A 57,207-nucleotide genomic window follows, 5' to 3' on the forward strand; every position below is an offset into this window, starting at 1 on the left:
GCCCCGAAGTAGACGGCCATCTCGGTCTCCATGGCCTCGCGCACGGCCGGGGCGCGCATGCCCTTGCCGATCATGCCCTTGAGGCCAAGGGCAATCAGGCGTGGGGCATAGGAATCCATGCGATACGAGGTGGTGGGGCCGGCCGAGCCGATGGGCCGGCCGGGCCGGGCCGGAGACGGACCGACGTAGTAGATGACCGCACCCTTGAGGTCGAAGGGCGGGGCTTCCCCGGCGTCCAGGGCGTCCACGATGCGTTTGTGGGCGGCGTCGCGGCCGGTATAGATAATGCCGGTCAGGTAGACCACGTCGCCGGCCCGCAGTTTGGACACGTCGGCGTCAGACAGGGGCGTCGTCAGAGAATGGTCGGCCATCAGAGCGTGACCTCCTTGTGCCGGGAGCTGTGGCATTGGATGTTGACGGCCAACGGCAGGCTGGCCAGATGGCAGGGCGCGACCTTGATTTTGACGCCCAGGCAGGTGGTGGCCCCGCCAAGGCCCATGGGACCGATGCAAAGGCGATTGATGGAGGTGAGCAGGTCGGCCTCCATGGCCGCCACGCCGGCCTCGGGATGGACGTCGTCCACCGCGCGCATAAGGGCCTTTTTGGAATTGACGGCAGCCAGCTCGAAGTTGCCGCCGATGCCGACGCCAACCAGGATCGGCGGGCAGGGATTGGAACCGGACTCAGCCACCCGGCGGATGACGAACTCGCGGATGCCGGCCCAGCCCTGGGCCGGGGCCAGCATCATGACGCGGGACATGTTTTCCGAGCCGCCGCCTTTGGCCATCATGGTGATTTTAAGGCTGTCGCCCGGCACGAGATCGAAGTGGACGATGGCCGGCGAATTGTCGCCGACATTGGCCCGGGTGAAGGGATCGCAGGTGGACTTGCGCAGATAGCCGTCCGTATAGCCCTGGACCATTCCTTCGTTGATGGCGGCGCGAAGCCCCCCGCCATCAATCCGGACGTCCTCGCCCACCTCCACGAAGAATACGCCCAGGCCGCAGTCCTGGCACAGCGGCAGCCCGGTTTCCTTGGCCAGGGCGGCGTTTTCCTCAAGCTGCTCAAAGATCGCCCGGGCGGCCGGGGACGTTTCGGCCGCCTTGGCCCGGGCAAAAGACGCCAGCACATCGGCCGGCAGATACCGGTTGGCCTCCATGCACAGGGCGGCCACGGCATCGACCACGGTCTTCTTGGCAATGGTACGCATCATTTCTGTCCTTGTGCCCGGCGTTACATAAAGAGCTTGACCAGGGTGTAGCTCACGATGGTGCCGCAGCCGACACCGATGGCTCCCGGGATGATAAAGCTGTGGTTTAGGATGTACTTGCCGATCCGGGTCGTGCCGGAGCGGTCGAAGTTGATGCAGGCCAGATCGCTCGGGTAGGTGGGCAGGATGAAGTAGCCGTAGCACATGGGCAAAAAGGCCAGCAGGATCTTGGGTTCAAGGCCCAGCGACAGGCCAAGCGGCACAACGGCGGCCAAGGCGGCAGCCTGGCTGTTGACCAGCTTGGACACCACCACCAGCACGATGGCGTAGGTCCAGGGGTAGGCCACCACCACGGCGGACAGGCTGGCCTTTAACGTCTCGTAATGGGCCTCGAAAAAGCTGTCGGTCATCCAGGCCACGCCAAAGACCGAGAAGATGGCCACCATGCCGGCCTTAAACACCGCGCTGTTGGCGATGGTCTGCTGCTTGACCTTGCAGAAGATGAGGATGAACGCGCCGGCCATGAGCATGACCATCTGGATGACGAGGTTCATGGACAGGGGCTTGAGCTTGCCCGGCACGCCAAAGGAGGGCCGCAGGTCAGCGAACGCGCCAAGCAGGACCACTGTGGCGATGGCGGCAAAAAAGAACCACACGGCCCGGTAGGATTCCTTGGTAAAGACCTTGTCGAGCAGGGTGGCCCCGCCGTCGTAGATGTAGGCCCGCTGCTCGGGATCGGCCAGCTTGGCCTGGAATTCCGGGTCCTTGTCCAGATCCTTGCCCCGGTGCATGCTCCACAGGCCAGCACACAGCACGCCGGCGAAGGTGGCCGGGATGGAGATGCTCAGCAGATCGACGATGCTGATGGCCTTGCCGATGCCGTGGGCCTGGGCCAGCATGGACACCATGGACACGGCGGCCACCGACACGGGCGAGGCGCAGATACCGATCTGGGCCGAGACCGAGGCCACGGCCATGGGGCGTTCGGGACGGATGCCCTTATTAATGGCGATGTCGTAGATGATGGGGAACATGGTGTAGGCCACGTGCCCGGTGCCGCACATGACGGTGAGCGACCAGGTGGTGATGGGAGCCAGCAAGGTGATGTGCTCGGGATGCTTGCGCAGGACCCGTTCGGCCACCCGCATGAGGACGTCGAGGCCGCCGGCGGTCTGCAGGGTGGCGGCGCAGCCGATGACGGCCAGGATGGTGAGCATGACGTCTATGGGCGGCTTGCCGGGCTGCACGCCAAAGACGAAGCACAGGACGAACAGACCGATGCCGCTGATAAGGCCCAGGCCCATGCCGCCAAAGCGGGTGCCCAGCAGCAGACAGGCCAGGATGACGCACAATTGCAGGGTCAACATGACGAATTCTCCTTTCCTCGGTTCGGATATCCCGGGTGCGGCCGGCCAGCGCCGCATCAGCCCTTCCACGACCAGCCCCGAAGCGCCCGGCCGGGCCGGCGGGTCAGCGCCGGCGGCAGCGGTCATGCGGCAAAGACCGCTGCCGCCGACGGACCGACCACTGGGGGTACTGGCAATAATGCCTAAGCATGGACGATGCCAGGGCTTCATTTCACAGCTAACTCGCCATAATCCATGAGAAATCCATCACAATCCCGGCCAAAAAGCCGGGCCGGCCCATAACCAAAGTTATGGGCCGGCCCGGCTTTTTTCGATGATAGATAGGTATTTCAGTCGGTTAGCCTGTCATAACACCCCCGCCCGACCCATTCCCAAAGTTATGCCCCCTTTTCCCCGTTGCAGGGGTCCGGGGCGCGTGAGAACAGAGAGAGAAAGAGTGCCTCCGGCGGCCGGGGGCCTGAGGCCCCCGGACCCCCCAAATGGGCAAAGGGGAGTGGCGTTACCGCGACGGCGAGCGGCATATGGGGACGACTGTTCCGCTGCAACGCCGCCCCCCTTTACCCCTTGCCTCCAGGTGGGTTTCCAAAGGGCACTGCCCTTTGGCCGCCGGAGGCATCTTTCTCGCCTCCCCTCTCATTTCCTCTCCTCACCTTCTCCCTCAATCGCCGCCTTCGGCGTCGCGGCGGGATTTGAGGCGTTTGGACAGGGCGGGTTGGGAGATGCCGAGCAGTCGGGCGGCCAGGGTCTGGTTGCCGCCGGCGCGGGCCATGGCTTCGGTGACCAGCAGATCAGCGGCTTCGATGAAGGTGGGCAGGCGTTCGCAGCCGGCAAAGAGATTGGCCGGGACGTCGTCCCGGCAGGCCTCGCCGTGGCCGGTGGCGGCCTGGATGCCGTCCAGGGCCAGGGTGGGGCCGGTGGTGAGGCTTACGGCGTCGAAGATCATGGCCCGCAGTTCCCGGATATTGCCGGGAAAGGCATAGCCGGCCAGACAGGCGGCCAGTTCCCGGGGCAGGGCCGGCACGGGTTTGTCCATGGCCCGGGCGGCCTCGGCGGCGAAGTGCCGGGCCAGGGGTTCGAGGTCTTCCCGACGGTCGCGCAGGGGGGGAATGCGGGTCTGGTGGGTGCGCAGGCGATAATAGAGGTCGCGGCGAAAGCGGCCGGCCGCCTCCTCTGCAGCCAGATCGCGGTGGGTGGCCACCACCACCCGGGCGCGCAGGCGCTTGGGCAGATCGCTCCCCAAGGCAAAATATTCGCCTTCCTGGAGCAGGCGCAGCAGCTTGACCTGGCAGGCGACGGACAGATCGCCGATCTCGTCGAGAAACAGCGTCCCGCCGGCGGCTTCCTCGATCATGCCCTTTCGCGGGGCCTCGGCCCCGGTGTAGGCCCCGCGCACATGGCCAAAAAGCGTGTCGGCAAAGACGGTGTCGTCCAGCCCGGCCACGTTGACGGCCACAAAGGGACCTTCCCGGCCGCTGACGGCATGGACGGCGCGCACGATGTTTTCCTTGCCCACCCCGGATTCGCCGGTGACCAGCAAGGGCTGGCTGCTTTTGGCCACGGCCTCGATATAGGCAAAAACGGAAAACATGGCCCGGGAACGGGTGACGATGCCGGCGAAGGCCTCGGGATGGGCCAGCGTCCCGGCGCTCAGGCTGCTGGCGACGGCCCGGTTTTCCTCGCGCAACTCGATCATGCGGATGGCCCGCACGACGCCGCTGACGATGCGGTCTTCGTCATCGGTCTTGACGTAGTAGTCAAAGGCTCCCAGGCGCATACAGCGCACGGCGGTGTCGAGTTGGCTGACGCCGCTTATGATGATGACGGCCACGTCCGGGTGGCGCTCGGCAATGCCGGCCAGGAGTTCCTCGCCGGACAGGCCCGGCATGGTCAGGTCGAGCAGCGCCAGACCGATGCCGCCTTTTTCCAGCAGCGGCAGCACCTCGCGGCTGTCCTGGCACAGAAACAGATTGGTGACCCCGGCTGAGGATTCCAGCGTCAGCGACAGGGAACGCAGCCAGGCCGGCTCATCGTCGACCAGCAGGATGCCGAAGGCGGGGAAAGGGGTGTCGTTCATGGGTTGCCCTCCTCCCGGGCCACGGGGAAGACGACGACGGCCGTGGTTCCCTGGCCCGGAGCCGAGGTGAAGCTCAGGCTGCCGCCGTATTCCTTGAGGATGCCGGCCGAGACGGACAGGCCCAGGCCAGTGCCGCCGGTTTCGCGCTTGGTGGTGAAAAAGGGATCGGTCACATGGGGCAGATGTTCGGGGGCGATGCCGCCGCCCTCGTCGCGCACGGTCAGGACGACCTGCCCGGCGGCCTCGTCGTGGCCAACGGTCACGGCGATGGCCTTTGACCGGTCGGGCAGGGCCTGACAGGCGTTTAGGACCAGATTGACGATGACCTGCTCGATGCGCTGGGAATGGCCCCAGACCAGCGGCAGATCAGGGTCGTAGTCGACGCTGAAATGGTCGGTGGCCTTGCGGATGGCGGCATCGAGCAGGCGCACGGCCTTGCGCGAGGCATCGGCCACGTCGATGAGCGAGCGGCCCGAACCTTCCTCCCGACGAGCAAAATCCTTAAGATCATTGACGATGCGCTTAATACGCAGCGCGCCCTCCTGCATCTCTTCGAGCAAACGCGGCAGTTCGCTGCGCATGCGGGAATAGGGAATGCCGCCGAGCAGAAAATCGCCCTCTTCCGCGAAACGGCGCTCAAGAATGCGGCCGCAATCCGCCTGGGCCTTGCGCAGGATGGGGATATTTAAAAGAATCAAGCCATTGGGGTTATTGATCTCATGGGCCACGCCCGAGACGAGGATGCCCAGGGCGGCCATTTTATCGGCCTGGACGAGCTGGCGCTGGTTGCGTGAGAGCTCGTCCAGGGCACGCGACAGCGAAGCCGTGCGCTGGGCCACCTGCCGGCGCAGGGAGCGGCTCCACAGGACCGTGCCGCCAAGCAGGGCCAAGAGGGGCAAAGCCACGGCAGCGGCATAACGGGCCACGGTCGGCCAGGGCAACGGGCGGTCTTCCAGAACGCCCAGCCATTTGTTGTAGAGCGCCTCGTACTGGCCGGTGCGCCGCAGGATGGCCAGACCTTCGCTGAACCGGGCCAGCAAGGCCTCGTTGCCCTTTTTGACGGCAAAGCCGTAGCGCAGGGTGGCCACCGACCGGGCCACCGCCTCGATGTTGCCGAGCTTGTTGTCTTTTATGATGTAGTTGCCGGGCAGCATGGCCACCACGGCGAAATCGCCCAGGCCCGAGGCCAGCAGGCGCAGGGCGTCGGCGGGGGTATCGACCAGGATCAGGTCCTTTTCATAGCCCTTGCCCGCCAGCAGGTCATGCATATAGCCGCGCCGATGGACAATGACCTTGCGCCCGGCCAAATTGTCGAGGTCCCTGACCACGGGATCGCCCTTTCTGGCGAAGATGGCGTGGTTGACCACGGCGCTTGGCGGGGCGAAATCCACCTCACCGGCGGCGCGCACCTCGGAAAAACTCATGCCCTCCAGAATATCCACCTCGCCGTCGAGCAAGGCCTGGCGCATCTCGGCCCAGGAGCCCAGGCGAAACTCGATGCGCATGCCCATGGCTTCGCCAATGGCCCGACTGAGATCCACGCTGAATCCCGTCGGCAGGCCTTCGTTGTTCAGGAATTCATAGGGCGGATAGTCGCGGTCGCCGCCGACCACCACCGGGCGGGTGACGCCGGGGACGACCTCGGCCCCGGCCGCCGGCCCCGGGCTGACGAACATGAGGACGACGCAGCAAAGCGTCAGGGCGATGGCGGCAAGGTGGCGCATGGCGGGTGTCGGGTGCTCCGATGCGGTCGCAAGGCTCACCCGAGACTAGGTCAAAAGGCAACATCTGCCAAGCGTTCCCAGCCGGCCGCTGGCCCGTCAGGCCGGCGGCCGCTGGCGAAGGACCTTCGTTATGACCGCATTCAGTTCGTCCATGGAAAAAGGCTTGGGCACGTAGCCGTCCATACCGGCGGCCAGGAAGGTTTCCTGGTCGCCGGTCATGGCATAGGACGTCAGCGCGATGACCGGGATAGCCGCCTTGGCCGCCAGATGCGGCGCCGTGCGGATGGCCCGGACCGCCTCCAGGCCGTCCATGACCGGCATCTGGATATCCATGAGCACGAGATCGAAGTCTTCGGCGGCCAGCCTCTCCAAGGCTTGCGCGCCGTCGAAAGCGACGGTCACGGCATGGCCGGCCTTTTCCAGCATCCGGCTGGTGGCCAGCCGGGTAACATGGTCGTCCTCGGCCAACAGCACCCGCAGCCCGGCGACAGCCGGAGAGCGACGGCCGGGCCTGGCAATCTGGCAGGCCAGGGCCTGGGCGCTGGCAAAGGTGACGCAAAAATAGATGGACGTGCCCACCCCGGGTTCGCTGTCCACGGCAATATTGCCGCCCATAAGCGTGACCAGCCGGCTGCAAATGGAAAGCCCCAGGCCCGCTCCCTGGACATTGCGGCGATAGCCCTGGCTGACCTGGGTGAACGGTTTGAAAAGACTGCCTATGGCCTCGTCGGGGATGCCGCAGCCGGTATCCGCGACACAAAAAAGCACCCGCACCTCCTGGGCCTTGTGCGAGGGCAGAGGATAGGCCTCCACCGTGACGGAGCCGGCCGTGGTGAACTTAAAGGCATTGCCGATGAGATTGGTCAGCACTTGCTGCACCCGGGCGGCGTCCCCGACCACCACGGCCGGCAGGGTATCGGCGATATGGCTGACAAGGGCCACCCCTGCCTGTCGGGCGACGGGCGTGAACAGTTCGAGCACCTGGCGCAGGGCGACGGACAGGTCGAAGGGGTCGGCCTGGATCTGCATCTTCCCGGCCTCGACCTTGGAAATGTCCAGGATATCGGCCAGAAGGCGGGTCAGCCGTCTGCTCGACTGGATGGCCAGCTCGGCGTACTCGGCCTGCTCGTTGTCCAAAGGCGTTTCCTTGAGCAGTTGGAGCATGCCCAGAACGCCGTTTAGGGGCGTCCGTATCTCGTGGCTCATGTTGGCCAGGAAGGCGGACTTGGCCCGATTGGCGGCCTCGGCCTCGTTGCGCGAGACGGTCAGCGAGCGCTCCATTTCGATGCGCTCCGTAACGTCTTCCCGAATGAGGATGCCGCCGGCAAAAGAGCCGTCGTCCTGGTAGAGCGGCACGCCGCGCAGGTTGACGTAGCCGGCGTGGCCGCCAGTGAACTCCGGAAAATACACGGCCTGCAAATCGACCGCCTCGCCGGAGAGGAGCGGCTTCAGCTTGTCGGCGATGCCGGCCCGGACGATGCCCGGCAGTTCCACCAGCCGGCGGCCCAGGAAGAATTCCGGCGTTTTGCGGCCCCCGGCGAAGACGTCCAGATGCCGCTTGTTCACGAAAATAATGCGCCCCGCAGCGTCAAAGGCCATAATGGAAATGGGGGCCTGCTCGGCCAGCAGCTTGTAGCGCGTCTCGCTTTCCCGAAACCGGGCCTCGGCCTCCTTGCGCTCGGTAATTTCCGTGGACATGGTCCCGACCCCAAGCAATCGGTCGTCGTCGGCATAGACGGGAAATTTTCGGGTGAGAAACGTTCGATTGCGCCCGTTCTCGCCGAGCATGCCCTCCTCGCTGGTCAGCGACTGGCCCCGGGGCAACGCCAGGGCCTGCCTGTCGTTGGCTATATACTGGGCGATCTGCTCCGGGGAGGACAGCCCGGCAAAGAGCTCCGCATCCGTGCGCCCCATAATGTCGTCCAACCGGTGGCCGGTCAGGAGCAGATACGCCCGGTTGACCATGCCGTAGCGCAGGGCGCAGTCCTTGAAGACCACGACGGAATCGGCATTTTGCAACAGCTCGTAAAAGGCCAGCCGGGCGTCGTCGCGCTGCCGCCGTTCGGTGACGTCCGAGGCAAAGCCCAGGACGCGGTCCGGCAACATCTGCACGGCGGCAATGGACCACCAGCGCGCCGTCCCGTCCCTGTGCCGGCCGAGCACCTCGGCGGTCCTGGCCTGGGCGCCAATCGCGGCGAAACGACGCACAATCGCTTCCCGCCCGTCCGGGTCCAGGACGTCGGCAATGTTTTGGGCCAGCAGTTCGTCGCGCGACCAGCCGGTCATGCGACAGGCCGCGGGGTTGACGTCGTGCAGCCGGCCAGCGGCGTCGGCGATGAAAATGGCCGACGGCGCGCTGTCAACATAGGTCCGGTAACGCGCCTCGCTGGCCACAAGCGCCACAACCGCCCGTTTCCTGGCGCCCAGGGCCAGGGCCAGCCCCATGATGCACCCGGCCATGACCGCGAACACGGCCAGGGCCGTCCACACCAGCCCCCGGTAGCGGGCATAGAGGCTCTCCTGGCGGTTGACGACGACGACGCCCGGGGGCAGGTCGCCGACATCCAGGCCGAAACGGCGCAGCTGGATTTCGTCGACCATGGGCACGTTCGGGCTGTTGCGGATGCGGGGCAGACCAGCCACTGCCTCGCCGGCCAGGATGCGCCGGGCCAGCCCGCCGGCCGCCCGCCCCTGCTCCAGGCCGCTGACCACCAGGCCGCCAAGCGCCCCGGCGCCGACTTCGAAATCCCAGCAGGTCAGGACCGGAAACGAAGACGCCGTCGAACACGCAGCCATGCTGTCCCCCAGGGGCAGGCGCTCCCCGTCCGGCCCCTGGAGAATACCCAGGACCAGCACGAGGGTGTCCCGGGGCAAGCCTCCCAGTATCCCCGCCAAGTCGTCGCGCTTGACGTCAAGCAACTCCGTCACGGCCAGCGACCGGGGAAACCCGGGCCTCGCCTGGCGCAGCCCTTCAAGATTGGCCAGCCCGCCGCCAGTTGAATCAGCCACAACGGCCAAATGGGATGTCTTTGGGAAAAGCCTGAGACCAAGGTTGACCGTGCCCGTGATGTCCAGGGTCTCGCTCACGCCGGCAATGTCGGTCTCTTTGGCCAGCAGAGCCGGCGTGACGTTGTTGAGACCGCAAAAGACCAGCGGCAATTTCGGATCAAGGGCGGCCCGGAAACGGCGCAGGGAGTCAAAGGCCGCATCGTCCGCCGCCACCAGCAGGGCAAGGCGGCTCTGGCTGTATTTTGTGAGCAGGAAGCGTTCGAAATCGGCAACATGATGGACGCCTTCCGCACGTCTGGCATCGAGCCATTCCACATGCAGCACGACGCTGGACTGTTCCAATGAGGAACGCAATCCTTCTAAAATCGGAGCGGACCAGACATCCTGAACGTCATAGGACATCAGGATAAGGACGTCTTTCGTATCGGCAGCCCCGGATGCTGCTGTCGACAGCGTCCAAAACAAAAGAAAAGCCGCCAGGAACAATGGCAAGATGCGCAGTCGGCCTCGTCCGCGCAGGAATTGCCGCAGGCAAAGACCGTCAGGCAACAATACCCTTTTCTGGTATTGCAGGAGACTGGGCGATCTCCCGGTGGAGCAGCGGAGAGGATACCATTTCATGTTTTCTGATACGACCGGCGGCGTAGAGCGTCAATACAGACCTCTTCCACCGCCGCCGGAGAGGAACCAGACAGACAGGACAGACCCTTTCGGGAGGGGAAGAGGCTCCCGGCCAACGGTCCCATCCACACCGGACCAGCCTCAGGCTCCGGCCAGTCCCATCTCCCGAATGATGCGAAATTCCTGCTCTGTCACCGGCATGACCGACAGGCGCGAACCTTTGCGCAGCAGTTCCATGCTGGCCAGTTCCGGCACGGTCCGAAGGACGGCCAGGGGCACGACCTGGGGGAATTTGGCCACAAACCGCACGTCCACCATGGACCAGATCGGGTTCTCCGGGGTGGCCCGGGGGTCGTAGTGTTGGGCTTGCGGGTCCAGAGCCGTCAGGTCGGGGTAGGCCTCGCGGGCCACCTCGGCCAGTCCGGCCACGCCCGGGTTGGTGATGCTGTGGTAAAAAAGCAGCCCGTCGCCCAAGCGCATCCCGTCGCGCAGGAAATTGCGGGCCTGGAAGTTGCGCACTCCGTCCCAGCCCGTCACCCCGCCCGGGGCGGCGGCCAGGTCGTCGATGGAAAAACAGCCCGGTTCGGACTTTATCAGCCAGCAGCCCATGGCCGACCTCCCCTTGCGGCCGATTCCGGCCGGATGTTCAGCCCAGGCGGCCGACTTCGGCGACGCACTGGTCGTCCCATTCCAGACAACTGAGATCGGTGATGGCCTCGAACTGGCCCAGGCAGCGCTGGCATTTTTCGGCAACCGCCACCGAGCCGTCCCGGATGTCGGTTTCGGCGGCCGTTACCGTGACGGTCTGGCCGCAGGACGGGCAGGTGGCTTCAAACGTGGCTGTACGGGTGGTCATGGCAAGTGCTCCCTTGGCGCGTGGGCCGAAACGGCGTTTCTTCTCGTTCCCGACAGGCCGGGAACGGCCTCGACCCTACACCGGGCCGGCGCAGGGCGTAAAGACCGCAGCCGGTCCGGCCAGGTCCCGGCCGGTTCGGCCCCGGCCCGGGACGCCGCTGCGCCGACAGCCCTTCCAGCCTCCCCGGCGGTCATCCGCCAGGGCCGGGGAGACGTCGCGCCGCTCTCCTCGTGAACGGCCGGCTGGTCGGCTTGTCATCCCCGCCAAGGCCGGGTACACAGACAGGGTGTAGATTTGTGTCGTGCAACCTGGAGGCCCTATGGTCGTCTCACGCCCAGGTTTGAAAAGCGGGCAACGCGCGGCCGCCTGGATGGTGTTGGCCTGTCTGGCCGCCGTCGCCGTCTGGCTCGGCCTCGCCCAGGCCCGATTTTCCCCGGCCGTGCTGGTGGCCCTGACCCCGCCGAAAAGCATTGCCGCCCCGGGCGGCGACGCCGCCGCCGCCCGAGTTTTTGCCACGGCCGGGCTGCTTACAACCCTCGCCGGCGCAACCCCGGCCGGGGCCATTGAAAGCTACGACCCCGTCACCCTGTCCGACCGCATCGACGGCAAGGCCGAACTCTATCTGGCCGCCAATTTCAAGGAAATGTCCTGCCGGACCGTGACCCTGCCAAACGGCGCGCGCGTCGATGCCTCCGTCTATGCCCAGGCCGGGCCGGCCGACGCCTTTGCCGTCCTAAGCGCCCAGCGCCGCCAGGGTTCGCGCCCCCTGCCCGCCCTGGCCCCGGACGCCTACGCCACGCCAAACGCCGTCTATTTCACCCGTGGCGGCCACTATGTGGAACTGACCGCCGACCGGGCCGACCCGGACACCATGGCTGGCCTGGAAACCCTGGGCGCGACCCTTTTTGCCGCCCTGCCGGCCGAGGCCCCCTCCCTGGCCGGGCAGGCCGACGCCCCGGCCCGGCCGGACCCCAAAACGCTCTTCCCGCCCGAGGGCCTGACCGCCGACAGCGTGCGTCTGGCCGTTTCCGACGCCATGGGCATGGCCGGATTTTCCAATGTCTACACGGCTGAATACGTCCTGCCCACCGGCGCGGCCACGGCCCTTTTGGCCGAGCGCGACAGCCCGGCGCAGGCGGCGGCCGAGGCCCGGGCCTTTGCCGCCTTCCTTGGCCAAAACGGCTATGCGGCAGCGCCCCTGCCGCCGGACGCGCCGAGGCTTCCGGCCGACGCCGTCCTGCTTGCAGCCGACGGCTCTTATGAAATCCTCTGGACCCGGGGCAGCCTGCTGGCCGGGGTCCACGACGCCCTCAGCCGGCCGGCCGCCCTGGCCCTGGCCCAGACCCTGGCCGACGCCCTGGAGAAGGCCGGGCCCGAGGTGAGGCCATGACCCCCAAAACGCCCCTGTCGCCGCCGGACGCCCCACGCGCCGCCGGCCCCCAAAACCCCGACCGTCGCCGGTTCCTGGTCCGGCTGGGCGCGGCCTCGGCCCTGGCTGTGGCTGCCGGCGGCCTGGGGCTGGCCCTGCGCGATCCGGCCGGGCCCAAAGCCGGGCAAGGCGGCCGGGTCCTGGCCGGGCTGGGTGATTTTACCGTGGCCCCGCCCGCCCCGGGCCAACCCCGGCTGGCCACTGTCCACGGCACGGACCGCCGGGCCATGTTCAACCAGGGCGTCAATGCCTTGGGCGGCATGGAGGCCTTTATTTCCCCGGGCGACGTGGTGCTGCTCAAGGTCAACGCCGTCATTGCCGCGCCGGCCCTGCTCGGGGCCACCACCAATCCCGACCTGCTGGCCGCCGTGGCCGAGGCCTGCCGCCGCGCCGGCGCGGCCAGGGTGCTCGTCGCCGACAACCCCATCAACAACCCGGACAGCTGCTTCGAGGTCTCGGGGCTGGCCGGCGCGGCCCGGCAGTCCGGGGCGGCCCTCATCCTGCCCCGGCAAAGCCTGTTTGCGCCGGTGAGCCTGCCGGGGGCCGCCTTTCTCACCGACTGGCCGGTCCTGGCCGGGGCCTTTGCCGGCGTCGCCAAGTGCATCGTGCTCTCCCAGGTCAAGGACCATCAACGGGCGGTGGCCTCCATGACCCTTAAAAACCTCTACGGCCTGCTTGGCGGGCGGCGAAACATCTTCCACCAGGACATAAACGGCATTATCGCCGAACTGGGACGGCTGGTGCGCCCCACCTTGTGCGTGCTCGACGGGGTGACCTCCATGATGACCAACGGCCCGACCGGCGGCTCCCTGTCGGACTTGAAAGCCACCAACACCATGATCCTGTCCACCGACCCCGTGGCCGCCGACGCCCAGGGGATTGGCCTGCTTGGGCGCACCCCGGCCGACCTGCCCTATCTGGCCCTGGCCCAGGCCGCCGGCGTCGGCAGCATCGACCCGGCAGGGCTGCGTCCCGTCACCCTGAGCGTCGAACCGGCGGCGGGCTAGGCCATGGGCATTGTCGCCGCGCGCCGCATCAGCCAGGGCTTTTTCCTGCTTGTGTTCGGCTGGCTGTGCCTGGTGGCCACGCTTGGCGACGGGCTGTTCGAACTGCGGGGCTGGCCGGTCAACTGGCTGCTCTCGCTCGACCCGCTGCCGGCCCTGGCCACGGCCCTGGCCACCGGGAGCCTTTATGCCCCGCTGCTCTGGGCCGTGCCGGCAGTGGTCCTGACCCTTTTTCTCGGCCGGTTTTTCTGTGGTTTCCTCTGCCCGCTCGGCACGCTTAATCAAATAAGCGGCTTTCTGGTCCGCAAGGGCCTGGGCCGCCCGGCCCGGGCCGAGGACAACCGCCCCGGCCCGGCCCAGGGGCTGAAATACGCCCTGCTCGCCTTGCTCCTGGCTGCGGCGGTCCTGGGCAACGTCCAGACCGGCCTGCTCGATCCCCTGCCGCTTCTGACCCGCTCGGTCGATCTCGGCCTGCTGCCGCTCCTTGATCCGCGTCAGGGCCTGGGCCTGGGCCAGGCCGAGGCCCGGCACTACGACGGGGCCTGGGTGTTCGGCTTGGTTTTCATCGCCATCCTGGCGGCCAATGCCCTGCGGCCCCGTTTTTTTTGCCGTTATCTGTGTCCCCTGGGAGCCTTTTTCGGCCTGCTCGTCCGATTTGCTCCCTGGCGCATCGGCAAGGCCACGAGCGACGACTGCGGCGCTTGCCGGAGGTGCGAGGAATACTGCGAGGGCGGCTGCCGGCCGTCGGGCAAGCTCATTGCCAGCGAATGCGTGCTGTGCCTCAACTGCCTTGCCCGCTGTCCCACCGGCCGCATCGGCTTTGCCGGCCGGGCCTCGGCAGCCGGGGAGCAGCCCTTGCCGGACTTTTCCCGGCGCGGGGCGGTGCTGGTCCTGGCCTCGGGCACGGCCGGGCTCGTGGCCGCGCCGCTGTGGAGCGTTGGCGGCGTGGCCGGGGCCGGGCGCAACCCGGGGCTGATCCGGCCGCCCGGGTCCTTAGACGAGGCCCGGTTCCTGGCCCGGTGCATCCGCTGCGGCCAGTGCATGCGGGTGTGCCCGGCCAACGTCATCCAGCCGGCCTTCACCGTGGCCGGGGCGGCCGGGATATGGACGCCGACGCTCGATTTCCGCCTGGGCCGGGCCGGCTGCCTGCAAAACTGCATCGCCTGCGGCCAGCTGTGCCCCACGGCCGCCATCCGGCCGCTGACCCTGGAAGAAAAGCTCGGCCAGGGCGATTTTGCCGCTGTCGGTCCCATTCGCCTGGGCACGGCCTTTGTGGACCGCACCCGCTGCCTGCCCTGGGCCATGGGCCGGCCGTGTCTGGTGTGCCAGGAGGTCTGCCCGGTCAGCCCCAAGGCCATTTCCGTGCGCGAGGTTTTTGAGCCGCTGCGCGCCCCGCGCCTGACCGTGGCCGGGGTCCGGGGAACGGAAGTGACCGTGGCCGCCCTGGCCCCGGTCGGGCGCAATCTGGCCTCGGGCGACTTCTCCCTGCGCCCGGTCGGAGCGCCAACCCAGCCGCCCCGGCGCATCCTCGGCGCGTCCGGGGTGCAGCTCACCCTGGCGGCCCCCCTGGCCGAGGCCGACACCGTCCCGGGCCGGGAGCTGGAACTCGTCGTGCGCCTGGAACAGCCCCATGTGGACCCGGCCCGGTGCATTGGCTGCGGCATGTGCGAACATGAATGTCCGGTATCGGGCCTGCGGGCCATCCGGGTCAGCAGTGAAAACGAATCGCGTTCGGGGCCGGGCCGCATGGTGGCCGACGCCGCCCCGCAAGGAGGAGCACCATGTCTCAGAAAACAGCTTCCGGCCTGACGCGGCGGGCAGCCCTCAAAACCCTGACCCTGGGCGGTCTGGCCGCAGCCGGGGCCGGCCTGGGCGCAACCGCCGCCCCGGCCCAGACCCCTGACGCCCCCAGACCATCCCCCGCCGTACCTTGGGAAAGACCGGGCTTTCGGTGTCCATCTTAAATCTTGGCGGCATGTTCGACACCATCAACAGCCAGCTCCTGCTCAAGCAGGCCCTGGCCTGGGGCGTCAATTTCTGGGACACGGCCGAGGCCTACGGCAACGGCCAGTCCGAAGAGGGCTTTGGCCGCTTTTTCGCCCGCAATCCCGAGGCCAGAAGCCAGGTGGTGCTGACCACCAAACTGACCACCAAGGCCGGACGCTTTGACGAGCGCCTGGACGAAGCGCTTTCGCGCCTGAAAACCAACTATGTCGATCTGTTCTACGTCCACGCCATCTCCACTATCGACGAGATGGGCGGCCATTGGCGGGAGTGGGCGGCCAAACAGAAACAGGCCGGCAAGATCAAATTCTTCGGATTCAGCAGCCACAACAATATGGAAGCCTGCCTGGAAGGCGCGGCCAAGCTCGACTTCATCGACGCCGTCATGGTGGCCTACAATTTCCGGCTCATGGCCGAGCCGGCCATGAAAAAGGCGCTTGAGGCCTGCACCAAAGCCGGCATCGGCGTGGTGGCCATGAAGACCCAGGGCGGCGGGCCGGTCAAATCCGACAGCCAGGCCGAACTGGACATGGCCGGACGGTTTCTGGCGAAGGGCTTTACCGACAAGCAGGCCAAGCTCAAGGCCATCTGGGAAAACCCGGCCATCGCCTCGGTGTGCTCGCAAATGCCAAACCTCACCATCCTCTCGGCCAACGTGGCCGCCGCCCGCGACACCACTGCCCTGGCCCGGCAGGATATCGAGTCCCTGTCCCGTTTTGCCGCCGATACCCACGGCGACTACTGCGCCGGCTGCGCCACACTGTGCAGCGCGGCCTTGGGCGGCAATCTCCCGGTGGCCGACGTCATGCGGGCCATGATGTACGCCCGCGACTACGGCGAACCGGCCCTGGCCCGGGAACTCTACGCCAGCCTGCCCGAAAGCCTGCGCCGGGCCGACGGCAGCCTGGATTTTGCCGCTGCCGAGGCCGCCTGCCCCCGGGGACTGGCCATCGCCGCCATCATGGCCGAGGCTGCCACACTTTTGGCCTGACCGTCGAAAACCATCCCACCCGGGAAGGAGACTACGCCATGAAAGCCATCCTCGCCGTCGGCGGCCATGATCCCGCTGCCGAAAAAGCCTTCATCGAGGCAGAGCGACCGCAACCGACGCCCGGGCCTCATGACGTCCTGGTTCGGGTGGCGGCCGCCGGGGTCAATCCCGTGGACACCAAGATCTTTGCCCGGCTCACCCCGGGCGAGGAGCGCATCCTGGGGTATGACGCCTGCGGCACGGTGGCCGGGCTGGGGGACCAGGTCCGGCGCTTTGACCTGGGCCAGACCGTCTACTGCGCCGGCACCCTGACCGGACCGGGCAGCAACGCCGAATACCTGCTGGTGGACGAACGGCGCGCCGCCCTGGCCCCGGCCACGCTGGAGCCGGTCCAGGCTGCCGCCTTGCCGCTGACGGCGCTGACGGCCTGGGAGGGGCTGTTTGACCGCCTGGGCTTTACCCCGGCCCCCGGGGCCAATACCGGAAAGCGCCTGCTGGTCATCGGCGGGGCCGGCGGGGTCGGGTCCATGGTCATCCAGCTTGGAGTCTGGGCCGGGCTGACGGTTGCGGCCACGGCCGGCCGGCCCGAGTCTGCGGCCTGGTGCCGGACGCTTGGAGCCTCGGTGGTCATCGGCCGGGGGGATGTGGCCGAGGAACTGGCCCAGGCCGGAATGACGGCTGTGGAGGCCGTCTACTGCACCACCCACATGGAGGAGCATTGGACGGCCATGGCCCGGGTGCTGGCTCCGCAAGGAGCGATCTGCCTGATCGACGACCCGGCCGGGCCGCTTGACCTGACGATATTCAAACAGAAATCCGCCCGCATCTGCTGGGAGTTCATGTTCACCCGGTCGCTTTTCGGCACCGAGGACCTGGACCGCCAAGGATTCATTCTCGACCGCGTGGCCCGGCTGGTCGAGGCCGGAACCCTGCGCACCACGGTCAGCGAGGTCCTAACCGGACTCTCGGCCGAAAATGTACGCGCCGCCCACCTGCGCCAGAAAAGCGGCACCATGGTCGGCAAGCAGGTGATCGCCGTCTAGATTTTTCCTCAGGGAAACACACCGGCGGCCGGGGACCAGGACCCTTTGGCCGCCGCAGCAATGGTGGTTCCCGTTACGCGCAAACGCCTGCTTGTACCGGTCCACAACTGACCGGCTTGCCAGTCAGTCCCATGAACCCCTTGAAAAAACTTCTCCAAGTGCCGGGGTCCGGGGGGATCATCCCCCCGGCCGCCGGAGGCATCCCCCGCTTCTCTCAGATCACTCCTCCCCTTTGCCGGCGGCCCGGGCGATGGCCCGGGTCAGATCGCTGCCGGTGACCGGCTTGGCCAGGTGATCGTCCATGCCGGCGGCCAGAAAACGCTCCCGGTCGCCCGGCATGGCATAGGCCGTCAGCGCGACAATGGGCGTCCGGCTCCGGCCGGTGGCCGCCTCGTGCTCCCGGATGGCCCGGGTGGCCTCCAGACCGTCGACTGCCGGCATCTCCACATCCATGAAAATCAGGTCAAAACCGGTCTCCCGGGCCATGGCCACGGCCTCCCTGCCGTTTCGGGCCACGCTTGGGCGGTGTCCGGCCTTTTGCAGCATGCGGGTGACCGCCAAAATGGTGACCTCGTCGTCCTCGGCCACCAGGATCGAAAACCCGGCGGGCGCGGCCGCCACGACCGTCTCCGGGATCGCCTCGGCATTCGGGGCGGCACGGCCGAAAGGCAGGGACAGGTAGACCGTGGTCCCGGCTTCCGGGGTGTTGTCGATGGCCAGCGCACCGCCAAGAAGCCGCACGAGCTTGGCGACAATGGCCAGCCCCAGCCCGGCCCCCTGGAACCGTCGGGTGTAGCTGGACTCAACCTGAACAAAGGGCTCGAAAATCGTGGCCAGTTGGACGTCGGTAATGCCGATGCCGGTATCGGCGATGGTGAAAAGCAGCCGCACCTGATCCAAACGGCCCACCGGCAGCGGCCCGGCCGTGACCCGCACGCTCCCGGACGCAGTGAATTTGACGGCATTGCCCACCAGATTAAACAGGATTTGCAACACCCGGGCCTCGTCGCCCAGGACCACCGGCGGCATGTCCGGGGCGAGCGTGCAGGACAGGTCCAGGTTCTTTTCCCGACAGGTAAGCCGGAAGAGGTCCAGGATGGCCGGAGCCAGATCAGCCGTACGCATGGGCGCGGCCACAAGCGACATCCGGCCGGTCTCGATGCGGGAGATGTCCAGGATGTCGGCCAAAAGCCGGGTCAGCCGGCCGCAGGACTTGATGGCGGCCTGGATGTACTCGGACTGTTCGCCAGACGTCTGGGTGGTCTTGAGCAATTCGAGCATCCCCAGAATGCCGTTTAAGGGGGTGCGGATTTCATGGCTCATGTTGGCCAGGAATTCGGATTTGGCCCGGCTGGCGGCCTCAGCCAGCTGTTTGGCCTCGATAAGCTGCATTTCAACCTGTTTGCGGGCCGTGACGTCGCGCAGGATGCCCACCCCATGCCACCGCCCCTGCATGTCCAGGGCGGCCAGCGACAGCGACACCACGATTTCGCTGCCGTCCTTGCGCCGGGCCAGCAGATCCCGGGAATTGGCCGGAATGTCGCCCCGGCCGGTGGCTGCAAATTCCGCGAAACCCTCGCGTCCGGCCTCGCCGTACCGCTTGGAGGCAAGGAGCCCATGCACGTCGCGGCCCAGGGCCTCGGCGGCCGGATAGCCAAGCAGGGACTCGGCGGCCGGATTCCAGAAGGTCACCACCCCGTCGGCGTCGGTCATGATGATGGCGTCACGGGCCGCCTCGATGATGCGGCGAAGACGCATCTCGCTTTGACGCAGGGCTTCGTCGCTCTGCCGCCGGTCGGTGATGTCCCGGGCAATGCCGATCAGGGAGGCCCGGCCCTCGGCCTGAAACGCCACCACCCGCAGTTCCACCGGGAAGGTTGTGCCGTCCTTGCGTCGATGCTGGGTCTCAAACGATGCCCGGCCCGTCCGGGCGATGGCCGCTTGAAACGCTGCCAAGCCTTGCTCCGTCTGCTCGACGTCCAGATCGATGACGCCGCGTTCCAGCAGCTCCTGACGGCTCAGGCCGGTCTGGCGCTCGGCCTCGGGGTTGACGTCGAGAAACCGGCCGGTCTCGTCGGCGAGGTAAATGGCGTCGCCGGCGTTTTCCACCAGCAGGCGTAACTTTTGCTCGGCCAGCCGCAGCGGTCCCATGGCGATATCCAGGCAATAGAGCAGGGTTTCGCCCCGCAGGGTCTGCACCACGGCATGGCTGGAAAAAACCTGGACCGGGGAGCCGTCCTTGCGCAGAAGCGTCAGTTCGCCGGCAGGCAGGGGCCGGCCGGAGTCGGCCATGGCCGCCATGGCGGCCCGCACCTCGTTACGCATGGCCGACGGGATGATGCAGTCGAGCAGATCGCGGCCGAGCACCTCCTCCCGGGAAAACCCGTAGATGGCCTCCGAGGCGGCGTTCCAGTAACGGATGCGCCGGTCCGGGCCGTAGCCCTGGACCGCGACCGTGGGGATGTTGTCGAGCAGGGAATGGAAGCGCTCCTCGCTTTCGGCCAAGGCGATTTCAGTCGCCCGCACCCTGGCTTCGGCGGCCTGCTCGGCGCGCCGGGCCTCGGCCAGGCGTCGGCGCAACCCGACGCAGCCGATCAGGATTATGCCGCAAAGCACAAGCAGCGCAAAGAATACGGCCAGGAACCAGATGCCGGCATTCGGGATGTCCCCGGGGAGCTGGCCGGGCGCTCCCGGCTGTGCCCCGAGAACTGGCGCGACCAGGGCCGCCGGGGTGACCGGGAGGCCGGCGGCCGCCAGCCATCCTCGACGGCTGGCGGCAACCCGCGCGGCCGGGTTCGGCAAAGATGTCCTTCGCGACATTGCTGTGCCCCTGTGCGGCGCAAACAACCTGGCCGGCATGGTCTGCCTGCGCCCAAGGCCTGGAAACAGCGGCGGGCGGAAGGCTTCTTCCTCGATACCCTAAAAAAGAGATCATGCACAAGGGCTGACCGACCCGAGCCACGACACAGGACGCCCGCTGCGGGCCGGTCGGATCCTCGGGGCCGCCGGAAGACGCCGCCGGGCCGGCCCGGGAAAACGCTGTCACGGACAACTGGTCCCAGGGCGACGCTTTGGGCCGCTGCGACAGGCGGCACGTGGTCCGCGCGTCTTGACGCCGCCCCCTGCCCTGGTCCACTCTGCGAGAGGCCTGACGGCCACCCCTTTGCACACGGAGTTGACCCCCATGGACAAGCGTCTTCCCTGGCCCGATTATTTCATGCGCATCGCCTATCTGGTGGCCGAGCGCAGCACCTGCCTGCGCCGCAAGGTCGGGGCTGTGGCCGTGCGCGACCGCCGCATCCTGGCCACGGGCTACAACGGCTCCCCGGCCGGCACGGCCCATTGCCTGGATATCGGCTGCCTGCGCGAGAAACTTGGCATCCCGTCCGGGGAACGCCACGAACTGTGCCGGGGGCTGCACGCCGAGCAAAACGTCATCATCCAATGCGCCCTGCACGGCGTGCCCATTGCCGGGGCGGACATCTACTGCACCACCCAGCCGTGCCTGATCTGCACCAAGATGCTGATCAACTGCCAGGTGAACCACATCTATTTCAGCCAAGGCTATCCTGATCCGCTCTCGGCCGAGATGATCGCCGAGGCCGGCATCGGCTTTGACGTATTGGAGGGCAACCATGGCGTCTGATGCCGATTTCATGGCCCGGGCTTTGGATCTGGCCGAACGCGGCCGGGGCTTTGTCACGCCCAACCCCCGGGTCGGGGCGGTGCTGGTGCAGGACGGCGTCATCGTGGCCGAGGGCTGGCACAAGGTCTTTGGCGGGCCGCACGCCGAGGTGGAATGTCTGCGCGACGCCGAACAGCGCCGGGTCCCTGTGGCCGGCGGCACCATGTACGTGACCCTTGAGCCGTGCAATCATTTCGGCAAGACGCCGCCCTGTTCGCGCACGCTGTTGGAATCCGGGTTGGCCCGGGTGGTGGTGGGCTGTCTGGACCCCAACCCCGTGGCCGGGGGCGGGGCTGAATTGTTGCGCCAGGGCGGCGTGGCCGTCGATGTCGGCGTCCTGGAGCAACAATGCCGCGACGCCATTGCCGATTTCGTGGTCTACAAGACCATGGGCCGGCCGTATGTGACGCTCAAGCTGGCCATGACCCTGGATGGCCGCATCGCCACCCGCACCGGCGACGCCGGCTGGGTGAGCGGCCAGACCTCGCGGCGGTGCGTGCACCGGATGCGGGCCGCCATGCAGGCGGTCATGGTGGGCGGCGGGACGCTTCGGGCCGATGATCCGCGCCTGACCCACCGCCTGGACGCCAGCGACCCACTGTCGGGCAATCCCCAGCCCCTGGCCGTGGTCGTGGCCCGCCGGCTGCCGGCGGCCGATGCGACCCTGACGCTGGTGCGCGAACGCTCGCCGCAGTTGGTCATCCTCACGAGCCTGGCCCAGGCCGACTCGGCCGCCGGCCGGGCGCTTGGCAAACGCGGCGTGCGGCTTTACGGCCTGCCCGACCGGCCCGACGGCAGCCTTGACCTTGCGCCCGGGCTGGCCCGCCTGCGCAGCGAGGCCCGGGTCTATACGCTTTTATGCGAGGGCGGGGGCGGGTTGGCCGGCTCTCTGACGGCCCAGGGGCTGGCCGATGAGCTGACGCTTTTTTACGCCCCCAAGGTGTTGGCCGACGACCGGGCCGTGGCCGGTTTTTCGGGTCTGGCCGTGCCGCGCATGGCCGACGCCGCCGGCTTTCGTTTCTGCGACGTGCGGCTGGTGGGCGAAGATATTTGCGTGACGGCCCGGCCAGTTGGGACCACCACCGCTGCTGCCGCAATCGGAAGGTAGCGCACAAACGGCGTTAGCCCGGCCCCCGGCCGACCGGTTAGCCAGCCAACGCCAAGGACCCCTCTATAAACTTCTCCCGTTGGGGGGTCCGGGGGCCTCAGGCCCCCGGCCGCCGGAGACACTCTTCCTCTTGTCCCATCCCTCCTAGACGTTTGTCCGTCCCAGGTATTCGCACACGGTTTCCTGGTCGATGGTCAGGGTGGGGCCTTTGTCCGTGGTTTCGAACTTGGGCGAGGCGTTGGGATCAAATTCGTAGGGGGCGATCAGGCCGTTGAATATTTCGCGCAGGGCGCGTGCGCCGATACGGCTGTTTTTGGCGGCGGCGGCGGCAATGGCGGTCAAGGCCGCGTCGGTCACCTGGAGGCGGATGCCCATGTGCCGGAAGTATTCCAGACACAGGCGCAGGGGCGAGTTGGCCGAACCGATGAGGATCTGGCGCAGTTCGTCTTTGCCCAGTTCCTCGAGCATGGCCATGGCTCCGAAACGGGAGATGAACTGCGGCATCATGCCAAAGGCGAACATGTCGGCCAGACGCAGGTATTCCCGCAGCCGGAAACGGGCCACGGTTCGCACCGACACGGTGCCGTCGGGCCGGCGCTCCACTTCCGAGACTTCCTTGAGCCGGCGGTCGTCGCGGCGGTTGACGATGCAGTTGTAGACCTGGTCGTAGAGTTCCTCGAAGGCCCCGCCGCAGATGAACAGCAGCTTGCCGGTATCGAGCGGAATGTCCGTCTCCACCGGGCGGCCGTCTTCCATGACCGTGGCCCGATAGAGGAACTGCTCGCCTTCGAGCATAGTCAACAGCGCATACTGGGTGGTGATGCCCTCGACATTAGGCTTGCCCGAGATGCGCCCGGAAATCTTGTCCACCTCGTCCACGCACACCGTGGCGTTTTCCAGATAGTCCCGCAGGGCCTCGGCCGTAAGCTGTGCGCCAAACGTCACCTTGGCCTGGGCTTCGAGCTTGCGGAAAAGCCGGGTGGTGCGGTCCTCGCCCTCGATCTCGGGAGAAAGGGTATTGGCGTTTATGATCAGCATGACCCGGAAACGGTCAAGCTCGGGGTGGGCCTCGTAAAAGGCCGCCACCGCCTGCATGAGCGTGGTCTTGCCGGTGCCGGAGTTGCCGATCAGAAGGACATTCGGGGCCGGCAGGCCGTGGATGTGCTTGTACAGGGACACGCTGATGCGGCGCAGCAGTTCTGTCTGGCCAAGCACCCGGGCGGCCAGGAACGTGTAGATATCGGTGGGGAGAATTTTGTGTTCCATACGGCGGACGTCCTTCGGGATTTGCTTCCTCCCTACCCGCAACGCCGGCCCCGGACAAGGGGAACGGCCCTTGGCGGGCGGGTTGGTTTTTGCGGCGGCATCTGCTACCCCTGGCTGCACGCCGATTAACCACGGCGCAACAACACCATGACGCCAACGCTCAATATCGCCGATCTCTCCCTGGCCATTATCTGGCTTTTCTTTGCCGTGCGCGGCTATATGCGCGGGCTGGTCAAGGAAGCCGGGTCGCTGGCCGCCATCATCACGGCCTTTTATCTGGCCGGTACCTACCACAAGGCGCTGGCCCCCAATCTCTCGGAATATATCTCCGGCAATTACGCCGGCACCGCCGCCTATCTGCTCATTTTCACCGTGGTGCTCCTGGGCGTGTGGTTCGTGGCTCTGGCCATCTCGGGCATCGTCAAGGTGACCATGACCCAATGGGCCGACCGGTTTTTCGGCGGCGGCTTCGGCCTGGTCAAGGGCGTGATCCTGACCGCCGTGCTGCTTTTTCTGCTGCGTCTGGCCATGCCGGACCCGGATTTTCTCAAAGGGTCCATGCTCGTGCCGGTGCTCGACAAGGTGAGCGGCAAACTGGTCAATTACATCCCCCCGGACATTAACGAGAAACTGCGCCGGTTCGGAAAAAAGGAACTGCCCGATCCCATCAAGGCGGCCCTGGAAAGAAAGGCCGCAGCCGCCGCAGCCGCCACCGCCGCCGCCGTCATGGACAAGAAACCGGCCGATCCCGACAAGAAGCCGGCCGAGGCGCCAAAGGCCGAGGACAAACATCCGGCCCCCGAAGCAGCCAAGCCCGCCGGGAAAAAACCGGCCGAACCGGCCAAAGAGCCGGCCAAGGAGCCGGACAAGAAACCGCCCGCCAAAGAGAAAAAGGCCGAACCAGCCGCCAAACCGGACGCCAAGGCCGCAGAGCCGGCCAAAAAGGCCGAGGCCAAAGCGGCCGAACACCCGGCCAACAAAGCGGCCGAGCCGGCCAAACCCGGGACGGAAGCCAAGGCCGCCCCACAGGAAAAGGCCGCTCCAGAGAAAAAGGCCGCTGCCGACAAACACCCGACCGCGCCGGCTGCCAAGCCGGCCCGCCCCGCCGATACGGACAAACCATCATGAGCGATGCTGACGCCGCCCCGACCAATGCCGACGCCCTGGCCAGCCTGCAAGACGTCCTTGACGCCCTGCTCGGTCCCGAGGGCTGCCCCTGGGACAAGACCCAGACCCCGGAAACCCTGTGCGACTATATTATCGAGGAATCTTTCGAGCTGGTGGACTGCATCCGCTCGGGCGACATCCCGGGCACGGCCGAGGAGCTTGGCGACGTGCTGTTCCTGCTCCTTTTCGTGGCCACGCTCTCCCAGGCCCGGGGCGACTTCACCCTGGCCGAGGCCTTTGACACGGCTGCGGCCAAAATGATCCGCCGCCATCCCCATGTCTTTTCCGACTGCACCATCAAGGACCGCGAGGAGCTGCTGCGCAACTGGGAGCGCATCAAGCGCAGCGAAAAACCGGCCGAGACCGGCCTGTACGCCAGCCTGCCCAAGGGCCTGCCGCCGCTTTTAAAGGCCTACCGCGTCCATTCCAAGGCGGCCCGGGCCGGGTTCACCTGGGAAACCGACGCGGCCATGGCCGAGCATCTGGCGGCCGAGCGGGCCGAATTCGAGGCAGCCGTGGCCGCCGGCGACGACGCGGCCATGGCCGAGGAATTCGGCGATTATCTCTTCTCCCTGACCGAATACGGCCGCCGGCTTGGCCTCAAGGCCAACGCCTGCCTGGACGGCGCGGTCAACAAGTTCCTCGTCCGCTACAAGGCCATGGAAAAGCTGGCCGAGGCCCGGGGCACGAAGCTCGACGACCTGGATATGGCCGCCAAGAATGCCTTGTGGGACGAAATCAAGGCCGCTTCGTAGCTTGCATCCGCCAGCCTGACCGCCTACAAGAGGAGGATGCTGGTCCATCCCGCCCGCGTCTGCCCCCTGTCTCAAAACGCCCCGCGCCGGGGTCCGGTCGTCTATTGGATGACCCGGGAACAGCGCGCCGCAGACAACTGGGGGCTGCTCCACGCCGCCGGGCTGGCGAAGCAGGATCGCGTGCCCCTGGCCGTGCTCTTCGCCCTGGCCCCGACTTATCCCGGAGCCACGACCCGCCACTCCGATTTCATGCTGCGCGGCCTGGCCGAAACCGAGGCGGCGCTTCGGGCGCATAACATCCCGATTTTTCTGGTCCCGGGCGATCCGGCGGCCACGGTGCCGGCCTTTTTGCACCAAATCGGGGCCGGGACGTGCGTTACCGATTTCGACCCCATGCGCTCCAAGCGGCGCTGGCAGGGAGCGGTTGCCGCCGCCTTTGCCGGGGCGCTCGTCGAGGTGGACGGGCACAACGTCGTGCCCTGCCGCACCGCCTCGCCGCGCCGGGACTATGCCGCAGCCACGCTGCGCCCGAAAATCCACCGCGTCCTGGCCGAATTTCTCGAACCCTTTCCCGAGCTGCCCCGCTTTGCCGCCGCCAACCTGGACGCCTGCGACCCGGTGGACTGGGCTGCCGCGGCCGACGCTGCGACTGCCGACCCGGCCGTGCCCCCGGTGTCCCCGGTCGCGGACCTCATCCCGGGTACGGCTGCGGCGAAGGCGGCCCTGGCCGATTTCGCAACCAACCGCCTGCCGGGCTATGCCACGCGCCGCAACGATCCCAACGCCGGGGCCGTTTCGGGCCTGTCGCCCTATTTCCACTTCGGCCAGCTGGCCCCCCAGCGCGCCGCCCTGGACATCCTGGCCGCCAAGGACCGCGCCCCGGCCGATGCCGACGCCTATCTGGAAGAACTGATCATCCGCCGGGAACTGGCCGACAACTTCTGCCACTATACCCCGGACTACGACCAGTTTTCCGCCCTGCCCGACTGGGCGCAAAAGACCCTGGCCGCCCATGCCGGCGATGCCCGGCCCTCTGTCTACGCGCCGGCCGCCTTCGAGGCCGGGGCCACCCACAGCGCCCTGTGGAACGCGGCCCAGGGCCAGCTTGTCCGCACCGGGCGCATCCACGGCTACATGCGCATGTATTGGGCCAAAAAAATCCTGGAATGGTCGGCCTCGCCCCAGGCGGCCATCGACATCGCCCTGACCCAAAACGACCGCTATGCCCTGGACGGACGCGACCCAAACGGCGTGGTCGGCGTCCTGTGGTCCGTCGGCGGGCTGCACGACCGGCCCTGGGCCGCCCGGCCGGTCTACGGACAGGTGCGCTACATGAACGAACGAGGCTGTCGGCGAAAATTTGACGTCAACGCCTATATCGCCGGGAACCGTTAGGAGCCGCCATGACCTCCGGCCTTGTGCGTAAAATGCTGCTTCTGGCCCTGGTGGCCGCCTTGGCGGCCGGATTTTTCGGCCTGGGGCTCAACAACTACCTGACGCTGGCCTTTCTCAAGGAATCCCGGGAGGCCCTGGCCGCAGCCCAGGCCGCCTCGCCAATCCAATTCGCGGCCGGCTATTTCCTGCTCTACGTGCTGGTGGCCGCCCTGAGCCTGCCCGGGGCAACCGTGCTGACCCTTGGCGGCGGGGCCATCTTCGGGTTCTGGACCACGCTTGTCCTGGTGTCCTTTGCCAGCACCATCGGCGCAACCCTGGCCTGCGCCTTGTCCCGCACCCTTTTTCGGGAGGCCATGGCCAAACGCATGGGACCACGGCTGGCCGCCATTGATGCGGGCATTCGCCGGGAAGGGCCCTTTTACCTCTTCACCCTGCGACTGATCCCGCTTTTCCCCTTCTTCGTGGTCAACGCCGCCATGGGCCTGACCGCCGTTCCCCTGTCCACGTTCTATCTCGTCTCCCAGATCGGCATGCTTCCGGGGACAGCCGTGTACGTTAACGCCGGCACCCAGCTTGGACGCATCAATTCCCTGGCCGGCATCCTCTCGCCCGGCCTGCTCGTTTCCTTTGCCCTGCTTGGCCTCTTTCCGCTGGCGGCCAGGCACGCCGTCGCCTTCTACCGCGCCCGACGGGCCAATGCGCCCCAGTCCGGGCCAAACTCGAAAGGAGACACCCCATGAAAATCGGTATGGTCGGTCTTGGCCGTATGGGCCTCAATATGGCCAGACGTCTGGTCCGGGGCGGCATCGAGGTGACGGCGTACAACCGCACCGTTCAAAAAGCCACGGACTTTGCCGCCGAGGAAGGGGCCAAGGCCGGCGCGGCCGCATCCATGGCCGAGCTGGTGGCCGCCCTGCCCACGCCGCGCGTGGTCTGGCTCATGCTGCCGGCAGGCGTGGCCACGGACGAGCACATCGACGAACTCATGCCGCTTCTGTCGGCCGGCGACATCATCGTGGACGGCGGCAACACCTTTTTCCACGACGACCTGCGTCGCCACGAGGCCGCCGGCAAGCTGGGCCTTCGCTACTGCGACGCCGGAGTCAGCGGCGGCATCTGGGGCCTGGCCGAGGGCTACTGCATCATGTACGGAGCCGAACCCGACGTGGCCGCGGTCCTCAAGCCGGCCATGGACGTCCTGACCGGTCCCGGCGGCAATCTCCACACCGGGCCGGTCGGTTCGGGCCACTACGTCAAGATGGTCCACAACGGCATCGAATACGGCATGATGCAGGCCTATGCCGAGGGCTTCGAGATCATGGCCGCCTCCCAGTTTGGCGCGGGCCTCGATTTCCCGGCCATCTGCGACCTGTGGAACCATGGCTCGGTGGTGCGGTCCTGGTTGTTGGAACTGGCCCAGCGGGCCTTTACCGAAGATCCCCGGCTGGAGTCGCTTGAAGCCTATGTGGACGATTCCGGCGAAGGCCGCTGGACCGTGGCCCAGGCCCTTGAAAACGCCGTGCCTGCCCCGGTGATCACCGCCTCCCTGTTCGAGCGTTTCCGTTCCCGCCAGCCCAACGCCTTCCAGGACCGGGTGCTGGCGGCCCTGCGCAACCAGTTCGGCGGCCACGCCGTCAAAAGGAAGGACGGCCATGACTGATGTCACGGACCCGGCCCAGGCCGAAGTGGTCCTGGGGCGCACCACGGCCACGGCCGAGGCCGCCTGCCGCTTCGAGCAAGTGGGCGACCCGTTTATCATCGTCATTTTCGGGGCCACCGGCGACCTGACCGCCCGGATGCTCGTTCCGGCCCTGGTCGCCCTGTGCGCCGGCGGGCATCTGCCCGAAAACTTCGCCGTGGTCGGGGCCAGCCGCACCGACTTAAACGACGATTCCTTCCGGGAACGGATGCGTCAGGCCGCAGTCGAATTCGGCTCCCTGCCCCCGGGACTGTGGGAGACCCTGGCCCCGCGCCTGAGCTATCTCCAGGTCCACTACGACGCCCCGGCCTCGTTTGCCGCCCTGTCGACCTACCTCGACCAGTTGGCCGCCGCCAAAACCCTCGGCGGCAACCGCATGTTCTACCTGGCCGTGCCGCCCACGGCCTATGAATCCATCGCCATCAACCTGGCCAACGCCGGGCTGGCCGAGGAAACGAACGGCTACGCCCGCCTGGTCATCGAAAAGCCCTTTGGCCACGATCTGCACACCGCCCAGGTGCTGGAAGAGGCCCTGCACACCCGCTTCTCCGAACACCAGATCTTTCGCATCGACCATTATCTGGCCAAGGAGACGGTGCAAAACATCCTCATGCTGCGCTTTGCCAACGCCATTTTCGAGCCGCTGTGGAACCGGCGCTACGTCGATTACGTGAGCATCCTGGCCGCGGAATCCATCGGCGTCGAACACCGGGCCTCCTATTACGACCATTTTGGCGTCTTGCGCGACATGTTCCAAAACCACATGATGCAGCTCCTGTCCCTTTGCGCCATTGAGCCGCCGTCGCTTTTCGAGGCCGATCTGGTGCGCGATGAAAAAACCAAGGTCTTCCGGGCGCTGCGCCCGTTTAGCCACAACGACCTGACCAACAACTGCGTGCTTGGCCAGTACGCCTCGGGCCTGTGCGGCGACGCCCGGGCCCCGGCCTACCTCGACGAGGCCGGCGTGCCCGGCGACTCCGCCACCCCGACCTTTGCCGCCATGCGGGTCCATCTGGACAACTGGCGCTGGCAGGGCGTGCCCTTCTACCTGATCTCGGGCAAACGGCTGGCCGAAAAACGCACGGAAATCGCCGTGCAGTTCAAGCCCGTGCCCTATTCCATGTTCCGGGAGCTTTTTGGCGACCACATCCAGGCCAACCGGCTGATCCTTCGCATCCAGCCCGACGAGCAGGTCAGCCTGACGTTCCAGGCCAAGGCCCCGGGGCCGATGTGCCTGCGCTCGGTAACCATGAACTTCAATTATTACCAGGGATACCAAGGCCCGGCGCTCACCGCCTACGCCAAGGTGCTGCTCGATTGCATGCTCGGCGACCAGACGCTCTTCTGGCGGCAGGACGGGGTGGAACTGTGCTGGCGCTTCCTCACCCCGCTCCTTGACGCCCCGGCGGCTGACCGCCTCTTTCTCTACAAGTCCGGCACCTGGGGACCGCAGGAGGCCGGAAAGTATCTCACAGCCCATGGTCTGACGTCATGACCGCCGTGGTGCGCCGCTTCCCCGACGCTGCCGCCCTGACCGAGGCGGCCCTTACCCTGGTCACCGTCCTGGCCCGGGCGGCCTGGGCCGCCCGGGGCCGGTTCACCCTGGCCCTTTGCGGCGGGAGCACGCCCCTGCCGCTCTATGCCGCCATGGCCGAGCAGGGTCTTGGCGTGCCCTTTGAGCAGGTCCTGTTTTTTTTTGGCGACGAACGGCTGGTCCCGGCGACGGACCCGCAAAACACCTTCAGCGCGGTCACGGCAGCGCTTTTTGCCAAAACGGCCGTGCCGGCCGGCAACATCCACCCCATGCCCGTGGACATTGTGCCGCCCGATCTGGCGGCCGCGGCCTACGAGGCCGAGATGCGGGCCACCTTCGGTGAACCGCTTGGGGCCGTGCCCCGCTTTGACCTGATTCTGCTCGGCCTGGGACCGGACGGGCACACGGCCTCGCTTTTTCCGGACAGCCCGGCCCTGGGTGAAACCACCCGGCTGGTGGCGGCCGTACCGCCGCCGACCACGGCCAAGCCGGCGGTGCCGCGCCTGACCTTCACCCTGCCGCTTCTTAACGCCGCCCGCCACGTGCTCTTTCTGGCCTCGGCCAAGGGCAAGGAGGCGGCCCTGGAAAAGGCCCTGGCCGAGTCGCCAAGCGCAACTGTCCCGGCCTCCCTGGTGCGTCCGGCCGGGGACCTGACCTGGCTGGTGGCCACGGGCTGATCCGGCCGGCCGGCGGCCGGACCAGACAGCAACAAGAGCCTCCCGCCCCCATAAGGGCAGGAGGCTCTTGTTTTCAAACCGACACGACGCCTCTCAGTGGCTTCCCGTCCCCAGAGGGGCAGGAGGCTCTTTCCGTAGGCATGCTTTGAGCCGCAGCAAGCAGCAGGCCGCCAACGTCGTTAAAGCCCCCGCCCGGCGGGGGGACTCCAGCCCGGACCGGCCGGCCTGTCCCGCGCCGCAAACGAGGTGAGGCTCCAGCGGCCGTCCCAGGGAAGCCCCGGCCGGCCGCCGCCAGGATCAGCTGAAATAGGTGGCGGCGGAGCCGTTCATGTAGCTGTAGTAGAAATCGCTGGTGGAGGCGGTGCTGTTTATCTGCTTAAGATAGGCGGCATAGCCGTTGGCCCGCACCAGGGAGGCCGACTGGCTGGCGGTCATGGAGGCCAGCTTGGCGCTGTTGTCGGCCAGGGCGTTAAAGGCCTCGGTCAGGGCCGGCACATCGACAAAGAGCTTTTCGATGGCTTCCTTGTCCGGGTGGTCGCCGGCCACCGTCACGGTTCCGTCGCTTGTGCGGGTGAGCGTAATGGGCTGGCTCACATCGACGCCCAGCTCTTCGAGCTTGGCCCCCAGGGTCTTGGTGAACTGGGTCTGCAAGGCCTCGTTTTGGGCCTTGGTCTGCAAGGCGGGACTGATATAGGCGCTGTCCAGGCTCAGATTCGAGGACGTGCCCGTCGCGGTGCTGGCAACCGTCGTGCGGGAATTCGACCCCTTCGAGGACGTGTCCGTCCCCGAACGCACGGTCATTTGCTGACTGGTCTTGTCATAAATGGTGGTAATGTCCATGGCGCGCTCCCGGGGCTGTTTCGCCCCGGGCCTTTTTATGCAACGAGCGTGCCGGGAAAAACCTTCCCCCCTCCTTTATTGGACAAGGTAGTCCATGGGATCGATGCCAAAGGCGGCCGAGTCCAGGGCCTCGGCAATGGCCCAAGGCCCGGCTGGCTCGGAAGAGGCGGCCAGGACGCGGGGCGGCACCGGGCGCATGGCCGTATCAAAGGCCAGCAGCAGTTCGGGAAAAAGCGGCCGGCCCGGATTGGCGCCCCGGACAAAGGCGTATTCCCCGCTGTCCAGACGCACGAAACTGCCCACCGGATAGGGGCCCATGAACTTGATAAAGCGCTCCACCAGACCCGGCGGGTAGTCGCGCTCCCGCATCCCGTAGAGCACCCCCAGGGCGCGGGTGGGCAACATGGCGTTTTTATAGGCCCGCTTGCTGGTCAAAGCGTCAAACACGTCGGCCACGCCGATGATGCGCGCCCAGGCATGGACGTCCTCGCCGGCCAGACCGGACGGATAGCCGGCGCCGCCCCATTTCTCGTGATGTTCGGCCACGCCGCGAAGGACTGCCTCCGGCAGTCCCCGGCCTTCGAGCAAATCCCGGCCAAGGCCCGGATGCGACTTGACCTGATGAAATTCGTCAGGGGTCAGCCGGCCGGGTTTGTTGAGGATCACGTCAGCCACCCCGGTCTTGCCCAGGTCGTGAAACAGCCCGGCCAAGCCCAATTCCTTGAGCCCCTGCGCCCCGATTCCCAACGACGTGCCAAAGGCCACGGCCAGCACCGAGACGTTGACGCCATGGGTGAAGGTATAGGCATCATGGCAGCGCAGTTTGCACAGGGCCAGGAGCGCATCGGGATTGCGCACGGCGCTCGAAATCACCTCGTCGACCAGGGCCGCCGGCCTGGCAATATCCATCGCGCGACGGGCCTCGGCATCGCCCAACAGCTCCCTGGCAATGCCCAGGCAGTCCCGGTAGACGACCTGGGCTGTTGCCAACTCCTGGGCCAAGGGCACGGACGGCGCCTCGCGCACCGCCGGCCCCCGGGCCAACAGTTCGGCCAGGGAGGGTTCTTGCGCCTCGGCCCCGTTCCGGCTGCGGGCGTAATCGCCCCGCTCGGTGTCAATGAAGACCTCGGTATACCCACCGGCCTTTATCTCGCGCACCACGCCGAGGCTTCGGATTTCGCCTTCCTGACTGTAGAGATAGGGATGTTCCAGCCAGGACAAACCGGTGTCGACCACAAACATGCCGGGCACAAGCGTATTGATGTCGATTTTTCGCAGCATGCCTGCTGCCTCCAAGATGCTCCGACACGGAAAAGCCGAAAGGTCTCCCTTCCGGCTTTCGTACTGCAACCGTTACGGATAGCCGTTATTTGCGCTCGGTCACCGCGCTTTGTTCGCCGACAATGCGGAACGATCCGCCAGCAGGTTGCAGCACCAGGGTAAAGGTCGCTTGTCCCCGGGCGGACTTGTCCGCCCGTTTGACGGTGTAGTCCACCGGCACGGTCACTTTGATGTTGCCGTCGGGCAGCGCCGCCGCCGTTGGCGGTGCGGCGTTGTAGGTGCGCTGCGGCCACCGCTCGAAATAGGCGGTCTTGTCCTGGCGCACCACGTCCGCCCCAATCCGACCCTTCTTATAATAGTCCACGGAGTCGCCGTAAAGATCGACCAGGGCCGTTATCTCGCCGGAGCCGCTTTTGGCGAAATAATCCGCCACAAAGGCGGCGACCGCTGGCGAGACGCTCTCCCCGGACGCACCGGATTTGGCTGCTCCCTTGCCAGGGATCGTCAGCACCCGGCCAGCATCAATGCGGTCGGCGTCCTTCATGCCGTTGGCCGCCATAAGCTCTTTGGCCGTAATCCCGAATTTCTTGGCAATACGCGACAGCGTGTCACCCCGGCCCACCGTATAGGTCTCGGCAGCCGGCGCAGCGGCTTGTCCGGCCGGGGCAGGCGCAGGGGCCTCGGCCACCACGGTTTCCACCACTTCGCCAGCCGGCGGGGTGGCCGCTGTCGGGGCTGCTGGGGGCAATGTCACCGCCGGAGCCGCCGGTACAGCGGATTGGGCGTCTGGAGCGGCCGGCGCAGCGGGTTGCCCGGCCGGGGCCGCAGGCGGGGCCGATTCTGCCGGCTTGGCCGGCGGCGTTACTTTGTCCGGTTCGACCGGGGGAGTCTTGGCGGCCGCAGCCGGGGCGGCCGCAGCCGCAGCGGCGTCGAGCTTCTTGCCGGCATCCCGGGCCTGGCGCAGCCGGGTGTATTCCTTCTCGTCCAGGCTGCCGTTGTTGTCGGCATCCGCAGCCAGGAACTCATCCACGGTCAGATCCGGAAAGACCACGATCAGTTCCTCGAAAATAATCTTGCCGTCTTTGTTATAGTCCACCTTGGGGAATCCCTTGGCGTCCTCTTTCTGACAGCCCATCAGCAACAAACCGACCGCAAGGGCCGCTATCATGGCGTACGTCAACTTCATGCCGCCTCCGTATGTTTCGCGCCCGGCAGGGCCTTGATGACGACCAGCGTTATATCGTCGTGACGGGGTTCGCCCTGGGTGAAGGCCGACAGATCGGCCAGCACCGCCCGGGCAATGCTTCCGGCATCCCCGGCCGCGGCCCGGCGCAGGGCATGGCGCAAGCGGGTCTTGCCGTACATCTCGCCCCCCTGGCCGCGCGCTTCCCAGATGCCGTCCGTGCCCAGGGCCAGGACAGCCCCGGCTGGCAATCCTTGTACCACGTTTTCTTCGTAGCACCAGTCGCTATCGATCCCAAGCGGGATACCCCGGCCGCCCAGTTCTAGAAAATCGTCCCGGCCTGGATCATAGAGCAAGGCCGGATCATGGCCGGCCCGCACGTAACGCAGTTCTCCGGCCGCCGGGCACAGCTCCAAGAGAAAGAGGGTGATAAATCGGCCGCTGGTGCCCATATCGGCGGTCAGCAGCCGATTGACGTCGCTGACGATCTCGCCGGGAGAGCCGGGCGAAAGCAGACGCGAACGCAAAAACGCCCGGACGCTGGCCATGAGCAGCGCCGCCTGGATGCCATGCCCGGTGACATCGCCGACCGCCACCAGAAAGAGCCCCTCCCGGCCACAGTCCGGACGCATGAGATAATCGTAATAATCCCCGCCCGTGGCGTCGCAGGGCAGACTCACCCCGGCCACGTCGAATCCGGACAATGCCGGCGCATCCTTGGGCCAAAAGCCCTGCTGGACGCTGGCCGCCACCTCCATGTCAAAATCCATCCGCTGCTTGGCCAGGGCCTCGCCGTGCAGCCGGGCATTGACAATGGCCACGGCGGCCTGGGCTCCCAACAGCGAGCATATCTCCAGGTCGTCCGGGGTGAACTCCCCCCCGCCGATCTTGTTCATGCACTGGACCACGCCGACGATGCGCTCACGGTAGATCAGCGGCACGCACACCATGGAACGGGTGCGATAGCCTGTCTCCTGGTCCACGTTCCGATTGAAGCGGGGGTCCTGGTAGGCGTCCGGCAACAGCGCGGCCTGGCCCGTGGCCGCCACCCAGCCGGCCACGCCGTCCCCCGGGGCCAGGCGGTAGCCTGATTGCAGCCGGCCACAGGCCGGCCCCTGGGCCACGGTGAAAACCAACTCGCCCTGCCCGGGACCTGGCGCTTCATCAACCAGCAGGAGACTGGCCGCCTCGGCCCCCAGGGCCTGACGCGAAGTGGTCATGATGCGCGCCAGCACTTCCGACAGGTCCAGGGATTCGGCCACCAGCCGCGACAAGGCGAAACAGCGCCTGAGATTGTCCAGTTTCCTGGCCAACGGGGTCACGTCGCCGGCGGCGTCGGGCATGGGGGTGCCTTGCGTCATGCCCTCTCCCTACAGCAAAACCCGGCCCTGGCAAAGCCAACGGCGAAGCCTTTTGTCTCAAAGGGGGGCAACATGCGGCAATACCTTGTAAAAGCGATGGGGTTCCCGCAATGCGGGCAATCCCGTGTTGCGGGGAAAGCGGTTCTGCCAAGGCGTCGGGCGACACCTTGGCAGAAACGAATCCTCCGAACGCGGCCCTAGATGGACGGGGTGTCGAGCAGGGCGATGGCTGTGGTCTTTTCGTCCCGAAAGCGCGACTGGACCGCTTCGCGGATATGCTTGTTGTGGCGATAAAATTTCTGGCCGCGCAGCTTGTAGACTTCCTCGATGACGGCTTTGTCAAAATCCTGACCAGCCGGCATGGCGTCGGCCTTTTCAATAGCCTGGGTGAAAATACGCTCGGCCCCGCCCGGTCCGTGCTGCACGGCCGTGCTCCACAGGACCTCGCGCAGGGCATAGGAACGGCGGGTGACGTCCACTCCGGTGGTCAGGACGATGGACTTGGCGGCCGGGGAATAATTGTTGCCGCGAATAAACTCATGCTGCAGGGCTTCAAACCGCTTGGGATCAGCCGCTGCGACGTCCTTCCAGACCGCCGGCATCCGGCCGGTCCGGCCTCCGGTGTCCGCCGGTCCGGCCCCGCGCAGCCGATTGGCGATATCCGGGGCTTTGTCGTCGAGGAAACGGATGAAATAGTCCATGGTGCCGGTTTTGGAGGCGATCTGATACTGGCCGTAGGAGGTGCCGCCCCGGCTGTCGTAGCCGATGTAGTCGACCTCGGAATTGGATTCGTACTGGGCCGAAAGCTGACCGGCCTTGTGTTCCAGGGTGGACGGCAGCACTTTGCGCGAAGTCGCGGCCACTTCCTTGGCTTTTTCCACCCGCGACGTCTCCGCCAGGATATTTTCCGCCCCGGCAGCCGCCAAGAGGAGTTCCTCCTCCCGCTTGGTAAACCCGCCCCGGCCCGAGGCCTGGCCGACCCGGCCAAGGTGACCAAGATCGTCGGGATGCCGGGCTGTCGGGCTGACCGCCATGCGCACGGCCGATTTGTCAACGGACCGACGCACACTGGAGCCGCCGTCCGCCGCAGCCGGCTGCGCTGTCGGCGCACTACCCTGGCTGGCCGATTGCTCCATGGCCATCCGTGACAGGGTGGCCAGGGCATTGCCCTGGAACTTGTCCATGGCCCCGTCGCCGCCTGTCAAGCCCTTGGCGGTGGTCTGGTAGCCGAGCATGGACAGGGCGGCATCGTTGTTGCTGCCTTGGCCGGAGGCCAACATCTCAAGACCGCTGATCATTTTATCTTTGGGGATGGCCAGCTTGCTCGACTTGCCGACTTCCGCGTTGATCCCGTAGCCGCTTTGCAGCATGATCTCGAAAAATCTGGGATCGAGTTTGGCCTTGCCCGACCCCGGCGTCGTCGCCGCAGCTTTTGTCAGGAAATCCTGCGGCGTAGAGGTAGTAGTCTGAATGGCCATAGCGTTATCCCGGTGTTTCGTTCTTGGCACGGACGCGAACCATGGGTTGCAAGCCTCGTGCCGCCTTTCCCGGAGCTCGCATGGAAAACAGCCATCGCTTTTTTCGAAACCCGGACTGCCGCTACTTCCCCTGCCATCCCGGAGCCGACGCGGCCACCTTCAATTGCCTGTTCTGCTTTTGCCCCCTGTATTTGCTCGCCGATTGCGGCGGCGACTGCGAAATGCGCGGCGGCGTCAAAGACTGCACCCCCTGCCTGCGGCCCCACCGCCCCGAAGGGTATGACGCGATACTCGACAGATTGCGGCAAGAGGCCGGCAACCGCCGGCAGGAGGCTGGCGCAGCACAGGCTCCCAAATGACCAAGCCCCCAGCCGGACAGACCCGTCACTAGCGCAGCAACAGCGAATTGTCCGCCGGAACAGAACCGGCCATAGGACCGGTGGCTCCGTCATAGACGTACACCCATTCGCCGAACCGGACATCGACCGAGGCCAGCTCTGAATAGGCAATCCAGAAGTAGCCGCTCTCGCCCCAACTCGTGCCCCAGCTGTTTTTCACCAGAAACGCGGACGTGCGGTCGTCCCAACCCACGACCAGCACGAAATGGCCGCCCATGTTCTGCCCGCTGACCTTTGTATAGACGCCGCCGGTGTAATTGTAGAAGTCCGAATAGACCACCATCCGGGCCACCACCGGACCCTTGGTAGACACGGCCGTCTTGAGAAGCGCCGCAGTCGCCGGGAAAGTCGTGTTGGCATACGACCAGTTTGTCGTCTTGTAGGGGGCGATTTGCCAATTGGCACAGGCAGTGCCGCAGGTCCCATCGGTGTTGGTGTAGGGATAGCAGGTCTCCCTGGCCGTCCCGGTGGTCTTCAGATAGGTCGAGGCCGTGCTGGCATACCCGCCATTGGCGCAATTCCCTGCTCCGGAACAGGAAAGCGGTATCTGCTCCGACAGATTGATGTCGGTTCCCGGCCGGTTGTAGGTGCGCAGCAACCGCGACTCGAGGGCCGCCACCGGGGCGAACACAAAACAGCTGCCGCAGGTCTGCTGGTTGCGTACCGGCGTCACAAAATTCTTCCCATTGACGTCGCGCCAGCTGTAGTTGGCCGGCAGTGCGTCGGCCGGCAAAGCATCCAGGTTGGTCACGACATCGCCTTGGACTGTTTCGGCCAGACCGCCGCACAGACGCGCCTGTTCGTCGGGGCTCAAACGGGAGACAGACGTTTCCCCGGCCGTCCAGGAAACGCCGGCAGCTGCGATGGCCTGGCGCACGGACGCCAGATCACCAGCCCAGGTTGTAACAGTAGCAACGAGCAACAGCCAGGAGAAGACGACCAACGTCGCCAGAACAGATCGCTTCGCGCGCATACCATTCCTCCTTCCGGCTCTGGGCCGGCTGCTTCCACCATGCTATTACAAACCCGATAACGAATACGGTTGCGTTCCGCCAGCCTCTTCCAGGACAACGTCGCAAACCTTGCCGGTTTTCCACACAAAAAAAAGGAGGCCCCGAAGGGCCTCCCTGAAAATCGACCGAAGTCGATTCCTACCACTTGTCGGTGGCAAACGCGTCGGAGCCGAAACCAAAATCCGAGGACGGCGCACCGCCGACTTCGGGTTCGCCGGAACCGCCGGCCGCTTCGCCGCCAGCCGCAGCGCCGCCGCCGGAGACGGTGACAACGCCGTGCTTTTTGACGTCCTCGATCATTTTCAGCAGCTCGTCGACCTTGCCGATGTACTCGACAACTTTGGCCTCGGAAGCGACGATGACTTTCTCGCCGGCGCCCTTGGCGGACTCTTCCAGGCGTTTGGCCTTGTCCTCGGCCGCCTTCATCCGAACTTCGACGTCTTTGAGAATGGCGGTCTTCTCGGCCAGTTCCTTTTCAACCGTGGCGAGCTTGGCGGCCTGCTCGTCAATGGTCTTCTTGGAATCGGTCAGCTTGGCGAAAATGGCATTGACCTCGGCCACAACGTCCGGGGGCAGCACAGCCACGGAGACGTTCTGGGCGCTGGCGCCGAGTTCGCCCGAGCTCATGCGGACCAGTTCCGGATGCTGCTCGTAAACCCAGGCCTTGGCGAGAGCGGCGGCAAACGGCGCGAGCTCCGCGTCGATTTCCATGCCGGCCATAAAGCCGACCATCTCGGCCACGCCTTTCTTGTTGCCTTCCTTGTCGATCCCCTTGAGGTACGACACGAACGTATTCATGGGGAACACTTTGCGCGCTTCAGCCATGGTACCCTCCTATTAAATCATGAAAGTCTTGTCTTCTTCACGTTTGAGTGGGAGACGCCCAACCTGATGGGCGTAAACCAGCGCCGTCGTTCTGTAGACCAGGTGCCCGAGTTTGGACCAGGGCAGATAGGCGAACAGCATAAACACCGCAACAAGGTGCAGGTAATAGGTCGGATAGGCCAGCGAGGCCACACCGGACAGACGGAAGATCTCCGCCCCGAGGCCCGTCAGGGCGACGGCCCAGATGACGCCAAGGAGATACCAGTCGTAGTACGACGACGTGGACTTGGCCGGGTCGACATTGATGCGGCGGCGGGTCAGCATGGTCAGGCCGTACAGCAGGGCGATGGCCCCGATGTTGGCCAGCAGCTTGACCGGGCTCCACAGCGGCATGGGCGTGTGCCCAAGCGGGGCTATGAAGTGCACGATCTTGCCGCCCCAGTGAGAGACAGCCACAATGGATGTGACGATGGCCAGGGCTACGAAGCCGTAGAAGAGCGACAGGTGGCCCTTGTACCGCTCAGTGTTATTGTTACCGCAATCGTTCCACTTCACGTGGGTGGCGACTTCGTCAAAGAGCACGGCCTTGAGGGATTCCAGCAAGGTCGGCTTTTTGGTCTTCGCCCCGATTTGCAGAGTGGTGGGGATGGACTTGTCAAAGCTCTTCCACAACTTCGTCACGCCCTTGAAGAAGGAATACGCAACGAACAGGGCCACCAGACCAAAGATGGGATCGATGGTGAAGTCGCCGGGGAACAGCTTGCCATAGACGATCTCACCCTGAGGCAGGCCAAAGCCGGCGGACATCAACCAGATAAGCAGGTAGATGACGGCCGGGATGGCGATCAGCTTGGGCAGATGCTTGGGCGAGGCCATCCATTTGCCGATCACGGTCGGTTCGACCAGATCCCGGTAGGTGATGTTGCGAATGGCCGAGATCAGGTCGCCGGGCCGTGCGCCGCGGGGGCACAGGTCGGAACACGTCTGGCAGTTGTGGCACAACCAGATGTCGATGTCGCCTTCGAAGCGGTCCTTAAGCCCCCACTGCGCCCAGACCATTTCCTTGCGGGGAAAGGGCGTCTCGGGGGGGGCCAAGGGACAGGCGACACTGCAGGTGGCGCACTGGTAGCACTTCTTGACTGCCTCGCCACCGGCCGCCTGCACGTCCTTGACGAACTGCAGATCGGGTTTGATACGCTGCTCGTATGCCATGGAGCCTTCCCTCCTAATAGCCTTTGAACGGGTTCGGCCCGATCTTGAGGACCATGTCCATGAACTGGTCGATCATGTCGGGAATCTTGTCGTATTCGTCAATGGCCACCTGATACTGCTCGACCCGCTCGGGCTCGACGCCAAGACGCTTGAGGGACTCGGCGATGTTTTCCTTGCGGCGGTTGCAGATTTCAGAGCCTTTGACAAAGTGACACTGGTAGTCGTCGCCGTATTTGCAACCGAGCATCATGACGCCGTCAACACCCTTACTCATGGCGTCGGCAACCCAGATGGCGTTGACCGAACCCAGGCAGCGAACCGGGATGATGCGAACGTAGGGGCTCCATTTCCGACCGCGAAGGGCGGCCATATCCAGGGCCGGATAGGCGTCGTTTTCGCAGGCCAGGATGAGTACGCGGGGGCCGCCCTCTTCAATTTTCGGCGGAATCTCGCACTCGCGGATCATGGAACCGATCATGTCGACGTTATAGTTGTCAAAGGAGATGACCCGCTCCGGACACGCGCCCATGCAGGTGCCGCAACGGCGGCAGCGCGTGGGATTGGGCTTGGGCGTTCCCTTTTCATCGTCGTCCAGGGCGCCGAACGGACATTCCTCGGTGCAGCGTTTGCACTGGGTGCAGCGCACGAAGTTGAACACCGGGTAGGACAGGTCGCCCGAACGGGGATGCACGGCCACGCCCCGGCTGGCTGACTCGATGCACTGGATGGCCTTGAGGGCAGCGCCGGCCGCATCGTCCCTGGCCTGGGCCATGGTCATGGGCTGGCGGACGCACCCGGCGGCGTAGATGCCGGTGCGCCGGGTCTCGTAGGGGAAGCAGATATAGTTGGAATCGGCAAACCCGTCGAACAGCTGGAGATCCGGGAAGGCCGGACCCTGGCGGTAGAGCAGGTTGATGGTCGGATCCAGGGCGGTGGCCGGAACCAGGCCGGTGGGCACGACCACCAGATCGGCCGCCAGGGTGATGTCGCCGCCAATGAGGGTGTCCTTGGCAGCAATAATCAGGCTGATGCCTTCCTCGGTCACACCGGTGACGGTGCCCTTGGTCAGCATGATGCCGGGGTTGTCCTGGGCGGCGCGGTAGTAGCGCTCATTGATGCCGGGGACCATCATGTTGTCGTAGATGATCATGGCCACGGCGTCGTCGAGCTTTTCGCGCACGTAGTTGGCCTGCTTAAGGGCCACGAGGCTGGTCAGCTCCGAGGAGTAGGCCAGGTGCTTGGGGGTCTTGATCTGGGTAAAGACCGGCTCGGCTGCCGCATCTTCTTTCTTGTCGGCCGGCTTGGCCGGCTCGGCCGGGGCTTCTTCAACCGGAGCGACCGGCTTGGCTTCCATGGCCTTGGTCACGTCAACGATGAAGGCGACTGTGGCCGGGGTTTTGCCGTCGCTCGGGCGCTTGATAGCGCCGGCCTTGACCATGGCTTCGAACTCGGCCGAGGTCACGACGTTTTTGAGCGTGCCGTAGCCGTAGGGGGCCAGGGCATCGCCGTCCATGGGAGTCCAGCCGGCGGCCAGGACCACGGAACCGATGGGCAGGGTCTCTTCCTTGCCGCCCGAAGCCAGGGTGGCTTCGTACAGGCCCGGAGCGCCGGCCAGGAGCTTGAGCGTCGTGGACAGGCGGACCTTGATCTTCCCATTGCCGTTAATGAGTCCGATCAACCGGTCAAGACCGGTGTCGGTGGCTTCCAGGTAGGGGTAGCGCAGCGGAAAGGTCTTGTACAAGCCGGCGGCCTTGCCGCCAAGCGTTGCTTCCTTTTCAACCAGGATGACCTCATAGCCGGCTCCGGCCGCCGACAGGGCGGCATTGATGCCGGTCCAGCCGCCGCCAAGCACCAGGATGGTCTTGTTGGTCTCGGGCACTTCGGGATTGGGCATGCCCATCTTCTGGAGCTTGACCACGCCCATGCGCAGGTAGTCATGCACCATGGAGTTGAGCTCGTCCGGCACGGGCTGTCCCGGAACCGGAGCCGATCCGTCGGGATTCTTGTAGCCCAGGGTCACGAACTCGCGCAGGTTGACGCGATCCACGATGATCTTGTCGCCGAAGTCGAAGACTTCCCAGTCAACGCGGGGCGAGGTGCCGGCCAGCATGACGGCGTCCAAGGCTCCGGAATCGACGTCGGCCTTGATCATGGCCACGCCTTCCGGGCTGGAGAGTCGTTTGTGCGATTTGACGATGGGGCAGGCCCCAGCGCATTTTGCCTTGACGTACGCAACCAACTCCTCAGCGGACAGAAGCGGGGCGACGCTGGATTCGTCGATATACACACCGATTTTTTCGGCCATCGCCGCTACCTCCCTCTCACCGAAGCGATTGCTTTCATGGCCGCGCCGGTGGCCGACTGGGCCGACTTCATCACGTCAAGGGGCGTGGCGGCGCAACCGGCGGCAAAAATGCCCTTTTCCTCGCCGCCCACAATGAAGCCCATCTCATCGACAGGCACGTCCACAGGCAGGCGTTCGCCGGCAATGCTCGGCTGCATGCCCGTGGCCAGGACGACCAGATCAAAACGGTTGTCGGATTTGATGCCGGTGACGGCGTCTTCCACGGTCAGGATGACGTCGCCGGTGCCGGCGTCTTCGGCCACGGCAGCGACCTTGCCCTTGACCGTGTTGATGCGGTCGTCGTCAAGGATGCGCTTGGCGAAGTTGTCGTAACGGCCCGGAGTGCGCAGGTCGATGTAGTAGATGGTCACCCGGGCATTGGGAAAGGCTTCCCGGACGTAGGCCGCCTGCTTAAGCGAAGCCATGCAGCAGATATAGGAGCAGTAGTTCAGATGGTTTTCGTCGCGCGACCCGGCGCACTGGACAAAGGCCACGCTGCGCGGGGCCTTGCCGTCGGAGGGACGCACGATCTGGCCATTGGTGGGGCCGGTAGGCGAGGCCAGACGCTCAAGCTGCATGTTGGAAACGCAGTTGGCAATCTCCCCGGCGCCGAGGTTGGTCAGCCGGGTCACGTCGTAGGGCTTCCAGCCGGTGGCGTAGACAATGCTGCCGACCTTGAGAACGATCTCTTTGGGAGCATCGTCAAGGTTGATCACGTCAGAACCGGATAAAAGCTCCAGGTCTTCCTTGGTGCAACGTTCCTTGTCCAGGACGTAGCGATTGGGGAAGGCAAAGGGGACGTCCATGTACAGGGCCTTGCGGGTGCCAAGTCCCAGCTCGAAGTCGCTTGGGGCGTCCTTGGAAAGCTTTTTGCAAGTCTCGGTGAGATCAACGCTGCCAGGTTCGACGTACCGGGGCTTGATTTTCACCGTGACTTCGTAGTCGCCGGCCGTGCCGGTGACCTTGGTCACTTCGGCCAGGGTGAAGAATTTGACTTTTTTATTGTTCTTGATGCGCTGGAACTGAATTTCCAGACCGCAGGACGGGGGGCACAGCTTTGGGAAATATTTATTGAGCTGCATCACCCGGCCGCCGAGAAAAGGATTTTTCTCGACGATGTAGACTTCGTGGCCGACCTCCGCGGCTTCCAGCGCGGCGGTGATGCCGCTGAAGCCGCCGCCGACGACCAGTATCGCGTTGCTCGACATCGCAACCTCCCGGCAATGGTTAAGGCCAGCAAGAAAACGGCCTGATCCGCGAGGATAGACCGCCCCCGCCGTAGGCGTACAAGCACGGTCCATCCGCCCGGGTAAGACCGTTAAAAAGCGGCCGCAGGCAGATGCCCGCGGCCGCTCTGGTCATTCCTACTGAGCGTCGGGAATGATCTGGTAGTAGGTCTTCTTGAAGACCTTGGTCTCTTTGGTGGCCGGATCGTACTTGGAGTTGCAGAAGCACTTCCACTTGGTGTCGTCCAGGCCCAGGAAGTCGCCGCGGTAGTAGAAGCCCGGGTAACGGGTCTCTTCGCGGAACATGATGTGGGTCATGTGCAGACGGACGGTCCACAGGCGGTGGTACTGCTCCCAGCAACGCATAAGCTCGTGCAGGTCACGGGCGGCCAGCTTCTTGCTGTCCTCTTCCAGGTACTGCAGCAGCTGGAAGCCGGTGTCGAGCAGGGTCTTGGAGGTCGTGTACAGGGTGGCGCAGCCTCCGCCGTACTCGTCCGTGCACTTCACCAGACGCATCATGAAGTTGTGCGGGCTGATGAAAGCCGGGTTGACGATCGGGTCGGTGGAGAGAGCGACGTTGTCCTTGAAGGTGTGCCAGGGCTGGTAGATCTCTTTGGCCAGCTCGGCGCCAGTGACGGACAAAGTGGGCTTGAAGTCCTTGTGGTCGACAACCCAGCGGACCATCTGCTTGCCGCAGATACGGCCTTCAGCGTGGGAGCCGGAGGAGAACTTGTGGCCGGAAGCGCCGACGCCGTCAGCGCAGGTCCACAGGCCGTTGACCGTGGTCATACGGTTGTAGATCTTGCCGTTGTCGGCCTTGATCTTGTACTCTTCGGGAACCCAGGCTTCGTCCGGGCCGGAGACCCAGATGCCGCAGCAACCGGAGTGCGAACCAAGCAGGTACGGCTCGGTCGGCATGATCTCGGAGCCCTTCTTCTCGGGCTCGGTGTCGGTGCAGGCCCACAGGTTGGCCTGGCCGACGCACATGTCGAGGAAGTCTTCCCAAGCTTCGGACTCAAGGTGCTTCTGCTGCTCGGCATTCAAGTTGGCGAAGGTGGCCTGGAGGGCGCCGGCGGTGTCCATGTAGATGGGGCCGCGGCCTTCGCGCATTTCACGAAGCATCATGTGGTTACGCAGGCAGGTCGGGATGATGTGACCCTTGGCGTAGCCGCGATCCTCGTAGGGCTTGAGCATGGCGCGGTTGGTGACGCAGTAGTCTTCACCCTTGGCGTTGGTGGCTTTGGCCTTGAAGAGCAGGAACCACGCGCCGACCGGGCCGTAACCGTCTTTGAAACGGGCCGGGACGAAGCGGTTTTCCATCATGGTCATCTCAGCGCCGACCTGAGCGCACATGGTGTAGGTGGAGCCGGAGTTCCACACGGGGTACCAGGCGCGGCCCATGCCTTCACCAGTGGAGCGGGGACGGTACACGTTGACCGCGCCGCCGCAAGCCACCAGGATGGCGTTGGACTTGAAGACATAGACTTTGTTTTCGCGGGTCGAGAAGCCAACAGCGCCGGCGATGCGGTTGGGCTGTTTGGCATCCAGGAGCAGCTTCACGATGAAGACGCGCTCCAGGTAGCGATCCTGGCCCAGGGCGTTCTTGGCAGCCTCGGCCACGATACACTTGTAGGACTCACCGTTGATCATGATCTGCCAACGGCCGGAGCGGACGGGCTTGGCGCCGGTGCGCAGGGACACGCCGGCAGCCTTGGACTGGGCGCCGTCAAGGTTGTGACCGTCGTCACCCTTCGTCCAGCAGGGCAGGCCCCACTCTTCGAAGAGGTGAACGGAGTCATCGACGTGACGGCCAAGGTCGAAGATCAGATCTTCGCGGACCAGACCCATAAGGTCGGTGCGGACCATGCGGACGTAGTCGTCGGCATTGTTGTCGCCAAGGTAGGTGTTGATGGCAGACAGGCCCTGGGCAACGGCGCCGGAGCGCTCGAGGGAGGCCTTGTCCAACAGCATGATGCTGATGTCGCCACCAACTTTGTCGGCCCAACGGACGGCTTCGAAAGCCGCGCCGCAGCAGCCCATGCCGCCGCCGACAAGAAGGATGTCGACGTCTTTTTCAATCAGTTCCGGCTCGGCAAGGGCAACGCCTTTGGGCTCGTCCTTAACAGGAATAGTCGGCATAATATTGTTCCTCCGTGAGGTGGATGGCTAAGCGGTTGGCAACAAAAACTATTTGCAGAAGCCGTCGAGCCAGCACTGAACAGTGTCCGCGCCGGTGACGTCGAACTTCTTGCCCAGGGCTTCCTTCGGGGTGGCCAGCGAGGTCTCGGTGAAGAGCAATTCGCTGTCCAGATCGCCCGGCTCAGGCTTGCCTTCGAAGGGCTTGATCGAACCTTCGGGGGTGGTGCGGATGGGGAACTTGAAGCGCTTGATGTTGCCGTTGCGGAACTTCACGGTCCACATGATGGAATCGGCCGAACGCATGGGGATCGAGGTGCCGCCCATGGGTGCGAAGTCAGCGTAGGGACGGGCCGAAATGGCGCCCTGGGGGCAGATCTTCACGCAGGAATAACATTCCCAACAAGCCGAAGGCTCCTGATTGAAGGCCTTCATCTCCTGAGGATCCAGAATCATCAGGTCATTGGGGCAAATGTACATGCACGCGGTCTTCTCACCGCCTTTGCATCCGTCACACTTGCTCGGATCCACAAAGGTAGGCATAAGTAGTCCTCCAAACGTTTAGTTGTTGTACACCCAGCGCCCAATCCATTAAAGAGCTGAACGCCTTGGTGCGACAGGACATCCGCGCGCCGTTGCAGGTACAGTGCTTTCGCACCCTGCTCCGGCCTGTCCACGCGCACCGGCGTCGCTTGGTGCCGATATTGTGAGTGCGTCCCGGAAGATGGGGGCGCTTTGCCCTGCCCGCCTTGGCAGCGGACAAGTCATCAATATTCTTGCTGTTCCTAAATGACCGGCGGATAGCTTGTGAGCAAATTAACAAGCGCCGCAAGCCCCGTCAAGATCAAAGTTCTTTTTTTCACGTCCGCCCCGGAACCGGCAAAAGGGCCTCAAAAGCCTGGCAAAAGGCCTCTCATTTCCCACGGTCGGTACTGGGTTCACCGTCCAAGCTAGCAGACCGCCACCCCCCTCGCAAGACCTTTTCCCGGTTTGCCCCGCTTCCCACCTCTCACCCCGCTTAATCGCTGTGATTTTTTTCACCGAAGCAATCCCGTTGCCGCCAAGCCGGGGGCTCCGAGGCCCATCCGGACCCTGCCTCGACGCCGCAGCCGCCGACGCCTTTTCCCAGGCCAGCGCCGCCGCCGTCGCCCGGTAGGAGGGACCTCGCCTGGACAGGCTGGTTCGCCGCGCACCCGGACGCAACGCCTCCTCCCATTCCTGTGGCCGCCGGTCCTCTTCTGTTGTTTCACCGCGCCCCCGGACGCAACTACAGCATGGATTTCGGCGACAGGCCCGAGAACTGCCGCCGCCCCTGAACCGGCCGGGTGCAACGGTGGTTCCCGTCAGACACGTTTTTTCTCGCTCCCGCTCACCGTCGCGGTAACGCCACTCCCCCCTTGCCCCCTTGAGGGGTCCGGGGGGATCACCCCCCCGGCCGTCGGAGGCACAGCCGGCGCCTGCCCTGCCGGCAATCCGCAGCGGCGGGCCAATCCGGGCTATGGCCTGAAAACCCGCACCTGGGACGAAGTCGCCGCCGCCCTGGCCCATCCGGTCGAAGCGGCCCGGCAGGTGCGGGCCGGACTCCAGGCCTCCGCCTCGCGCAAAAAACACTTGACAGGACAGGACAGGGGAAAGTACCCGTATTCCCCATGCAAACCCTCCGCAATCTGACCTCCGGGTTTTACTTTTGGTTCTGGTTTAGCCACGCCCGTGGTCTGGGGGGGGTGCGGTCGAACTAGTCAACCGCAACGAGCCACTCCAGGGCCGCGGGCATCAAGCCGGCGGCCCTTTTTTATTATCATGTCGCCGGCGTCCGCAGCCGGGAGGGCCAAACCACAGGAGACAGCCATGCTGCTTGGAAAAGCCGTCCGCCTCGAACGCATTTTCAACCGCAACACCCATCGCGCCATCATCGTCCCCATGGACCACGGCGTCACCGTCGGCCCCATTTCCGGGCTGATCGACATGCGCGACGCTGTCAACCAGGTGGCCGAAGGCGGCGCCAACGCCGTGCTCATGCACAAAGGCCTGCCCCGTTGCTCCCATCGCGGCCGTGGCCGCGACGTCGGCCTCATCATCCACCTCTCCGCCTCGACCAGCCTGTCCCCCTACCCCAACGCCAAGGCCCTGGTCGGCACCGTCGAGGACGCCATCAAGCTCGGGGCCGACGCCGTGTCGCTGCACGTCAATCTCGGCGACGAAACCGAGCGCGACATGCTCGGCCATCTGGGCGAAGCCACCTCCCGGGCCGCTGAATGGGGCATGCCGGTCCTGGCCATGGTCTACGCCCGGGGTCCGAAGGTGAAGGACGAATACGACGCCGAAGTGGTGGCCCACTGCGCCCGGGTCGGCACGGAGCTCGGGGCCGACGTGGTCAAGGTGCCCTACACCGGCGACATCGAATCCTTCTCCCGGGTCACCGACGCCTGCTGCATCCCGGTGGTCATTGCCGGCGGCGCGAAAATGGACAACGACCGCGATCTGCTGCAAATGGCCCACGACTCCATCCAGGCCGGCGGTTCGGGCCTGTCCATTGGCCGCAACATCTTCCAGCACGCCCAGCCGGCCCGCATCGTCCAGGCCCTGCACGGCATCGTCCACCTCGATTGGGAAGTGGATCAGGCCCTCGAACTCTTGAAGGACTAGGTCATGACCAAGGAAATATGGCTCAAGGTCGTTCCCTTTGACAAAGACGTCGTCACCCTCGGCCTCGAATCCGGCGTGGACGGATTCGTGGCCGAGGCCGCCGATGCGGACAGAATTCTGGCTCTGGGGCGCACCAAGGTGATGACGCCCGAGGAGTTCGAGCTGATCCCCATCTGCTGCAAGGACGACGAGGGAACGGCCATCGAATCCCTGAAGGCGTGCAAGCCGACCTTCCTGGCAAAGGGTTGGGAGATCATTCCGGTGGAAAACATCCTGGCCTGCACCGAGGGCCTCGGCCTTGAATGCGAAAGCCTGGACCGGGCGCGGCTGGCCGCCGGGGTCCTGGAACGCGGGGCCGACAAACTGCTCATCACCCCCGAAGCCGTGTGCGACCTCAAAACCATCGTCAACGAACTGAAACTCTCCCAGGGCAAAATGGACCTCGCCGCGGCCACCATCACCAATATAGAACACGCGGGCCTGGGGCATCGGGTCTGCGTGGACACCACCAGCATCTTGAAGACCGGCGAGGGGATGCTCGTTGGCAATTCCTCGGCCTTCACCTTCCTGGTCAATGCCGAGACCGAGTCCAATCCCTACGTCGCGGCCCGGCCCTTTCGCATCAATGCCGGCGCGGTCCACGCCTACTGCCAGATGCCCGGGGACAAGACCCGCTATCTGGAGGAGCTGGCCTCGGGCTCGGAAGTGCTCATCGTCTCGCACACCGGCGCAACCAAAACCGCCGTGGTCGGCCGGATCAAAACCGAAATCCGGCCCATGCTGCTCATTACCGCCGAGGTCGCCGGCAAGGAAGGCAAGGTGTTCCTGCAAAACGCCGAGACCATCCGGGTGGTCACCCCCGAGGGCAAACCCGTCAGCGTCGTGACCCTGGCCGTTGGCGACAAGGTGCTGGTTTCCACCGACGTGGCCGGCCGGCATTTCGGCATGCGCATCGCCGAAGACATCAAGGAAGGATGACATGAACCCGGACAGCCCCGCCAACGCCGCCCCCCCGGGTTCCCTGGAAGAAGCCCTGCTGGAAATCCGCCACGGCATCGACGCCCTGGATAACGACATCCTGGTCCTGCTGAGTAAACGCGCCGCCCTGAGCCTGGAGGTAGGGCGGCGCAAAGACGGCCGCGACAGCGCCATCTTCAAGCCCTTCCGGGAACAGGAAGTCCTCGACCGCCTCGTCAAAGCCAACCCCGGCCCGCTGCCGGCCGGCCATCTGCTCAGCATCTACCGCGAGATTTTATCCTCCTCCCGCCGGCTCCAGCGCCCCGAGCGGGTGGCCTATCTCGGTCCCGAAGGCACCTTCTCCCACTTCGCCGCCATGGCCGCCCTGGGCCATTCCCCGGATTTCCTGCCCCAGACCACCATCGGCGACGTGTTTGCCGCCGTGGCCGGCAAGCAGGCCGATCTTGGCGTCGTGCCGCTCGAAAACTCGCTGCAAGGCACCATCGGCCAGAGTCTGGACAACTTCCAACGCTACAACGTGTTCATTCAGGCCGAAATCACCTGCCGGGTCAGCCACGCCCTGCTCTCCTTAGCCACGAGCCTGGACGCCATCGACACCGTCTATTCGCATCCCCAGCCCCTGGCCCAGTGCGCCGCCTGGCTCAAGGCCCATCTGCCCAAGGCCAGGATCATCCCGACCGATTCCACGGCAGCCGCGGCCGCGCTCCTGGCCAAGGAGCCAAACGCCGCCTCCATCGGCCACCTGCGTCTGGCGGCCATGCACAACCTGACTGTCCTGGCCAGCCCCATCGAGGACCTGCCCGACAACTGGACGCGCTTTTTCATCATCGGCCCCGAAGACACCAAGCAGCAGACCCGCGATAAGACCTCGATCCTGTTTACCGTGCCCAACAAGCCCGGCGCGCTCTTCCAGGTGCTGTCGCATCTGGCCGGCGAAGGCATCAACCTGACCAAGCTCGAATCGCGGCCCATCCGGGGCGAAAAATGGCAGTACGTCTTTTTCGCCGACCTGCAATGCGACCTGACCCGCGAGGAATACAAGAAACTGCTGGCGACGCTGACCGAAAACACCCACAGTCTGCGTATCCTCGGCTGCTACCCGGCCGGGGCCCAGGTGGACCTGGCCGACGGCGTGACCGGGAAGACGGAAGAATAGAAGAGAAGAATAGGAAGGGAAAAAACCCGGGGGGGATCATCCCCCCCGGACCCCCTGGATGGGAACAAATTTACGGGGAGTGTTTGGAAACATAACGGATCAGCCGGAAGCGGACTGCAGCCCGGAGACACGAGGGGCTGATCCCATTGTGGGATTCCAAAGGGGTCACCCCTTTGGCCGCCGGAGGCTTCCTCCCTGACCCTGTTGTTGCAAACCCCTTACGAGGATTCCATGCCGACCATTACCGCGCCGCCGTCAAAATCCGTGTCCCACCGGGCCGTCATCGCCGCTGCCCTGGCCGCCGGCACCAGCCGCGTCACCGGCCTGCTCGACAGCCAGGACATCCACCGCACCCGGGAGTGCATGGTCGCCATGGGCGCGGACATCCATCCCCAAAGCGACGGCTCCATCATCGTCTCCGGCACCGCCGGCCATCCCCAGGGCGGCGATCCCGAAACCGACGACGCCGTCATCCTCGATGTCGGCGAATCCGGCACCACCTGCCGCCTGCTGACCGCCGTGGCCGCTGCCGGCAAGGGCCTCTTTGAGCTGCGCGGCCACGGCCGCATGCACGACCGGCCCATCGGCGAACTCATAACCGCCCTGCTCCCCCAGGGCCTGGAAGCCCTGTATCTGGCCAAATCCGGCTGCCCGCCCATGATGCTTGTCGGCCGGGGCCTCACCGGCGGCACAACCAGCATCAGCCTGGAAGACAGCTCCCAATACCTTTCCGGGCTGCTCCTGGCCGCCCCCCTGGCCGCCGCCCCGCTCACCATTGAAATTTCCGGCAAAAAAACCGTGTCCTGGCCCTACGTCGCCATCACGCTCTCCACGCTGGCGGATTTTTCCGTGCCGTTTGCCGTGGAAACCCGCACCGCCGACGGCTGGGCCGCCACCGACTGGCGCACCCTCACCGACGTCGTGCCCGGCCAGATCCGCTTCGTCATGCAGCCGGCCCGCTACATGCCGCGCACCTATGCCGTGGAAGCCGACTGGTCGAGTGCGTCGTATTTCCTGGCCGCCGGGGCGGTTGGCCCGGCCCCGGTCACCATCGCCGGCCTGCGCCTGGATTCGCTCCAAGGCGACCGGGCCATGCGCGACATTCTGGCCAAAATGGGGGCGCGCATCGAGGCCTCCGAAGCCGGCCTGACCGTCCACCCGAGCGATCTGACCGGCCAGGAACTGGACATGGGCCGCTGCCCCGACCTCGTGCCCACCGTGGCCGCCGTCGCCTGCTTCGCCTCAGGCGAAACCGTCATCCGAAACGTGGCCCACCTGCGCCTCAAGGAATCGGACCGCATCGAAGCCGTGGTCGAAAACTGCACCCGGGCCGGGGCGATGGTCACCAGCCTGGACGACGGTATGCGCATCAGTCCCCGGCCGCTTCGCACCGATCAGCGCGTGGAATTTTCCGCCTTCGACGACCACCGTCTGGCCATGTCCGCCGCCATCTTCGAACTGGCCGGCATCGACGTGGTCCTCGACAACCCGGGCTGCGTGGCCAAATCGTTCCCGACTTTCTGGGAGAAATGGGAAACGATCCGCGAAGCGCTCCATGCGGCCGAGTAATCGAGGATAAAAAGACGAATCGGGGCTCTGCCCCGAACCCCGCCGGGGGGATGATCCCCCCGGACCCCTCAATAGGGGGAGGGTGGGCGGCGTCGGGTCGTTGCGCCCGAAGCGGGCGCAACGACCCGACGCCGCCCACAACAAATTAAATTTTCATTAGGAACAACAGAGTATTATGCCTGATACGCACAAACAAGGAACACCCACCACCCCCCAGGAAAAAGTTTTTGGGGAAGGTGGGGGTCTGGGGGAGGAAACCCTTTTTTCCAAAAAAGGGTTTCCTCCCCCAGGTCTTCCCTCCTCCTTCGCCGCTATCACCACCATCGCCATGGTCGGGGCCAAGGGCGGGATGGGCAGGCTTATTGCCGCGCGGAGCCGGGCGGTCGGCATTGAGGTACGCGAGCTGGGTCGGCCGCTGACCGACGAGACAATCCGGGCGGCGGTGGCCGGGGCGGAGCTGGTGCTGGTGTCCGTGCCGGTCTACGCCACGGCCGAGGTGACGGCTCTGCTCGCCCCGCATCTGGCTGCGCCGCAAATTCTGGCCGACGTCGGGTCGGTCAAGACGCTGCCCATTGCCGCCATGGTCGATGGCTACTCCGGGCCGGTGGTCGGCACCCATCCGCTCTTTGGCCCCGAGCCGGCGGCCGATGACGGGTTGCGCGTGGCGGTCATGGACGGCCGGCCCGGTCAAGACGTCTGGGCCACCGAGCTTGTGGCCGACTGGTGCCGACGGGTGGGTTTTGCGCCCTTTGCCTCCACGGCCGAGGAGCATGACCGGGCCGCGGCCTATGTCCAGGGTCTTAATTTCGTCACCACCGTGGCCTATCTGGCCTCCCAGCCGGCCGGCGGCGACGTGGAAAAGTATCTGACCCCGTCGTTTACCCGGCGGCTGGTGTCGGCGGAAAAGCTCATCACCAAGGATGCGGCCCTGTTTACCGCCCTGTTCGAGGCCAATCCGTACAGCCATGAAGTGGTGCGCAATTACCGGAATTTCCTGAATATCGCCGCTGGCGGCGACATTGATCTGCTGGTGCGCCGGGCCGAGGCCTGGTGGACGGCCAAGACGGAACAAAAGGACAACCCATGAGTGCGATCACGCTTCGCCAGGAAGGGACGTGGCTGCCCGCCGACGTCCAGACGCCCATCAGTCTGTTTCTGGGACTCGTCGGCGAACGGCCCGGCGTCCTGCTCGAAAGCGCCGAAGTGGACGGCCGCCTGGGTCGCTACAGCCTTATTGCCTGGGATTTCCGGCTGCGCCTTCGCTTAAAGGACGGCAAGCTCGATGTGAGCGCCCGCGACCCGCGCCTTGCGCCGCTCGAGGCCTACACCGGCTTTGACTTCGTCGAGGGCATGCGCGGCATCCTGGCCGACATGAAGATTCTGGCCCCGGAAGGCTTTGACGACGTGCCGCCCATCACCCGGTCCCTGGTTGGGTATTTCGGCTACGGCGTGGCCGGCATCTTCGAGCCCAAGCTGGCCAAGGTGCTGCCGCCGAACGAGGCCGAGTTCTGTCTGGTGTTGCCCGGCCGGGTGGTCTTATTTGACCACGTCAAACACCGCTGCCTGCACCTGTCGCTGGACGAAGGCAAAAAGGCCAAGATCGAATACGCCAACATCTTCGCGCCCATGGACCGGCCGGTGGTCGGCAAGGTGGTCAACACCCCGGATGCGGCCGGCTACATGGACGCGGTCGCCAAATGCAAGGAGATGATCCGGGCCGGCGAGTGCATCCAGACCGTGCTCTCCACCCAGTTTACCACGCCCTTTTCCGGCGACCCGTTTGTCATCTACCGCCGGCTGCGGCAGGTAAACCCCTCGCCCTACATGTTTTTCATGCGCCTGCCGCGCGTGACGCTCCTTGGCTCGTCGCCGGAACTGCTCATCCGCTGCCGCGACGGCGAGCTGACCACCTGCCCCATTGCCGGCACGCGCCATCGCAGTGCCGATCCGGTGGAAGACGACCGCCTGGCCGACGAGCTTTTGGCCGATCCCAAGGAACGGGCCGAGCACGTCATGCTGGTCGATCTGGGCCGCAACGATCTGGGCCGCATGGCCGAGCGCGGCACGGTCAAGGTCGAGAAGTTCATGACCGTGGAGCGCTTTTCCCACGTCATGCACATCGTCTCCTACGTGACCGCCACGCTCAAAAAGGGCCTCGACGCCCTGGACGTGCTCAAATGCGCCTTCCCGGCCGGCACGCTTTCCGGCGCGCCCAAGGTCCGGGCCATGGAAATGATTGCCGAGCTGGAACACGGGCTGCCGCGCGGGCCGTATGCCGGCTGCATCGGCTGGATTGGCCTCGACGAGGGGCACGTCAACCTGGACACGGGCATCACCATCCGCAGCATGTGGATTCGTGACGGCATGCTGACCTGGCAGGCCGGGGCCGGCATCGTTTTCGATTCCGATCCGGCCAAGGAATGGGTGGAGTGTCAAAACAAGGCCCGGGTCATTGCCGAAGTGCTGGCTGCCAAGGAGGAAGGCGATGTTTTTACTTATTGATAACTTCGACTCGTTCACCTTCAACGTCGTCCAGGCCTTCCAGCAGTTGGGGCACGATCCGGTCGTCCTTAAAAACGATGACCCGCAGATTTTGGAATTAGCCGCGTCGGGCACGCTGGAGAAGGTCTGCATCTCGCCCGGCCCGAGCAACCCGGTCAATGCCGGGCTGTGCCTCCAATTTCTGGAGCTGTTGCCGCCGACCACGCCGGTCTTTGGCGTCTGCCTGGGGCATCAGATTTTGGGGCACTTTGCCGGCGCGCCGGTGGTCGTGGCCGATCGCATCATGCACGGCAAGACGTCCGACGTGTACCACCGCGAGACCGGCCTGTTTGCGGGCCTGCCCAACCCCATGGAGTGCTGCCGCTACCATTCGCTCATCGTGCAGGCCTCCAAGGCCCCGGAGATGCTGGAAATCACCGCCTGGACCGAGCAAAACGAAGTCATGGGCATGCGCTACCGCGACCGGCCCTGGGTCGGCGTGCAATTTCACCCGGAGTCGGTCTTCACGCCCGACGGCATGAAGCTGATCGCCAATTTTCCAGAGAAGATTTTGTAAGGACGTCCACTTTGAACACCATCCCCGCCCTCATTGCCAAGGCTGAAGAAAGTCTTCGCGCCACGCGGCTTCTCGCCAGCGAGGGCTTTTACGATTTCGCCGTGGGCCGGGTCCATGCCGTCATGCATTACGTGGCCGAAGCCTTCCTCATCCGCCATGGCTATGCCGTGGCCGATCCAGGAAGCGTGGCTTCGGCCTTTGCCCTGCACCTGACCGCCACGGGCTACCTGCCCGAAACCTTCAACCGCTTCCTCGTCGAAGCCGCCCGGTTGCGCGACCGGGCCGAATACCAGACCGATACCGGCATAACAGCCGACGACGTGTCCGAGCAGATCGACCGGGCCAAGGCGTTTTTGTACCTCGCCCGGGAAGAACTCTCCGACACACCCAAATAACACCCGCACGCCCGTCCGAAAGGAGTCGCATCGTGGAAAAGCACGTTGAATGCCTCGAATTGCTCGCCATCGGCAAAGACCTGCCCAAGGAGCTGGCCGCCTACGCCTTCCGGGCCATGTACACCGGCGAGATGCCGGCCTCGTGCGTGGGCGCGTTTCTGATGGGCCTTAAAACCAAGGGCGAGGCGGCCGTGGAAATCGCAGCCGGCGTCACCACCGCCCTGGAACAGGCCAGGCTCGTCGAGGGCCTGACCGGCCCGCGCATCGACACCTGCGGCACCGGCGGCGACAACACCTGCTCCTTTAACTGCTCCACTGCCGTGGCCCTATATCTCGCGGCCATGGGCCACAAGGTGGTCAAGCACGGCAACCGCGCCGTATCGAGCGCCTGCGGCAGCGCCGACGCCGTGGAATCCCTCGGCTTTCCGCTCGTCGTCGAACCCGACGCCGTGGCCGCCGAACTGGCCAAGCACAATTTCGTCTTTCTCTTCGCCCCTAACTACCACCCGGCCTTTAAGCGCATCGGACCCATCCGCAAGGAACTCGGCGCGCGCACGCTCTTTAACCTCATGGGACCGCTGTTAAATCCCGCCCGGCCCACCCACCAGATTTTAGGCGTGCCCACTGCCCGCCACGTCCCGCTTATGGCCGAAGTGCTGGCGCTGACCGGCCTTTCTTGCGGCGCTGTGGTCCACGGGGCCGGCGGCTTTGACGAACTGACCCCGTTCGGGCCGGCCGACGTGTGCTGGGTGAAAGACGGCTGGCTCAAAAAAGAGCGCATCGACCCGGTGACCCTGGGCGTGGCCGAGGGCAAGCTCAGCGACGTGGTGGTGTCCGGCCGCGACGAGGCCGTGGCTGTCCTTAAAAACATCCTGGCCGGCCAGGGAACCCAGGCCATGCTGGACATGGTGGCGCTCAACCTCGGCTGCGCCCTGCATCTGCTCGAAGGGGACCTGTCGCTTAAACAAGGCGTGGCCAAGGCCCGCGACGCCATTGCTGCCGGGGCCGCTGCCGCGTTTTTCAAGGACGTGTTCCATGCTTGAGAAGTTTCGGGCCGCCAAGGCGGCCGAGATTCGCCGCCTCAAGGACCTTGAGGTCGCCCAGCGGTTGCCAGCGCCCTACGGGGGCAAACGACCGTCCTTTTCCGATGCGCTGATTGCCAAGGCTCCCATGGCCGTCATCGCCGAATACAAGCGCGCCTCGCCGTCGGCTGGCGACATCAACCTGGGCCTCACTCCGGCCGAAGTCGGGGCCATGTACGCCGCCTCGGGCGCCGCCGCCATCTCGGTGTTGACCGAGGAGACGTATTTCAAAGGTTCGCTCGACTATTTGGAAACCATCAGCCAGTGCGGCCTGCCGCTCCTGCGCAAAGACTTCCTGCTCCATCCGCTGCAGGTGATCGAGACCGCCGCCACCAAGGCTTCGGCCCTGCTGCTCATCGTGCGCATGGTTACCGACGAAGAGCTTGGCGACCTGCTGCGCCTGACCTA

The 57,207-nt window shown here is 65.4% G+C and carries 49 protein-coding genes (2 of these 49 running past the window's edge); 26 read left to right on the top strand and 23 right to left on the bottom strand.

Annotated elements, in window-relative coordinates:
- The 9 genes from NY78_RS09770 to NY78_RS24665 form a co-directional block, all read right to left on the bottom strand.
- Positions 1-371: the 5' portion of a Fe-S-containing hydro-lyase gene (locus tag NY78_RS09770; RefSeq protein WP_043634968.1), read on the bottom strand. Its footprint begins 184 nt before the window's first position; 371 of the gene's 555 nt are visible here — the first part of the coding sequence; it begins with the start codon at positions 369-371; the stop codon falls past the left edge of the window.
- Positions 371-1,210, bottom strand: coding sequence for a fumarate hydratase (locus NY78_RS09775; RefSeq protein ID WP_043634970.1), 840 nt, complete (start codon positions 1,208-1,210; stop codon positions 371-373). Before NY78_RS09775 ends, NY78_RS09770 begins: the two co-directional genes overlap by 1 nt.
- A 23-nt stretch (positions 1,211-1,233) precedes the next feature.
- Positions 1,234-2,703 (bottom strand): anaerobic C4-dicarboxylate transporter, encoded by a 1,470-nt coding sequence (locus NY78_RS09780; RefSeq protein ID WP_269430871.1) that lies wholly within the window; start codon positions 2,701-2,703, stop codon positions 1,234-1,236.
- 532 nt (positions 2,704-3,235) lie between these two features.
- Complete coding sequence (locus NY78_RS09785; protein ID WP_043634976.1) at positions 3,236-4,651, bottom strand: sigma-54-dependent transcriptional regulator; 1,416 nt, start codon at positions 4,649-4,651, stop codon at positions 3,236-3,238.
- Positions 4,648-6,375, bottom strand: coding sequence for a transporter substrate-binding domain-containing protein (locus NY78_RS09790; protein ID WP_043634978.1), 1,728 nt, complete (start codon positions 6,373-6,375; stop codon positions 4,648-4,650). Before NY78_RS09790 ends, NY78_RS09785 begins: the two co-directional genes overlap by 4 nt.
- 96 nt (positions 6,376-6,471) lie before the next feature.
- Positions 6,472-9,786, bottom strand: coding sequence for a PAS domain S-box protein (locus tag NY78_RS22880; RefSeq protein ID WP_231583898.1), 3,315 nt, complete (start codon positions 9,784-9,786; stop codon positions 6,472-6,474).
- A gap of 360 nt (positions 9,787-10,146) precedes the next feature.
- Positions 10,147-10,614 carry an EVE domain-containing protein gene (locus NY78_RS09800; protein WP_043634981.1) on the bottom strand — a complete coding sequence of 156 codons (468 nt, stop codon included), beginning with the start codon at positions 10,612-10,614 and terminating at the stop codon, positions 10,147-10,149.
- Between the two features lie 37 nt (positions 10,615-10,651).
- The gene (locus NY78_RS09805; RefSeq protein ID WP_043634983.1) at positions 10,652-10,861 is read right to left on the bottom strand and encodes a hypothetical protein; all 210 of its coding nucleotides are present in this window, start codon (positions 10,859-10,861) and stop codon (positions 10,652-10,654) included.
- A 75-nt stretch (positions 10,862-10,936) separates the two neighbouring features.
- Entirely contained in the window at positions 10,937-11,119 is a 183-nt protein-coding gene (locus NY78_RS24665) for a hypothetical protein (protein ID WP_156180913.1), read from the bottom strand.
- 61 nt (positions 11,120-11,180) lie between these two features.
- Here NY78_RS24665 and NY78_RS09810 point away from each other — a divergent pair, with 61 nt between their 5' ends.
- Genes NY78_RS09810 through NY78_RS09830 form a run of 6 tightly spaced genes read left to right on the top strand, consistent with a single transcriptional unit; the run spans position 11,181 to position 17,332 of the window.
- Positions 11,181-12,251, top strand: a complete 1,071-nt coding sequence (locus tag NY78_RS09810; RefSeq protein ID WP_043634985.1) for a DUF6599 family protein — start codon at positions 11,181-11,183, stop codon at positions 12,249-12,251.
- The gene (locus NY78_RS09815) at positions 12,248-13,297 is read left to right on the top strand and encodes a DUF362 domain-containing protein (protein WP_082139953.1); all 1,050 of its coding nucleotides are present in this window, start codon (positions 12,248-12,250) and stop codon (positions 13,295-13,297) included. The genes NY78_RS09810 and NY78_RS09815 overlap by 4 nt, the downstream gene beginning before the upstream one ends.
- Positions 13,298-13,300: 3 nt before the next feature.
- The gene (locus NY78_RS09820) at positions 13,301-15,103 is read left to right on the top strand and encodes a 4Fe-4S binding protein (RefSeq protein ID WP_047960118.1); all 1,803 of its coding nucleotides are present in this window, start codon (positions 13,301-13,303) and stop codon (positions 15,101-15,103) included.
- Positions 15,076-15,258, top strand: coding sequence for a hypothetical protein (locus NY78_RS25475; protein WP_231583900.1), 183 nt, complete (start codon positions 15,076-15,078; stop codon positions 15,256-15,258). The genes NY78_RS09820 and NY78_RS25475 overlap by 28 nt, the downstream gene beginning before the upstream one ends.
- Positions 15,246-16,289: an aldo/keto reductase gene (locus NY78_RS09825; protein WP_231583901.1), complete on the top strand. Its 1,044-nt coding sequence runs from the start codon at positions 15,246-15,248 to the stop codon at positions 16,287-16,289. The genes NY78_RS25475 and NY78_RS09825 overlap by 13 nt, the downstream gene beginning before the upstream one ends.
- Positions 16,290-16,327: 38 nt before the next feature.
- Positions 16,328-17,332 (top strand): zinc-binding alcohol dehydrogenase family protein, encoded by a 1,005-nt coding sequence (locus NY78_RS09830; RefSeq protein WP_043634986.1) that lies wholly within the window; start codon positions 16,328-16,330, stop codon positions 17,330-17,332.
- Between the two features lie 219 nt (positions 17,333-17,551).
- Here NY78_RS09830 and NY78_RS09835 read toward each other — a convergent pair whose 3' ends face one another.
- Entirely contained in the window at positions 17,552-20,152 is a 2,601-nt protein-coding gene (locus tag NY78_RS09835; RefSeq protein ID WP_197084226.1) for a PAS domain S-box protein, read from the bottom strand.
- A gap of 364 nt (positions 20,153-20,516) precedes the next feature.
- Between NY78_RS09835 and NY78_RS09840 the strand changes: the two genes are divergently transcribed.
- The gene (locus NY78_RS09840) at positions 20,517-20,978 is read left to right on the top strand and encodes a deoxycytidylate deaminase (RefSeq protein ID WP_043634987.1); all 462 of its coding nucleotides are present in this window, start codon (positions 20,517-20,519) and stop codon (positions 20,976-20,978) included.
- Positions 20,968-22,125, top strand: coding sequence for a bifunctional diaminohydroxyphosphoribosylaminopyrimidine deaminase/5-amino-6-(5-phosphoribosylamino)uracil reductase RibD (ribD, locus tag NY78_RS09845; protein ID WP_043634988.1), 1,158 nt, complete (start codon positions 20,968-20,970; stop codon positions 22,123-22,125). The genes NY78_RS09840 and ribD overlap by 11 nt, the downstream gene beginning before the upstream one ends.
- A gap of 144 nt (positions 22,126-22,269) precedes the next feature.
- On the opposite strand, the gene NY78_RS09850 is transcribed toward ribD, so the two are convergent.
- The gene (locus NY78_RS09850; RefSeq protein WP_043634990.1) at positions 22,270-23,391 is read right to left on the bottom strand and encodes an AAA family ATPase; all 1,122 of its coding nucleotides are present in this window, start codon (positions 23,389-23,391) and stop codon (positions 22,270-22,272) included.
- A gap of 147 nt (positions 23,392-23,538) precedes the next feature.
- Between NY78_RS09850 and NY78_RS09855 the strand changes: the two genes are divergently transcribed.
- Genes NY78_RS09855 through pgl form a run of 7 tightly spaced genes read left to right on the top strand, consistent with a single transcriptional unit; the run spans position 23,539 to position 30,618 of the window.
- Positions 23,539-24,519: a CvpA family protein gene (locus NY78_RS09855; RefSeq protein ID WP_043634992.1), complete on the top strand. Its 981-nt coding sequence runs from the start codon at positions 23,539-23,541 to the stop codon at positions 24,517-24,519.
- A complete protein-coding gene (gene mazG / locus NY78_RS09860; RefSeq protein ID WP_043634994.1) occupies positions 24,516-25,313 on the top strand; it encodes a nucleoside triphosphate pyrophosphohydrolase in 798 nt (265 codons plus the stop codon). The genes NY78_RS09855 and mazG overlap by 4 nt, the downstream gene beginning before the upstream one ends.
- Positions 25,314-25,349: 36 nt before the next feature.
- Complete coding sequence (locus NY78_RS09865) at positions 25,350-26,708, top strand: deoxyribodipyrimidine photo-lyase (protein ID WP_043634995.1); 1,359 nt, start codon at positions 25,350-25,352, stop codon at positions 26,706-26,708.
- A gap of 8 nt (positions 26,709-26,716) precedes the next feature.
- Positions 26,717-27,448: a TVP38/TMEM64 family protein gene (locus NY78_RS09870; RefSeq protein WP_043634999.1), complete on the top strand. Its 732-nt coding sequence runs from the start codon at positions 26,717-26,719 to the stop codon at positions 27,446-27,448.
- Entirely contained in the window at positions 27,445-28,368 is a 924-nt protein-coding gene (gene gnd / locus NY78_RS09875; RefSeq protein ID WP_043635000.1) for a phosphogluconate dehydrogenase (NAD(+)-dependent, decarboxylating), read from the top strand. Before NY78_RS09870 ends, gnd begins: the two co-directional genes overlap by 4 nt.
- The gene (zwf, locus tag NY78_RS09880; RefSeq protein ID WP_043635001.1) at positions 28,361-29,902 is read left to right on the top strand and encodes a glucose-6-phosphate dehydrogenase; all 1,542 of its coding nucleotides are present in this window, start codon (positions 28,361-28,363) and stop codon (positions 29,900-29,902) included. Before gnd ends, zwf begins: the two co-directional genes overlap by 8 nt.
- Positions 29,899-30,618 carry a 6-phosphogluconolactonase gene (gene pgl / locus NY78_RS09885; protein ID WP_043635009.1) on the top strand — a complete coding sequence of 240 codons (720 nt, stop codon included), beginning with the start codon at positions 29,899-29,901 and terminating at the stop codon, positions 30,616-30,618. The genes zwf and pgl overlap by 4 nt, the downstream gene beginning before the upstream one ends.
- A gap of 297 nt (positions 30,619-30,915) precedes the next feature.
- On the opposite strand, the gene NY78_RS09890 is transcribed toward pgl, so the two are convergent.
- The 5 genes from NY78_RS09890 to NY78_RS09910 all read right to left on the bottom strand — a co-directional run bounded on the left by NY78_RS09890 (position 30,916) and on the right by NY78_RS09910 (position 36,761).
- Positions 30,916-31,458: a hypothetical protein gene (locus NY78_RS09890; RefSeq protein ID WP_043635010.1), complete on the bottom strand. Its 543-nt coding sequence runs from the start codon at positions 31,456-31,458 to the stop codon at positions 30,916-30,918.
- A 75-nt stretch (positions 31,459-31,533) separates the two neighbouring features.
- Entirely contained in the window at positions 31,534-32,739 is a 1,206-nt protein-coding gene (locus NY78_RS09895) for an HD-GYP domain-containing protein (RefSeq protein WP_043635012.1), read from the bottom strand.
- Positions 32,740-32,824: 85 nt separating this feature from the next.
- A complete protein-coding gene (locus NY78_RS09900; protein WP_043635013.1) occupies positions 32,825-33,925 on the bottom strand; it encodes a LysM peptidoglycan-binding domain-containing protein in 1,101 nt (366 codons plus the stop codon).
- Entirely contained in the window at positions 33,922-35,283 is a 1,362-nt protein-coding gene (locus NY78_RS09905) for a PP2C family protein-serine/threonine phosphatase (protein ID WP_043635014.1), read from the bottom strand. Before NY78_RS09905 ends, NY78_RS09900 begins: the two co-directional genes overlap by 4 nt.
- Positions 35,284-35,480: 197 nt before the next feature.
- Entirely contained in the window at positions 35,481-36,761 is a 1,281-nt protein-coding gene (locus NY78_RS09910; protein WP_043635015.1) for a hypothetical protein, read from the bottom strand.
- A gap of 80 nt (positions 36,762-36,841) precedes the next feature.
- Here NY78_RS09910 and NY78_RS09915 point away from each other — a divergent pair, with 80 nt between their 5' ends.
- Positions 36,842-37,120, top strand: coding sequence for a cysteine-rich small domain-containing protein (locus NY78_RS09915; protein WP_043635020.1), 279 nt, complete (start codon positions 36,842-36,844; stop codon positions 37,118-37,120).
- A gap of 28 nt (positions 37,121-37,148) precedes the next feature.
- On the opposite strand, the gene NY78_RS23095 is transcribed toward NY78_RS09915, so the two are convergent.
- The 7 genes from NY78_RS23095 to aprB all read right to left on the bottom strand — a co-directional run bounded on the left by NY78_RS23095 (position 37,149) and on the right by aprB (position 46,458).
- Positions 37,149-38,132, bottom strand: coding sequence for a C1 family peptidase (locus NY78_RS23095; RefSeq protein ID WP_053062179.1), 984 nt, complete (start codon positions 38,130-38,132; stop codon positions 37,149-37,151).
- A gap of 178 nt (positions 38,133-38,310) precedes the next feature.
- The gene (locus NY78_RS09925) at positions 38,311-38,997 is read right to left on the bottom strand and encodes a hypothetical protein (RefSeq protein ID WP_043635021.1); all 687 of its coding nucleotides are present in this window, start codon (positions 38,995-38,997) and stop codon (positions 38,311-38,313) included.
- Positions 38,998-39,009: 12 nt separating this feature from the next.
- Positions 39,010-40,209 carry a quinone-interacting membrane-bound oxidoreductase complex subunit QmoC gene (qmoC, locus tag NY78_RS09930; protein WP_043635022.1) on the bottom strand — a complete coding sequence of 400 codons (1,200 nt, stop codon included), beginning with the start codon at positions 40,207-40,209 and terminating at the stop codon, positions 39,010-39,012.
- A 13-nt stretch (positions 40,210-40,222) separates the two neighbouring features.
- Entirely contained in the window at positions 40,223-42,514 is a 2,292-nt protein-coding gene (locus tag NY78_RS09935) for a hydrogenase iron-sulfur subunit (RefSeq protein WP_043635023.1), read from the bottom strand.
- 5 nt (positions 42,515-42,519) lie between these two features.
- Positions 42,520-43,761 carry a CoB--CoM heterodisulfide reductase iron-sulfur subunit A family protein gene (locus tag NY78_RS09940; RefSeq protein WP_043635025.1) on the bottom strand — a complete coding sequence of 414 codons (1,242 nt, stop codon included), beginning with the start codon at positions 43,759-43,761 and terminating at the stop codon, positions 42,520-42,522.
- A 156-nt stretch (positions 43,762-43,917) separates the two neighbouring features.
- Complete coding sequence (aprA, locus tag NY78_RS09945; protein WP_043635027.1) at positions 43,918-45,918, bottom strand: adenylyl-sulfate reductase subunit alpha; 2,001 nt, start codon at positions 45,916-45,918, stop codon at positions 43,918-43,920.
- A gap of 48 nt (positions 45,919-45,966) precedes the next feature.
- A complete protein-coding gene (gene aprB, locus NY78_RS09950; protein ID WP_043635031.1) occupies positions 45,967-46,458 on the bottom strand; it encodes an adenylyl-sulfate reductase subunit beta in 492 nt (163 codons plus the stop codon).
- 1,305 nt (positions 46,459-47,763) lie between these two features.
- Between aprB and NY78_RS09955 the strand changes: the two genes are divergently transcribed.
- The 10 genes from NY78_RS09955 to NY78_RS10000 all read left to right on the top strand — a co-directional run.
- Positions 47,764-48,561 carry a 2-amino-3,7-dideoxy-D-threo-hept-6-ulosonate synthase gene (locus tag NY78_RS09955; protein ID WP_043635032.1) on the top strand — a complete coding sequence of 266 codons (798 nt, stop codon included), beginning with the start codon at positions 47,764-47,766 and terminating at the stop codon, positions 48,559-48,561.
- Between the two features lie 3 nt (positions 48,562-48,564).
- Positions 48,565-49,539 carry a 3-dehydroquinate synthase II family protein gene (locus NY78_RS09960; RefSeq protein ID WP_043635033.1) on the top strand — a complete coding sequence of 325 codons (975 nt, stop codon included), beginning with the start codon at positions 48,565-48,567 and terminating at the stop codon, positions 49,537-49,539.
- A gap of 1 nt (position 49,540) precedes the next feature.
- A complete protein-coding gene (pheA, locus tag NY78_RS09965) occupies positions 49,541-50,695 on the top strand; it encodes a prephenate dehydratase (RefSeq protein WP_043635036.1) in 1,155 nt (384 codons plus the stop codon).
- A gap of 231 nt (positions 50,696-50,926) precedes the next feature.
- Positions 50,927-52,264: a 3-phosphoshikimate 1-carboxyvinyltransferase gene (aroA, locus tag NY78_RS09970; RefSeq protein WP_043635038.1), complete on the top strand. Its 1,338-nt coding sequence runs from the start codon at positions 50,927-50,929 to the stop codon at positions 52,262-52,264.
- Positions 52,265-52,439: 175 nt separating this feature from the next.
- On the top strand, positions 52,440-53,351 hold the full coding sequence (locus NY78_RS09975) for a prephenate dehydrogenase (RefSeq protein WP_043635039.1): 912 nt from the start codon (positions 52,440-52,442) through the stop codon (positions 53,349-53,351).
- Complete coding sequence (locus NY78_RS09980) at positions 53,348-54,766, top strand: anthranilate synthase component I family protein (RefSeq protein ID WP_043635046.1); 1,419 nt, start codon at positions 53,348-53,350, stop codon at positions 54,764-54,766. The genes NY78_RS09975 and NY78_RS09980 overlap by 4 nt, the downstream gene beginning before the upstream one ends.
- Entirely contained in the window at positions 54,750-55,322 is a 573-nt protein-coding gene (locus NY78_RS09985; RefSeq protein ID WP_043635048.1) for an anthranilate synthase component II, read from the top strand. The genes NY78_RS09980 and NY78_RS09985 overlap by 17 nt, the downstream gene beginning before the upstream one ends.
- 11 nt (positions 55,323-55,333) lie before the next feature.
- Entirely contained in the window at positions 55,334-55,717 is a 384-nt protein-coding gene (locus NY78_RS09990) for a HEPN domain-containing protein (RefSeq protein WP_043635051.1), read from the top strand.
- Between the two features lie 32 nt (positions 55,718-55,749).
- Positions 55,750-56,760 (top strand): anthranilate phosphoribosyltransferase, encoded by a 1,011-nt coding sequence (trpD, locus tag NY78_RS09995; protein ID WP_043635053.1) that lies wholly within the window; start codon positions 55,750-55,752, stop codon positions 56,758-56,760.
- Positions 56,753-57,207, top strand: partial view of an indole-3-glycerol-phosphate synthase gene (locus NY78_RS10000; RefSeq protein ID WP_043635056.1) — the 5' portion only. It continues 328 nt past the right edge of the window; the window shows 455 of its 783 coding nt (coding positions 1-455); it begins with the start codon at positions 56,753-56,755; the stop codon falls past the right edge of the window. The genes trpD and NY78_RS10000 overlap by 8 nt, the downstream gene beginning before the upstream one ends.

Source organism: Desulfovibrio sp. TomC, from assembly GCF_000801335.2.
Classification (GTDB): Bacteria; Desulfobacterota; Desulfovibrionia; order Desulfovibrionales; family Desulfovibrionaceae; genus Solidesulfovibrio.

What these genes read in the sequence shown, in the direction of transcription:
- NY78_RS09865 (WP_043634995.1), top strand. Translation starts at nt 25,350, where the DNA reads ATGCTGGTCCATCCCGCCCGCGTCTGCCCCCTGTCTCAAAACGCCCCG.
- aprA (WP_043635027.1), bottom strand. Translation starts at nt 45,918, where the DNA reads ATGCCGACTATTCCTGTTAAGGACGAGCCCAAAGGCGTTGCCCTTGCC.
- NY78_RS09870 (WP_043634999.1), top strand. Translation starts at nt 26,717, where the DNA reads ATGACCTCCGGCCTTGTGCGTAAAATGCTGCTTCTGGCCCTGGTGGCC.
- NY78_RS22880 (WP_231583898.1), bottom strand. Translation starts at nt 9,786, where the DNA reads ATGTCCTATGACGTTCAGGATGTCTGGTCCGCTCCGATTTTAGAAGGA.
- qmoC (WP_043635022.1), bottom strand. Translation starts at nt 40,209, where the DNA reads ATGGCATACGAGCAGCGTATCAAACCCGATCTGCAGTTCGTCAAGGAC.
- NY78_RS09830 (WP_043634986.1), top strand. Translation starts at nt 16,328, where the DNA reads ATGAAAGCCATCCTCGCCGTCGGCGGCCATGATCCCGCTGCCGAAAAA.
- NY78_RS09940 (WP_043635025.1), bottom strand. Translation starts at nt 43,761, where the DNA reads ATGTCGAGCAACGCGATACTGGTCGTCGGCGGCGGCTTCAGCGGCATC.
- NY78_RS09855 (WP_043634992.1), top strand. Translation starts at nt 23,539, where the DNA reads ATGACGCCAACGCTCAATATCGCCGATCTCTCCCTGGCCATTATCTGG.
- NY78_RS09820 (WP_047960118.1), top strand. Translation starts at nt 13,301, where the DNA reads ATGGGCATTGTCGCCGCGCGCCGCATCAGCCAGGGCTTTTTCCTGCTT.
- NY78_RS09925 (WP_043635021.1), bottom strand. Translation starts at nt 38,997, where the DNA reads ATGGCTGAAGCGCGCAAAGTGTTCCCCATGAATACGTTCGTGTCGTAC.
- NY78_RS09790 (WP_043634978.1), bottom strand. Translation starts at nt 6,375, where the DNA reads ATGCGCCACCTTGCCGCCATCGCCCTGACGCTTTGCTGCGTCGTCCTC.
- NY78_RS09900 (WP_043635013.1), bottom strand. Translation starts at nt 33,925, where the DNA reads ATGAAGTTGACGTACGCCATGATAGCGGCCCTTGCGGTCGGTTTGTTG.
- NY78_RS09780 (WP_269430871.1), bottom strand. Translation starts at nt 2,703, where the DNA reads ATGACCGCTGCCGCCGGCGCTGACCCGCCGGCCCGGCCGGGCGCTTCG.
- NY78_RS09935 (WP_043635023.1), bottom strand. Translation starts at nt 42,514, where the DNA reads ATGGCCGAAAAAATCGGTGTGTATATCGACGAATCCAGCGTCGCCCCG.
- pheA (WP_043635036.1), top strand. Translation starts at nt 49,541, where the DNA reads ATGAACCCGGACAGCCCCGCCAACGCCGCCCCCCCGGGTTCCCTGGAA.
- NY78_RS09775 (WP_043634970.1), bottom strand. Translation starts at nt 1,210, where the DNA reads ATGCGTACCATTGCCAAGAAGACCGTGGTCGATGCCGTGGCCGCCCTG.
- NY78_RS09975 (WP_043635039.1), top strand. Translation starts at nt 52,440, where the DNA reads ATGCCTGATACGCACAAACAAGGAACACCCACCACCCCCCAGGAAAAA.
- NY78_RS09815 (WP_082139953.1), top strand. Translation starts at nt 12,248, where the DNA reads ATGACCCCCAAAACGCCCCTGTCGCCGCCGGACGCCCCACGCGCCGCC.
- gnd (WP_043635000.1), top strand. Translation starts at nt 27,445, where the DNA reads ATGAAAATCGGTATGGTCGGTCTTGGCCGTATGGGCCTCAATATGGCC.
- NY78_RS09805 (WP_043634983.1), bottom strand. Translation starts at nt 10,861, where the DNA reads ATGACCACCCGTACAGCCACGTTTGAAGCCACCTGCCCGTCCTGCGGC.
- NY78_RS23095 (WP_053062179.1), bottom strand. Translation starts at nt 38,132, where the DNA reads ATGCGCGCGAAGCGATCTGTTCTGGCGACGTTGGTCGTCTTCTCCTGG.
- NY78_RS09800 (WP_043634981.1), bottom strand. Translation starts at nt 10,614, where the DNA reads ATGGGCTGCTGGCTGATAAAGTCCGAACCGGGCTGTTTTTCCATCGAC.
- NY78_RS09895 (WP_043635012.1), bottom strand. Translation starts at nt 32,739, where the DNA reads ATGCTGCGAAAAATCGACATCAATACGCTTGTGCCCGGCATGTTTGTG.
- NY78_RS09980 (WP_043635046.1), top strand. Translation starts at nt 53,348, where the DNA reads ATGAGTGCGATCACGCTTCGCCAGGAAGGGACGTGGCTGCCCGCCGAC.
- NY78_RS09905 (WP_043635014.1), bottom strand. Translation starts at nt 35,283, where the DNA reads ATGACGCAAGGCACCCCCATGCCCGACGCCGCCGGCGACGTGACCCCG.
- NY78_RS09915 (WP_043635020.1), top strand. Translation starts at nt 36,842, where the DNA reads ATGGAAAACAGCCATCGCTTTTTTCGAAACCCGGACTGCCGCTACTTC.
- NY78_RS09910 (WP_043635015.1), bottom strand. Translation starts at nt 36,761, where the DNA reads ATGGCCATTCAGACTACTACCTCTACGCCGCAGGATTTCCTGACAAAA.
- mazG (WP_043634994.1), top strand. Translation starts at nt 24,516, where the DNA reads ATGAGCGATGCTGACGCCGCCCCGACCAATGCCGACGCCCTGGCCAGC.
- pgl (WP_043635009.1), top strand. Translation starts at nt 29,899, where the DNA reads ATGACCGCCGTGGTGCGCCGCTTCCCCGACGCTGCCGCCCTGACCGAG.
- NY78_RS09960 (WP_043635033.1), top strand. Translation starts at nt 48,565, where the DNA reads ATGACCAAGGAAATATGGCTCAAGGTCGTTCCCTTTGACAAAGACGTC.
- aprB (WP_043635031.1), bottom strand. Translation starts at nt 46,458, where the DNA reads ATGCCTACCTTTGTGGATCCGAGCAAGTGTGACGGATGCAAAGGCGGT.
- NY78_RS09840 (WP_043634987.1), top strand. Translation starts at nt 20,517, where the DNA reads ATGGACAAGCGTCTTCCCTGGCCCGATTATTTCATGCGCATCGCCTAT.
- NY78_RS09810 (WP_043634985.1), top strand. Translation starts at nt 11,181, where the DNA reads ATGGTCGTCTCACGCCCAGGTTTGAAAAGCGGGCAACGCGCGGCCGCC.
- NY78_RS09785 (WP_043634976.1), bottom strand. Translation starts at nt 4,651, where the DNA reads ATGAACGACACCCCTTTCCCCGCCTTCGGCATCCTGCTGGTCGACGAT.
- NY78_RS09850 (WP_043634990.1), bottom strand. Translation starts at nt 23,391, where the DNA reads ATGGAACACAAAATTCTCCCCACCGATATCTACACGTTCCTGGCCGCC.
- NY78_RS09985 (WP_043635048.1), top strand. Translation starts at nt 54,750, where the DNA reads ATGTTTTTACTTATTGATAACTTCGACTCGTTCACCTTCAACGTCGTC.
- NY78_RS09890 (WP_043635010.1), bottom strand. Translation starts at nt 31,458, where the DNA reads ATGGACATTACCACCATTTATGACAAGACCAGTCAGCAAATGACCGTG.
- zwf (WP_043635001.1), top strand. Translation starts at nt 28,361, where the DNA reads ATGACTGATGTCACGGACCCGGCCCAGGCCGAAGTGGTCCTGGGGCGC.
- NY78_RS09835 (WP_197084226.1), bottom strand. Translation starts at nt 20,152, where the DNA reads ATGTCGCGAAGGACATCTTTGCCGAACCCGGCCGCGCGGGTTGCCGCC.
- NY78_RS25475 (WP_231583900.1), top strand. Translation starts at nt 15,076, where the DNA reads ATGTCTCAGAAAACAGCTTCCGGCCTGACGCGGCGGGCAGCCCTCAAA.
- NY78_RS09955 (WP_043635032.1), top strand. Translation starts at nt 47,764, where the DNA reads ATGCTGCTTGGAAAAGCCGTCCGCCTCGAACGCATTTTCAACCGCAAC.
- aroA (WP_043635038.1), top strand. Translation starts at nt 50,927, where the DNA reads ATGCCGACCATTACCGCGCCGCCGTCAAAATCCGTGTCCCACCGGGCC.
- ribD (WP_043634988.1), top strand. Translation starts at nt 20,968, where the DNA reads ATGGCGTCTGATGCCGATTTCATGGCCCGGGCTTTGGATCTGGCCGAA.
- NY78_RS24665 (WP_156180913.1), bottom strand. Translation starts at nt 11,119, where the DNA reads ATGACAAGCCGACCAGCCGGCCGTTCACGAGGAGAGCGGCGCGACGTC.